Below are 57,671 nucleotides of genomic sequence, written 5' to 3'. Positions count from 1 at the left end.
AGGCGCCGTCGACCGCTCAGATGCCCACGCCCGCGCTCCGGCTCATCTCCGTCGACTCCAGGCGTTCCGCCGTACGTTCGGCGGTCCCGCGGGCCCAGCGGCCCGACGTCAGCGCGCCCACGGCCAGCACCGCGAGGCCGCACCCCGCGAGGATCCACCAGCCCGGCCGCGCCGCCGTCACGAACGCCTCCGCGTACGACGACGATCCCACCCCCGCCGCCAGCACCGCGCCGACCACCGCCACCCCCAGCGCCTGGCCCAGCTGCCGGCTGGTGGACGCGACCGCCGAGGCCACCCCCGCCTGGGCGGTCGGCATGCCGGAGACGGCCGTGTTCGTGATCGGGGCGTTGACGAAGCCGAAGCCGACGCCGAACAGGACGTAGCCGAGGAAGAGGGTCGTGTCCGACGTCCCGGCCTCGAAGAGGGCGAAGAGGAGCCCGCTCACCGTCATCGCGGTCCCCGCGATCAGCAGCGGCGGACGCGGACCCCGGCTGCCGACCAGGCGGCCGGAGAGCGGGGCGCACAGGAAGGTCGGGACGGCCATCGGGAGCATCCACAGCCCCGCGTCCAGGGCGCTCAGACCCCGCACGTTCTGCAGGTACAGCGTGGACAGGAACAGGAAGCCGCCGAGTGAGGCGAACGCGCTCACGGCTGTCACCGTGGCTCCGCTGAACGGAGCGGAGCGGAAGAAGCGCAGGTCGATGAGGGGTTCGCGGCGGCGGGACTCGTAGCGCAGGAGGGTGAGCAGGGCGATCAGCGCGGTGCCGGCGAAGGGGGCGGTCACCGGGAGGGAGGCGTGCGGGGCCTCGATGATCGCGTACGTCAGGGAGCCGAACAGGACGATCACCAGGAGCTGGCCGACCGGGTCGGGGCGGCGGGCCTTCGGGGCGCGGGACTCAGGGACGAAGCGCCAGGTGAGCAGCAGCGCGGCCAGACCCACCGGCAGGTTGATCCAGAAGATGGAGCGCCAGCCGACCGACTCCACCAGCAGCCCGCCGACCAGCGGACCGGCGGCCATCGAGATACCGACGACCGCGCCCCACACGCCGATCGCGCGGGCCCGCTCGCGGGGGTCGGTGAAGGTGTTGGTGATGATCGACATGGCGACCGGGTTGAGCATCGAGCCGCCGACCGCCTGCACCATCCGGAACACGACCAGCCAGGACAGGTCCGGGGCCAGGGAGCACAGCACCGAGCCGAGGGTGAAGACCACCAGGCCCGCCATGAACACCCGTCTGCGGCCGATCCGGTCGGCCGTGGAGCCCGCGACCATCAACAGGCAGGCCAGGACCAGCGTGTACGCGTCGATGGTCCACTGAAGCCCCGAGGTGCTCGCGTGGAAATCCCTCTGCAGGGCGGGCAGGGCGACGTTGAGGACCGTGTTGTCCAGGCTCACGATCAGCAGGCTCATGCAGCAGATCGAGAGCACCAGCATGCGTCGGCCGTGGCTGAGCTCGGGCATGGGGGCCATCGTACGCGCATTTAAATAGTGCGGTTAACTAATGACCAGTACACGGTCTTCCCGCGCCGACGTACCGGGCGTCCCTCGGAGTGCGGGACAATGGGGGAATGTCCACGCCCACTCCCACCCCGAACGCGGCCCCGAACACGACCCTGCGCATCGGCCCGCACGCGGTTCTGCCGCCCGTCGTGCTCGCTCCCATGGCCGGGATCACCAACGCGCCCTTCCGCACCCTGTGCCGGGAGTTCAGCGGCGGCAAGGGCCTGTTCGTCAGCGAGATGATCACCACCCGGGCGCTGGTCGAACGCAACGACAAGACCATGCAGCTGATCAGGTTCGACGCGAGCGAGAAGCCGCGCTCCATCCAGCTGTACGGCGTCGACCCGGCGACCGTCGGCAAGGCCGTCCGCATGATCGCGGAGGAGGGCCTCGCCGACCACATCGACCTCAACTTCGGCTGCCCGGTCCCCAAGGTGACCCGCAAGGGCGGCGGCTCGGCCCTCCCGTACAAGCGGAACCTGCTGCGCTCCATCCTGCGCGAGGCGGTCGACGGGGCCGGGGACCTGCCGGTGACGATGAAGATGCGCAAGGGCATCGACGACGACCACCTGACCTACCTGGACGCCGGCCGGATCGCGGTGGAGGAGGGCGTGACCGCCGTCGCGCTGCACGGCCGCACCGCCGCCCAGCACTACGGCGGCACCGCCGACTGGGACGCCATCGCCCGGCTGAAGGAGCACGTCCCGGAGATCCCGGTGCTCGGCAACGGCGACATCTGGTCGGCCCAGGACGCGCTGCGGATGGTGCGCGAGACCGGTTGCGACGGGGTGGTCGTGGGCCGTGGCTGCCTGGGTCGGCCGTGGCTGTTCGCGGACCTGGTCGCGGCCTTCGAGGGGCGGACGGACGCCTATGTGCGGCCCACCCTGCGCGAGGTCGCCGACGTCATGGTCCGGCACGCCACGCTGCTGGGGGAGTGGATCGGCGACGAGTCGCGCGGGGTGATCGACTTCCGCAAGCACGTCGCCTGGTACCTGAAGGGCTTCGCGGTCGGCTCCGAGATGCGCAAGCGGCTCGCGGTCACCTCCTCGCTGGAGGAGCTGCGGGCCGGGCTCGACGAGCTGGACCTCGACCAGTCCTGGCCGGCCGGCGCCGACGGGCCCCGCGGCCGTACGTCCGGCAACAACCGGGTGGTGCTGCCGGACGGCTGGCTGAAGGACCCGTACGACTGCGCGGGCGTCGCCGAGGAGGCGGAACTGGACACCTCCGGGGGCTGATCGGCCCCCGGTGGGGTGCGGGTCCGGTGAGGACGATCTCCGACATCAGCGGCCGGCCGCGCTCCAGGCGCCGGAGGGCCTCCGGGTGCACAGGTCCGGCATGGTCGGCCGGCCGAGCTTCGGCCCCCGGCGGCCGAGGGCGCCGTGGGCCTTGTCCGGGCCGTACCACTCCAGGGCCGGGGAGCGGGGCGCCGGGGTGGTCCGCATGGTGAAATCCGACGCGCTGTGGCAGCGTGATTCTCGCCACCCTTGATAAGGGTATCGCTCAGATGAGCGGATCATGGGTGGCTGCACTTCTCAAAGGGTGGCACTCGGTGCCACTTCTTGATCGTTCATCGAGCGAAATCAGACGTGGCGATTGTTGCTCATGTGAGCGATCGCGGAGTGGTGGAGAGGGGGTGTGCGTTCAAGAAGTGAAAACATTCGGCCATCGCGGATTGCCGCGCCATGACTTTCGATCCGCTGGCGGATGGGTGGTTACAGGCGCATGATGCATAAGTGGACGTACCCAGAAGCCTTTGATCTGGGTACATTCCTCGACGTCAGGGCAGCCACCGCGTCCTCGAGGAGTCGAGACCCGTGTCGGAAAACAGAGATCCCCATGTGACGAAGTTCGTCTACGACTTCACCGAGGGCAACAAGGACCTGAAGGACCTGCTCGGCGGCAAGGGCGCCAACCTCGCCGAGATGACCAACCTGGGCCTTCCCGTCCCGCCCGGCTTCACCATCACCACCGAGGCCTGCAGGACCTACCTCGACAGCGGCGAGGAACCGGCGGCACTGCGTGACGAGGTGAGTGCGCACCTCGACGCCCTCGAAACGACCATGGGCAAGAAGCTCGGTCAGGCCGACGACCCCCTCCTCGTGTCGGTCCGTTCCGGAGCCAAGTTCTCCATGCCGGGCATGATGGACACCGTCCTCAACATCGGCCTCTCCGACAAGTCCGTGCAGGGCCTCGCCCGGCAGGCCGGCGACGAGCGGTTCGCGTGGGACTCCTACCGGCGCCTCATCCAGATGTTCGGCAAGACCGTCCTCGGCGTCGACGGCGAGCTGTTCGAGGACGCGCTGGAGGCGGCGAAGGCGGCCAAGAAGGTCACCGTCGACACCGAGCTGGAGGCCGCCGACCTCGAGAAGCTCGTCACCAAGTTCAAGAAGATCGTCAGGACCGAGGCGGGCCGGGACTTCCCGCAGGACCCGCGCGAGCAGATGGACCTCGCCGTCAAGGCCGTCTTCGACTCCTGGAACGGCGACCGCGCCAAGCTCTACCGCCGCCAGGAACGCATCCCGCACGACCTCGGTACGGCCGTCAACGTCTGCTCCATGGTCTTCGGCAACCTCGGCCCCGACTCCGGCACGGGTGTCGCGTTCACGCGGGACCCCGCCAGCGGCCAGCAGGGCGTCTACGGCGACTACCTGCAGAACGCGCAGGGCGAGGACGTGGTCGCGGGCATCCGCAACACCGTGCCCCTCGCGGAGCTGGAGTCGATCGACAAGAAGTCGTACGACCAGCTCATGCAGATCATGGAGACCCTGGAGAACCACTACAAGGACCTCTGCGACATCGAGTTCACCATCGAGCGCGGCCAGCTGTGGATGCTCCAGACCCGCGTCGGCAAGCGCACCGCGGGCGCCGCCTTCCGCATCGCCACGCAGCTGGTGGACCAGGGGCTGATCGACGAGGCCGAGGCGCTGACCCGCGTCAACGGCGCCCAGCTCGCCCAGCTGATGTTCCCGCGCTTCGACGACGAGTACGCCCGCGGCGGGGAAGGGGTCGAGCAGGTCGGACGCGGCATCGCCGCCTCCCCGGGCGCGGCGGTCGGCAAGGCGGTCTTCGACTCGTACACCGCCGTGAAGTGGTCCCGCTCCGGCGAGAAGGTCATCCTGATCCGCCGCGAGACCAACCCCGACGACCTGGACGGCATGATCGCCGCCGAGGGCATCCTCACCTCGCGCGGGGGCAAGACCTCCCACGCGGCCGTGGTGGCGCGCGGCATGGGCAAGACCTGTGTCTGCGGCGCCGAGGAGCTGGAGGTCGACACCAAGCGCCGCCGGATGACCGTGCCCGGCGGGCACGTGGTCGAGGAGGGCGACGTCGTCTCCATCGACGGCTCGTCCGGCAAGGTCTACCTGGGCGAGGTCCCGGTCGTCCCCTCCCCGGTCGTCGAGTACTTCGAGGGCCGGATGCACCCGGGCGCCGACGACGCCGACGAACTGGTCGAGGCCGTGCACCGGATGATGGCCTTCGCCGACCGCAAGCGCCGGCTGCGGGTGCGCGCCAACGCCGACAACGCCGAGGACGCGCTGCGCGCCCGCCGCTTCGGCGCCCAGGGCATCGGCCTGTGCCGCACCGAGCACATGTTCCTCGGCGACCGCCGCGAGCTGGTCGAACGCCTGATCCTGGCCGACACCGAGGTCGAGCGCGAGGAGTCCCTCAAGGCCCTGCTGCCGCTCCAGAAGCGGGACTTCGTGGAGCTCTTCGAGGCGATGGACGGCCTGCCGGTCACCATCCGCCTGCTCGACCCGCCGCTGCACGAGTTCCTGCCCGACATCACCGAGCTGTCGGTCCGCGTCGCGCTCGCCGAGTCCCGGCAGGAGCCGCACGAGAACGAACTGCGCCTGCTCCAGGCCGTGCACCGGCTGCACGAGCAGAACCCGATGCTGGGTCTGCGCGGCGTCCGTCTCGGCCTCGTCATCCCTGGCCTGTTCACCATGCAGGTGCGGGCCATCGCGGAGGCGGCGGCCGAGCGCCGGGCGGCCAAGTGCGACCCCCGCGCGGAGATCATGATCCCGCTGGTCGGCACGGTCCAGGAGCTGGAGATCGTCCGCGAGGAGGCCGACCGGGTCATCGCCGAGGTCGAGCGGACCACCGGCACCAGGCTGAAGCTCGCCATCGGCACGATGATCGAACTGCCGCGCGCCGCGCTGACCGCCGGCCAGATCGCCGAGGCGGCGGAGTTCTTCTCCTTCGGCACCAACGACCTCACCCAGACGGTGTGGGGCTTCTCCCGGGACGACGTGGAGGCCTCGTTCTTCACGGCCTACCTGGAGAAGGGCATCTTCGGGGTGTCGCCGTTCGAGACGATCGACAAGGACGGCGTGGGCTCGCTGGTCGCCGCCGCCGCGAAGGCCGGCCGCGCCACCCGCCCCGACCTGAAGCTCGGCGTCTGCGGCGAGCACGGCGGCGACCCGGAGTCGGTCCACTTCTTCCACGAGGCCGGCCTGGACTACGTCTCCTGCTCCCCGTTCCGCATCCCGGTCGCCCGCCTGGAAGCCGGCCGCGCGGCCGTCACCTCCCTGGGCAGCGACCACCGCTGAACCCCGGAGCCGTTGCCTGTCACCCGACCACCCTCACCGATCGGCGACGGCTCCGGACCGTGAAAGGGGAGGGCGGCACCCCGTGCGGGGGGTGCCGCCCTCCCGCGTGTGCAGGGTCCGGTCCCGGAACGCACGGACCGCCACGGCGGGGGACGACAGTGCCACTCGGCATACGCGGGAGCACCGTCAGGCCGCTGAGCGGCATGGGCGGATACGCCGTGCCCCCCGGCGGTCGGTGCGGCGGACGGCCGGGGTGGCGCTGTCCGGCGGGCGGCTCGGCGGTCTGATCGGCGGCCTCGTGGCGTGGACCCTCATGGCGGCCCTCGCCGGGGGGCACGGGCATGCGCGCCGCCGGTGGGGGAGGACCGGCTCCCTGCTGCTGTCCCTGTAGGGGGAACCGGTCCTCGCGCGGGACGACGTCAGCCGGCGTCGCCGCGGCGCCTGCGGGCCGCGATCATCACGCCGCCGCCCAGAAGGACGACGGCGGCACCGCCGGCCGCGATGTACGGGGTGGCGTCGCTGCCACCGGTCTCGGCGAGGTCGGTGCCGCCGCCCTGCTCCCCGCTGCCGGAGCCGGTGCTCTCCGTGCTCCCGGCCTCGGTGCCGTCACCCGCCTCGCCCTCGCCCTCCTCGTGGGGCGTGAAGCCCGCCGGCGGGTTGTCGCAGCCGATGCCGTCGCCGTCGCGGTCCAAGTGCTTGCCGTAGTGGTCGCTGGTCGCGGGGATGTCGGCGTGTCCGTTCGCGTACGCCTCGGAACAGTTGTCGAACGGGGTGTTGCCGCCGTGCGCCTCGGCGGTGGCCGGTACGGCGGCCAGGGCGAGCGCGGCGAGGACCGCGGCGGCGGAGGTACGGAACGGGTTCATGGTGAAGATTCCCTCGGATCGGGCGATTGCGTGCGCTTGGTACGAGGGTGACGAAGTTACCGGCAGGGCCCGCGGGGCGCAGGGCATGCGGGAAGCCGTGACGCGAACGTGACGTGACCGGAGAGCAGCTCTCCGCTACCGGCACCCCTCGGGGGCAGCAGGAGGGGCGGCACCCGTACGGGGCGCCGCCCCTCCTCCTCGGCTCCGCGGGCTTCCGGCCGCGGCCGGTGCCGTCACCGCCTCCGTTACGACCGGAAGGGCCCCCGCACCTCGTAGGTGATCCCGCCCGACGACCTCCCGCTCGTGCCGCGCTGGCTGGAGAAGTACAGGCGGGTGCCGTCCGGGGAGAAGGCCGGGCCGGTGATCTCGGAGCCCGACTGGCCGCCGATGCGGAGGAACGGGGCCACCACGTCGTCGGGGGTGATGACGCAGATCTCCATGGTGCCGCCGTCCTCGGCCACGAACAGGTCGCCGGAGGCGGAGCCGGTGACGTTGTCGACGCCCGTCAGGGGAGCGCCGCCGCCCGACACCAGCGAGTCGTCGTAGGCGAGTTCGATGGTCTGGGCGGCCGCGTCGTACTGCCAGACGCGGTTGTCGCCCTTCGTGGTGAACCAGCAGGTGTCGTTCGCGTAGTAGCAGCCCTCGCCGCCGTTGAAGCGCTTGGCGCCGGAGACCTGGTTGCGGGTGGCGGTGGCGCCGGACGGGTCCGGGACCCGCGCCCAGCGCACCGGGCCGCTGGTGCCGTTGCCCGCGACCAGCACCTCCAGGGTGCCCGACGACAGGTCGCCCCAGGTGGTGGGCCGGAACCGGTAGAAACAGCCGTCCGAGACGTCCTCCGTCAGGTACACGACCTTGCGCACCGGGTCGGCCGCCGCCGCCTCGTGCTTGAAGCGGCCCATCGCGTCACGGCGGACGGCCGCCTTCACGCCCCACGGGTCGGTCTCGTAGACGTACCCGCGGTCCACCTCCTCGCAGGACAGCCAGGTGTTCCACGGGGTCTTCCCGCCCGCGCAGTTCTGCCGGGTGCCGGACAGGACGCGGTACGCGCCCGTGATGGCGCCGGTGGCCGAGAACTTCAGCGCGCTCGCCCCGCCGGAGGGGTTGATCTCCGAGTTGGAGACGTAGATCCAGCCCGCCCCGTCCGCGTAGCAGGCGCCGCCGTCGGGGGCGTTGTGCCAGGTGTAGGAGGTTCCGGTGACCGTCCGGCCGGAACGGGCGACGATCCGGCTGGTGAACCCGGCGGGCAGGCTGATGCCGTTGGCGTCCGCCCTCCCGAGCGGACCGTACGGGCCGCTGCCGGGCTGGGCGGGCGCGGCGTACGCCGCGCCGCGCCACAGGGTCCCGCCGAGGACGGAGGAGGTGCCTCCGACGGCGGCCGCACGAAGGAAGGTACGACGTTCCACTGTCGCTCCAAGAGGTGCCGTGACCGTCCCGCCACCGGTCGGCGGCGGGGGCGTGCGGTCAGCGAACCTAGGGGAGTGGCATGGACGCTTCATGACCGGAGGCGTACCGGCGGGTGACCATCCCCCACGGGGGAGACGGATCACGGAGCGGCAAGGGCCTACAGGGGCACCGCCACCGCCGTGAACGTCGTCTCCGGGGTCTGTGGGCTGGTGAAGCGGGCGTTGACCAGGTAGAGGCGGTCGCGGAAGCGGGCGGCGGTGGCGGGGACGTCGAAGCGGGGATCGGTGATGGCGCGACGCAGGGTCGCCTTCGTGGCGCGGGCGTCCAGGCCGAGGACGGTGACCGTGTTCGAGCGGTTCTGCACGACGTACAGGGTGCGGCCGACGCGGACCAGACCGTCGCCGTTGACCACGTCGTCCGCTCCGGAGAGGGCGATGCGGGTGGCGTGACCGGTGCGGAGGCTCACGCGGTACAGCTCGCCCGGCGTGCTCTTGACCACGATCACGTCACGCCCGTCGGGGGTGCTCACGATGCCGTTGGCGTTGTTGACGTCCGGCAGCTGCTCCCAGTCGCCGGTGAGCGGGAGCGCGCGGACGCTGCCGCCCCGGCCGCGCGGGACGCCGTACAGGACCGCGTCGCGCGAGTCGGTGAACCAGGCGCGGTCCCGGAGGAGGACGACATCGTTGACGAAGTGGCCGGTGGGCGCGGTGAGTTCGTATGTCGTCCGCAGCTCGCCGGTGCGGGCGTCGACGGTGCGCGCGGTGCCGCCACCGCCGCCGGAGACGTACAGCAGGCCGTCGTCGCCCAGCTTGAGACCGATGGCCGCGAGGCCGGGGGCGCCCTCGTGGAGGACCTCGCCCTCTCCGGTGCGCAGGTCGGTGCGGTAGATCGCGCCGTCGGCGCGGGAGCCCAGGTAGGCGTACGGCGCGCCGCCGATGGCGATGCCCTCGGGCAGCCAGCCGTCCGGCAGCGGGAACTCGGTCGGCCAGGGGGGCCGGTGGCCGGCGGCCCGCGCCGGGCCGGCGCCGGCGCCGGCCGCCACCGCCAGTGCGGAGGCGGCGGCGCCGCCGAGCAGGGCGCGCCGGGAAGGTCGGGGGTGCGTGCGGGTCATGGTCCGGGCCTCCGTGACGGATGGGGTGGGGCCTGAAACGGGTGGGGCGCAACCGATACAACCCCATGCCCCGGCCCGCCGGGCGGAACGACCCGAACTCGACAGGAGTCCGACAGGTGCCCCACCGGATCAGGCCGCTTTCACCTCGTACGCCCTCACCCGTACCGTCTCGTCGTCCAGGCACTGGCCCGTCTCCAGGTCGAAGCGCTGCTTCAGGAGCGGGGAGGCGACGAAGGGGCGGCCCTGGTGGGTGCCGGTCAGGCCGCGGGAGAGGACCGCCGCGCCGGTGAAGGGGTCGCGGTTGTCGATGGCGTACAGGCGGCCGGCACGGTCGGCGAAGAGGGCGGCCTGACGGCCGTCGGGGAGGAGGACGGCCACCCCGCGGCCCGGGAGCAGCGCGCTCGGGTCGCAGGCCGTGAACCAGTCGCCGGCGAGGCGGATCCGGACCTTCAGATCGGTGGTCTCGAGTGCCAGGGTCATCGCGTGACGCTTCCTTCCAGGATCTCGTCGGCGGGTCGCAGGCCGATGCTCAGCAGCGGCAGGTCGGGCTTCATCTGGTCGCGCTCGGGGACGAAGGCGACCACCGGGTCGGGGGTGTCGGGGGCGTTCACGAAGGACACGAAGCGGGCCAGCTTCTCCGGGTCGTTGATGGTCTCGGCCCACTCGTCGCGGTAGTGCGCGACGTGGACGGCCATCAGCGCCTCCAGCTCGTCGCAGATGCCGAGCGAGTCGTGGACGACGACGTCCCGTACGTGGTCCAGGCCGCCGGGGATGCGGTCCAGCCACACGCTGGTGCGCTCCAGGCGGTCGGCGGTGCGGATGTAGAACATCAGGAAACGGTCGATCAGGAGGATCAGTTCGGCGTCCGAGAGGTCCTGCGCGAGCAGGTCGGCGTGGCGCGGGGTGGCGCCGCCGTTGCCGCCGACGTACAGGTTCCAGCCGTTCGCCGTGGCGATGACGCCGAAGTCCTTCGACCGGGCCTCGGCGCACTCGCGCTGGCAGCCGGAGACCGCGGACTTGAGCTTGTGGGGGGAGCGCAGGCCCCGGTAGCGCAGCTCCAGGTCGATCGCCATGCGGACGGAGTCCTGGACGCCGTAGCGGCACCAGGTCTGTCCGACGCAGGACTTCACCGTGCGCAGCGACTTGCCGTAGGCGTGGCCGGACTCGAAGCCGGCGTCGACCAGACGGGCCCAGATGACGGGCAGCTGCTCCACCCGCGCGCCGAACATGTCGATGCGCTGGCCGCCGGTGATCTTCGTGTAGAGACCGAAGTCGCGGGCGATCTCGCCGATCACGATCAGTTTCTCCGGGGCGATCTCACCACCGGGGATGCGGGGCACGACCGAGTACGAGCCGTTCTTCTGCAGGTTGGCCAGGAAGTGGTCGTTGGTGTCCTGCAGGGCCGCCTGCTCGCCGTCCAGGACGTGGTTGCCGGCGCCGATCGTCGGGGCGAGGGAGGCGATGATCGAGCCGACCGTCGGCTTGCAGACCTCGCAGCCGTCGCCGCCCCGGGCGGCCCGGCGCCCGTGCCGGTCGAGCAGGTCCCGGTAGGAGGTGACGCGCAGGGCGAGGACGATCTCGTACAGCTCCTCGCGGGTCTGGGAGAAGCAGGCGCACAGGCCCTTGTCGACCTCGACGCCGCTCGCCTCCAGCCCGGCGTTGATCAGCTGGCCGAGGACCTTGACGCAACTGCCGCACGTCGTGCCGGCCTTGGTGCACTTCTTCACATCGGGCACGGTGGTGCACCTGTGCTCGGTGACCGCCTCGCGGATCGTGCCCTTGCGGACGTTGTTGCAGGAGCAGATGATCGCGTCGTCCGGGAGCGCGGACGGGCCGAGCTGGACGGGCGACCCGGCGCCGGCCGGCAGCACCAGCGACTCGGGCGGGACCGGGGGGACGGAGCCGGTGAAGGCCTTCAGCGTGCCGTACGCCTCCGCGTCGCCGACCAGGATGCCGCCGAGCAGCGTGCCGTCCCGGCCGATGACCAGCTTCTTGTACAGGCCGGCGCGGGAGTCGGAGTAGACGACGTCCAGGCAGTCCCCGGTGGCGCCGTGCGCGTCGCCGAAGGACGCCACGTCCACGCCGAGCAGCTTCAGCTTGGTGGACAGGTCCGCGCCGGTGAAGGACGCCTCGTCGGCGGCGATCGTCGCGGCGGCCGTCTCGGCCTGCTCGTAACCGGGCGCGACCAGGCCGTACACCCGGCCGTCGGCGGCCAGCGCGCACTCACCGATCGCGAACACGTGCGGGTCGGTGACCGTACGGCACTGCTCGTCGACCGCGATGCCGCCGCGCTCGCCGACGGTCAGTCCGCAGTCGCGGGCCAGCTGGTCGCGGGGGCGGACACCGGCTGAGAACACCACCAGGTCGGTGGCGAGTTCGGAACCGTCCGACAGCCTCATGCCGGTGACCGCGCCGTCCTCGCCGACCACGACCTCCTGCGTCCCGACGCCGGTGTGGACGGACAGGCCCATCTCCTCGATGGTGCGCAGCAGCGCCGCGCCGCCGCCCTCGTCGACCTGGACGGGCATCAGCCGGGGTGCGAACTCCACGATGTGCGAGGTGAGTCCGAGGCCCTTGAGCGCGCCCGCCGCCTCCAGGCCGAGCAGACCGCCGCCGACCACGGCGCCGGTCGTCGACTTCCTCGCGTACTCCTCGATCGCGAGCAGGTCCTCGATCGTGCGGTAGACGAAACAGCCCTCGGCGTCCTTGTTCGGCACCGGCGGCACGAACGGGTAGGAGCCGGTGGCCAGCACCAGGACCTCGTAGCCGACGACCAGCCCGGAGCGGGCCGTCACCGTGCGCGCCGCACGGTCGACCGTCTCCGCCGGGTCGCCGACGTGCAGCTCGATGCCGTGCTCCTCGATGAACGCCATGTCCGTCAGGGACAGGTCCTCGGGCGTCCTGCCCGAGAAGTACGAGGTGAGCTGGACCCGGTCGTACGCCGGGCGCGGCTCCTCGCACAGCACGACCACGCGGTGCGTGGCGGTCAGGCCGCGCCCGGCGAGCGCCTCGAGGAAGCGCTGGCCGACCATGCCGTGGCCGACGAGCACGATCGTGGGGGATGCCTCCGGGGTGGCGGTCATCAGGAGCCTCCGTCGTTGGTGAGCAGGTGGAGCAGGGGCCCGCCGGCGGACGGGAGCGGCTCTGCTCCCTCCCAGGCGCGCGCGAGGGCGCCGACGGTGCCGAGTTCGCCGACGAGGACCCCGCCGACCAGGCGGTCGTCGCGGACGACGACCTTGCGGTAGGTGCCCCGGGTGGCGTCGGCGAGCTGGATGACGTCGTCGCCCGGCAGCGCCTCGGTCTCGCCGAAGGCGGCCAGGTCGAAGGGGCTGTCCCGCCCGGTCAGGGTGAGCCGGGTCAGGGAGCGGGTGCCGGTGTAGCGGGCGCCGGCGTTCCCGGCGAGCAGCGCGGCGAGCGCGTCGGCCTGTTCGAGGGCCGGGGCGGCCAGCCCGTACACCGTGCCGGCGTGCTGGACGCAGTCGCCGACGGCGTGGATGTACGGGTCGGAGGTGCGCAGTTGGTCGTCGACGACGACGCCCTTGCGGACCTCGAGCCCCGCCGCCTGCGCGAGGCCGGTGCGCGGGTGCACCCCGCAGGCCAGGACCACGAGGTCGGCGTCGAGGGCGTAGCCGTCGGCCATCTCCACCGAGCGGACCGCGCCGCCGACGCAGCGTACGTCCCGCACCCGGCACTCGGTGTGCACCTCCACGCCGAGGTCGGTGAGGTGCCGTTCGACGAGCCGGGAGGCGGCCGGGTCCAGCTGGCGTTCCATGAGCCGCTCGGACTGCTGGGCGAGGACGACCTGCGTGCCGCGCACGGCGAGCGCGCGGGCCGCGGAGACCCCGAGCAGACCGCCGCCGATCACCACCGCCCGCGCCCCGGGCCGTACCGCCTCGGCCAGGCCCAGACAGTCGTCCAGGGTGCGGAACGCGTGCACGCCCCCGGGCAGCTCCCGGCCCCCGGTGAACAGGCCGCGCAGCGGCGGCAGCACGGGGTTGGAGCCGGTGGCCAGGACCAGCCTGTCGTATGCGATCACCGCCCCGTCCGCGCAGGCGACGGTCCGCCCGGCGCGGTCGACGCCGGTGACCCGGGCGCGGGTCAGCTCCGCGGGCGCCGGCAGGGCGATCACCTCAGGGCTGTAGCGTCCGGCCAGCACCTCGGCGAGCAGCACCCTGTTGTACGGGCGGTGCTCCTCCTCGCCGATCAGCGTCACGGGCGTGCCGAGATCGCCGAGCCGCCGGGCGAGTCGTACGCCCGCGAGGCCGGAGCCGATCACCACCACACGATCGTTCGAGGTCATGTCCCCGAGCGTGCGGTGCGGGTGTTACCCGGCGGCATCCCCTCTGTTTCCCGCGCGGAACGCTGCCCTCAGCGGGAGGCGGGGAGGAATGTGAGGGTCCCGGGCGCCGGACGGGCGCCGGGTGCGAGGAGGCCGTTCCCGCACCAACCTCAACAAACGCTCATCTTGATGGACGCGGCATCCACCCCGTCCCTAGGCTCACGGCCATGCCCGACATATCCCTGACCGCGGTCGTCCTGCTCTGTCTGGCCGCCCTCGCCGCCGGCTGGATCGACGCCGTGGTCGGCGGCGGCGGGCTGCTGCTCCTGCCCGCCCTGCTGCTCGGCCTGCCCGCCGGCACCCCCGCCGCGCACGCGCTCGGCACCAACAAGGCGGTCGCGATCGTCGGCACCACGGGCGCGGCGGTGACGTACGCCCGCAAGGCGCCGGTCGACGTGAGGACCGCCGTGCGCATCGGCCTGGCGGCCCTCGCCGGATCGTCGGCCGGAGCGTTCTTCGCGGCCGGGATGAGCACCGATGTCCTCAAGCCGGTGATCATGGTGGTGCTGCTCGCGGTGGCCGCCTTCGTGATCCTGCGCCCCGCCTTCGGCACGGCCCCCGCCGCCGGCCCGGCGACCCGCCGCCAGGTCCTCGCCGCGATCGGCCTGGCCGGCCTCGGCATCGGTTTCTACGACGGTCTCATCGGCCCCGGCACCGGCACGTTCCTCGTCCTGGCGCTCACCGCCCTGCTCCACCTCGACCTGGTCACGGCCTCCGCCACCGCCAAGATCGTCAACTGCTGCACCAACGCCGGGGCCCTCGCCACCTTCGCCTGGCAGGGCGCGGTGCTGTGGCAGCTGGCGGCGCTGATGGCGGTGTTCAACCTGGCGGGCGGCACCCTCGGCGCGCACACGGCCCTGAAGAAGGGCAGCGGCTTCGTCCGCGTCGTCCTGCTGACGGTGGTCTTCGCGCTGGTGGCGAACCTGGCGTACGAGCAGTGGCTGGCCTGAGCGCCCGGGACGGGTGACGGCCGGGTGGCCGTCGACACCGACGGCGCCGACCGCCCCGGCGCTCGCGGTCCGTCCCCAGCCTGCCTCCCCGGCTCAGCGGCTGCCGGTCAGATGGGCGTACACGACGACGTTCCCCCGGTACCCGGTGGCCGGGGAGTAGCCCCCGCCGCAGGTGATGACCCGCAGCTCGGGGCGGGACGCCGTGCCGTACACCTTCCCGTCGGGGAAGTCCCGCGCGTCGTACACCTCGACGGCGTCCACCGTGAACACGGCGACGGTGCCGTCGCGGCGGTCCACCTCGATGGTGCTGCCCTTGCCCAGGGCGCCGAGGGAGTAGAAGACGGCGGGGCCGTCGGCGTTGTCGACGTGGCCCGCGACGATCGCGGTGCCCCGCTCGCCGGGGGTGGCGCCGGCCTCGTACCAGCCGGCCAGGTTCTCGCGGTCGGCCGGGGGGACGTCGAGGCTGCCGGTGTCCGTCAGGCCGAGGCCGGTCAGGGGCGCGTCCACGTCGATCGCGGGGATGCGGACGCGGTAGGGAGGGGAGGGCGGCAGGGCCGGACTCCGGCCCGCGCTGCGGTCGTCGTCCCCCGCGCGCGCCTGGGCGGCGGACGGCTGCGGCGGCGTCTGCGTCCCGGCCCCGTCGAGCAGCAGCCACACCCCCGCACACAGCGCGCCCACCGTGACGGCGGCTATCGCTGCGTTGCCCGGACCCCCGGTCCGGCGGAACCTGCGGCGGATCACGGACTGACCTCATCTCGAGTGGGCCCCGTACCCCCTCCGGGCCGCGAGGGGCGTCGGACCCGGAGGGGGAGGGAACGTGCGGTACCGGCGGACGGGCAGCGGAGGGTGCCCGTCAGATCCCGTCGCCTCTCGCCCGGCGATGCAGGAGCCAGGTACCGCCCGCGGCGGCGACGGCGAGAGCCGTCACACCGGCCGCGGTCTGCACGGGGTCGGGGCCCAGAGCGCCCCCGACCCCCGTCTTCACACTCCCCCGGGGGACCGTCCGCCGCGCGTCGGGCGTCAGCGTGACCACCAGGTCACCGGCCACCCGCCGGCTGCTCCCGTCACACGTCGCGACGATCTCGTACGTCCCCGGCTGCGCGCTCGGCGGCACCCTGAACTGCCCGATCACGTCCCGTTCGTGCGTGCTCGGCGCCAGCGTGAACCGGCCGGAACCCACGGCGGTGGCGTCGCCCGCCGCGGTCCCGTCGTCACCGCAGGCCGCGGTGTTCACCGTGACGTGCGATCCGGGCACGACCGAGGACGGGTACACCTCCAGGCTTCCGGCCGGCGGGCCGGTGGGCTCCCCGGCGTACGCGGGCGCGGCGAGCAGCCCCACGGCGGCCACGGCGAGCGCGGCGCCGGTCGTGCCGGTCAGCGGCCGGGCGGTACGTCGCATCGATGCTCCCTCGAGCGGGCCACGGCCCGCGGCAATCCCGTGTGCCGCCGTCGGACGCGTCCCTGCCCCTTCGAGGTAAGTGCCATCGGGCCGCCGCCGCTCCCCGGGGAAGTGTCGGGAGGTGGGCCGAACGGGTGTCGGACATACCCGTACGGCCACCCTCTTCGCCGCGTTTCAGCAGGTCACCGATGCCGCACGGATCCGATCGCGACAAAGCACCCGAAGGGGGCGGCGCACGGGGGTGATCGGGTGACCGGCGCGTCCGTGAGGACCGCGTGCGGGCAGGCGGGGCGGAGCGAGGGCGCGCACCGGTGTGCTGTCGGCGGCGGGTCCCTCGTGCTCCGGGCCGGTCCGGGCCGGCGGGAGAGCGCCGGACGCCGGGCGCGGCAGCAGCGATCCTCGCCCCCCACCCACCCCCTCCTTCACGCCGTGGACACGGCAGGCCGGGCGGCGGCCGGTGCGGACCCGGCGGCCCGCACCGGCCGCACGGCCTCCACGCGGACCGCGCACACCTTGAACTCCGGCATGCGGGAGGTCGGGTCGAGGGCCGGGTTGGTGAGGGTGTTGGCGCGGCCCTCACCGGCCCAGTGGAACGGCATGAAGACCGTGTCCGGCCGGATCGCGGTCGTGATCCTGGCCGGCGCCACCGCCCGCCCCCGCCGGGACACCACGGCCACCGGGTCGCCCTCGGCCGTGCCGAGCCGCTCTGCGAGCCGGGGGTGCAGCTCCACGAACGGGCCGGGCGCGGCGGCGTTCAGCTCGTCCACGCGCCGGGTCTGGGCGCCGGACTGGTACTGCGCCACGACCCGCCCGGTGGTCAGCAGCACGGGGTACTCGGCGTCGGGCTCCTCGGCGGCCGCCCGGTGCGAGACCGGCGCGAACCGCGCCCGCCCGTCCTCGGTGGCGAACCGGTCGAGGAAGAGCCGGGGGGTGCCGGGGTGGACGCCGCCCGCCGGGTCCTCCGGCGCCGGGCACGGCCAGAACACGCCGTTCTCCTCCGCCAGTCTGCGGTAGGTGATCCCCGAGTAGTCCGCGGGCCCGCCCGCGCTGGCCCGGCGCAGCTCCTCGAAGACCTCCTCGGGATCGGTCGGGAACCTCTTCTCCGGGCTCCCCTCCCCGCCCAGCCGCGCGGCCAGCTCGTGCATGACCTCCAGGTCGCTGCGGACGCCCTCCGGCGGCGTGATCGCGCGCCGCCGCAGCAGCACCCTCCCCTCCAGGCTGGTCGTCGTCCCCGTCTCCTCCGCCCACTGCGTCACCGGCAGGACGACATCGGCGAGCGCGGCCGTCTCCGACAGCACGACGTCGCACACCGCCAGGAAGTCCAGCGAGCGGATCCGCTGCTCGACGTGCGCGGCGCGTGGCGCCGACACCACCGGGTTGGAGCCCATCAGCAGCAGTGAGCGGATGTCCGTGCCGAGCGCGTCCAGCAGCTCGTACGCGCTGCGCCCCGGCCCCGGCAGCGAGTCGGGGTCCACGCCCCACACCCCGGCGACGTGCGCCCGCGCCGCCGGGTCGGTGAGCTTGCGGTAGCCGGGCAACTGGTCGGCCTTCTGGCCGTGTTCGCGTCCGCCCTGCCCGTTGCCCTGCCCGGTCAGGCACCCGTACCCGGACAGCGGCCGGCCGGCCCGCCCCGTCGCCAGGCACAGGTTGATCCACGCGCCCACCGTGTCCGTTCCCTTGGACTGCTGCTCGGGCCCGCGCGCGGTGAGCACCATCGCGGCCTCGGGCTCGCAGAACAGCCGTACCGCCTCCCGCAGTCGGGGGACGGGCACGCCGGTGATGCGCTCCACGTACTCCGGCCAGTGCGCCATCGCGGCGGCCCGGGTCTCCTCCCAGCCAGCGGTGCGCTCCCGGACGTACGCCTCGTCGGTGTGTCCCTCGGCGACGATCAGGTGCAGCAGGCCCAGCGCCAGGGCGAGATCGGTGCCGGGGCGCGGCGCCAGGTGCAGATCGGCCTGCTCGGCGGTCCTCGTGCGGCGCGGGTCGACGACGATCAGCGTGCCGCCGTTCTCCCTCAGCTCGGTGAAGTACCGCAGCGACGGCGGCATGGTCTCCGCCGGATTCGACCCGACGAGGATCACGCATCCGGTCCGCGGAATGTCCTCCAGCGGGAACGGCAGCCCCCGGTCGAGGCCGAACGCCCTGCCGCCCGCCGCAGCGGCCGACGACATGCAGAACCGCCCGTTGTAGTCGATCTGGGAGGTCCCCAGCACCACCCGCGCGAACTTGCCCAGGCTGTACGCCTTCTCGTTGGTCAGTCCGCCCCCGCCGAACACCCCGACCGCGTCCGCCCCGTACTCCGCACGCGTCCGCCCCAGCCCCTCGGCGACCCGTTCCAGCGCCTCCTCCCAGGAGGCCGGCACCAGCGCGCCCCCCGCGGACCGCACCAGCGGCGAGGTCAGCCGCACGCTCGACGACAGCACGGCGGGCGCCGTGCGCCCCTTCCCGCACAGCGCCCCCCGGTTCACCGGGAAGTCCGCGCGCTCGCTCACCTCGACGGCTCTCCCGTCGGGGGCCGGCGTCAGATTCATCCCGCACTGCAGGGCGCAGTAGGGGCAGTGCGTGGGCGTCACGGTGTCTCGCATACAACCCAGGCTGCGCCGCCGGTGTTACGTACCGCGCCGGCCGCTGTTACACCCCGGGTACGGCGACCTCCCCGCCGGCCGGGGCCCGCGGTGAGGGGCCGGCGCTCCCCGCTCGGACGACGACGAGCCGGATACGGTCACCGCACAGCCGGGGCACTCCGTCGATGCCGGACGGCGGTACGACACCGGGCCCGGCCGGCGCAGCGCCGGCTCGGCCAGCGTCGCGTCGATCGTGTACGTGTGCCCGTGCGGGCCGGCGCCCCCGAGCAGCTCGACCTGCTCCGCCGGGAGCGTCACCGTGACGCGTGTGGTGTCCGCCAGGGACGCGAGCATGCTGGAGTACGCGTGATCCGTCAGTCCGGCGTCCCCGGACCGTGGACGTCGGCCAGCGCCCGCTCCACCCCCGGTTCCTGCGGTCCGAGGAAGCGCGGGTCCGGGCGGAAGGCGGCGTCCAGTGCCGCCTTGCCCGCCGCGAAGATCTCCCTGACGCCCCCGTAGTACCAGGTCACGTCGTGGCGGCCGTCGACGCCGACGCCGTACGCGGTGACGCCGGCCGCCCGGCACAGGGCCACCGCGCGGCGGATGTGGAAGCCCTGGCTGATCAGCACCGCGCGGTCCACGCCGAAGATCCTCTTCGCGCGGACACAGGAGTCCCAGGTGTCGAAGCCCGCGTAGTCGCTGACGATCCGCGTGCCGGGGACGCCGTGCCGGGTGAGGTAGGCGCGCATCGCGTCCGGCTCGTCGTACTCCTCGCGGCTGTTGTCGCCGGTGACCAGCACCACCTCGATCCGCCCCGCGCGGTACAGCTTTGCCGCCGCGTCCAGCCGGTGCGCGAGGTACGGGGACGGCTCCCCGTCCCACAGTCCCGCGCCGAAGACCACGGCGACGTCGGTGCGCGGCACGTCGGCGGTGGTGCGCAGCCGGTCGTCCGTCGTCACGCGCAGCCAGGTCGCCGGCAGCAGCGCCAGCACGCACACCGCCGCCGCCCGCACGAGCCGCCGCCACCCCGTACGGGTGCGCGGCAGACGCGGGCGGCGGTCTCCGAGACGACGCATCGGACGGCCCTCCCCGGTCGGTCCTGGACCGGGGAGGACGCCCCGCGGGGCCTTCCGGTTCGCCTCACGCCCTGTGACCAGCTTCACGGAGCGGGGCGGAACGGCGGGTCGAACCGCCTCACACCCACCGCCGTCCGCACGGTGAACCGCTGGAAAACGCCCGTCACGCCCGCGCAACGGGAAGGCAACGTGCCGCCTCCACGATCGGTGCATGACGGCGTACCCCATGAACGACCGCGTCCCCCGGCCCGCCCTCGTCGTGGTGGCCCACGGCAGCCGCGACCCGCGCGCGCTGAGCACCGTACGGCGGCTCCTGGACCGCGTCCGCGTCCTGCGGCCGGACCTGTCCGTGCACCTGGGCCACCTCGAGCTGAACGCGCCCCTGCTCCCCGACACCCTCGCCGGACTGGACGCGCACGGCACCGGGGCCGCCGTCCTGGTACCGCTGCTGCTCAGCCGGGGCTACCACGTCAAGCGGGACATCCCCGAGACGGCCGCCGGGGCACGGCTGCACGTGCGTGTGGCCGCCCCGCTCGGCCCGCACCCCCTCCTCGTGGACGCCCTGCACGCCCGTCTCACCGAGGCCGGCTGGCGCAGCCCGGTGGAGGCGGCGGCCCGCCGCGCGAGCGGGGTCGTGCTCGCCGCGGCGGGCTCCAGCGACCCCGAGTCGCGGGTCGACACAGGCCGCACCGCGCGGCTGCTCGCCGAACGCCTCGGCGTCCCCGTCGTCCCCGCGTACGCCTCCGCCGCCGCCCCCACGGTCCCCGAAGCCGTACGCTCCCTGGCCGCCCGGGGCCGCCACCGGGTGGCCGTCGCCTCCTACTTCACCGCCCCCGGCCGCTTCGCCACGGAATGCGCGGCGGCCGCGCCGTGGATCGCCTCCGCCCCCCTCGGCACCCACCCCGCGATGGCCGGCCTCCTCCTCCACCGCTACGACCGGGCTCTGCGGACCTCGGCCACCGCACCCCTGGAGCCGGCGTCGGCCGTCTGAGGGGCGCGGGGCTGTGACGGCATACGGCTTCGCCGCGTGGGCGCGAAGGGGCCCGGGGGCCCCAGGGACGGGGCGGCGGGGCGGCGGGGCGGCGGAAAACTAGTCCAGGTACCCGCGCAGCTGATCCGCGAGGGCGTGGTCGCGAAGCTTGTTCAGCGTCTTGGACTCGATCTGCCGTATGCGCTCGCGCGTGACGCCGAAGATCCGCCCGATCTCCTCCAACGTACGGGGGCGCCCGTCGGCCAGCCCGTACCGCAGCTGCACCACCTTCCGCTCCCGTTCCCCCAGCGTCGACAGCACCGCCTCCAGATGCTCCCGCAACAGCAGGAACACCGCCGACTCCACGGGACTCGCGGCGTCGCCGTCCTCGATGAGGTCACCGAGAGCCACGTCCTCCTCCTCGCCCACCGGCGCATGGAGGGAGATCGGCTCCTGCGCGAGCCGGAGCACCTCCCCCACCCGCTCGGCCGGCAGGTCGAGGTGCGCGGCGACCTCCGCCGGCGTCGGCTCGTACCCCCGCTCCTGCAGCATCCGCCGCTGCACCCGCACCACCCGGTTGATGAGCTCCACCACGTGCACGGGCACGCGAATGGTCCGGGCCTGGTCGGCCAGCGCACGCGACATGGCCTGCCGGATCCACCACGTGGCGTAGGTGGAGAACTTGTACCCGCGTGCGTAGTCGAACTTCTCCACCGCCCGGATCAGCCCCAGGTTGCCCTCCTGGACCAGGTCCAGCATGGTCAGCCCCCGGCCCACGTACCGCTTGGCGACGGACACGACGAGCCGCAGGTTCGCCTCGATCAGCCGTCGTTTGGCCATCCGGCCCAGGACGACGATCCGGTCCAGGTCGACGGCGAGCCGGCTGTCCAGATCAGGGGTCAGCCGCAGTTTCTCCTCGGCGAACAGCCCCGCCTCGACACGGCGGGCGAGTTCGACCTCCTCGGCGGCGGTCAGCAACGGGATGCGCCCGATCTCCCGCAGGTACTGCCGGAACAGGTCCGAGGAGGGGCCGCCGGCCTCGGGGCGGACGGACGCGACCGGCTCGACGGGACCGGCCGGCTCGGGCGGTGTCTCGGGGTGGTGCGCGACGTGGTTCTGCGCGGGCACGGCGACGAGGACGTCGGCGTCGGGCTGGGTGAGGGTCCGGGTCTGCACGGGTGCGACCTCCAGGATGATCGCCGCCAGGGGGGTGGGGCAGCGGTACTTCGGGAACGGAGTCGCCGGCCTCGCCGCTGTCCGTCCCGTACGCGGTGAGCGGGACCGCGGATGTCCGGGGCCCGCCGGCGACGGATCGGCCGCGCTCCGAGGACTCAGGCACCGGGTCCAGTGTGGCGTACGACACATCGTCCCCACGAGGGGCGTGCGATGACTTTTTGCGTCCGGCCGGTGACCGGCCGGTGACCCGGGCCCGTCCCGGACACCCTCACAACGCGGCCGCGCCGTGCTCCCGCAGGGCCTGGTCGTACTGCTGGAGCACCCACAACTCGTTCTGTACGGCGGCCAGTTCGCTCGGGTCACCGTGAGTGCTGAGGCGGGTGAGGCGGCTGGCGACGTCACGGATGCGGCGCTCGACCGCGCGGCGCCGGACGGTGACCAGTTGGGCGCCCGCGTAGGTCTCGTCGACCTCCTTGCCCCCCCGGTGCAGCATGATCGCCTCGACGGCGAGTTCGGTGACCATGGCGCGGACGGTGTCGTCGGGGGCGGCCTCGCGGACCCGGATCAGGTACTCCTGCGGGTCCTGGGTGCCGTACTCCGCGCCGCCCGCGTCCATGATCGCCTGGCGCACGGCCGCGTAGGGCGGGGCGGTGAACTCGTCGACGCCGTACGCGTCGAAGGCCGGGGAGACCAGCTCCGGGCGCTGGAGGGCGAGCTTGAGCAGTTCGCGTTCGGTGGCGAAGACCGGGTTGCGGAGGTTGAGGGCGGGACCGCGCGGGGCCGGCCGGTCCGGGACGGAGGCGTACTGCCGGGGGCCGCCGCCGTGCTGCTGCCGGTCGGGGGCGGGGCCCTTGCCGCCGCGTTCGCGGGCCCAACGGGCCAGCTGCGCCACCCGCTTGACCACGAACTGGGTGTCGAGGATGCCGAGCATCCCGGCGAGCTGGACGGCGACCTCGTGCTGGGCGCCGCTGTTCTTGATCCGGGCGACGATCGGGGCGGCCTCGTCGAGGGCGGCGGCGCGGCCGGCCGGGGTGTCCAGGTCGTAGCGGACCACGATCTGGCGGAGGGCGAACTCGAAGAGCGGAGTACGGGGTTCGACCAGGTCGGCGATGGCCTCGTCGCCCTTGGCGAGGCGCAGGTCGCAGGGGTCCATGCCGTCGGGGGCGATGGCGATGTAGGTCTCGGCGGCGAACTTCTGGTCGTCCTCGAAGGCGCGCAGGGCCGCCTTCTGGCCGGCCGCGTCACCGTCGAAGGTGAAGATCACACGCGCGCTGCCGTTGTCCATGAGCAGCCGGCGCAGGATCTTGATGTGGTCGCCTCCGAAGGCGGTGCCGCAGGTGGCGATGGCGGTCGTCACTCCGGCCAGGTGGCAGGCCATGACGTCGGTGTAGCCCTCGACGACGACCGCGCGGGAGGACTTCGCGATGTCCTTCTTCGCCAGGTCGATGCCGTAGAGGACCTGGGACTTCTTGTAGATCGCGGTCTCGGGGGTGTTGAGGTACTTCGGGCCGGTGTCCGCCTCGTACAGCTTGCGGGCGCCGAAGCCGACGACCTCCCCGCCGATGTCGCGGATGGGCCACATCAGCCGGCCGCGGAAGCGGTCGATGGGGCCGCGGCGGCCCTCCTGGGAGAGGCCGGAGAGGATCAGCTCCTTGTCGCTGAAGCCCTTGCCCCGCAGGAAGCGGGTGAGGTGGTCCCAGCCCTGCGGGCTGTAGCCGACGCCGAAGTGGACGGCGGCGGCCTGGTCGAAGCCGCGGTCGGCGAGGAAGGCCCGGCCGGTGTCGGCCTCGGGGGAGGTGGCGAGCTGTTCCGCGTACCACTCGGCGGCGATCTTGTGGGCCTCGACCAGACGGATGCGCTCGCCGCGCTGGTGGGAGGGGTTGTACCCGCCCTCCTCGTAGCGCAGGGTGATGCCGGCCTGTCCGGCGAGGCGCTCGACCGCCTCCGAGAAGGAGAGGTGGTCGATCTTCATCACGAACGTGATGGTGTCGCCGCCCTCCTGGCAGCCGAAGCAGTGGAAGAGTCCCTTGCTCGGGCTGACCTGGAAGGACGGCGACTTCTCGTCGTGGAAGGGGCAGAGCCCCTTGAGGTTCCCGCCGCCCGCGTTCCGCAGCTGAAGGTACTCGGACACGACGGCGTCGATCGGGACCGCGTCCCGAACCGCCTTCACGTCCTCATCGTTGATCCGCCCAGCCACGCGTGAATTCTACGGGGGCCGACCGGCATCGCAGGTCCACCGGAGCACCCCGCAGGGGCGCGGGGCCGTGACGTGTGCGGCTCCGCCGCGCGGGCGCGACCAGCCACGACGGCGCGGCACGCGCGATACGGCAGGATCCGGCGGCCTCAGGCAACCAGACTCTCCAGCGGCACATGCGGATTCGCCAGCGCCTCCGTGTCCACCTGCGCGCCGGAGCGGATCAGCCTCTGGATCGGCTCCGTGACATCCCACACATTCACGTTCATCCCCGCGAGCACCCGGCCCTCCTTCACCCAGAAGGCGATGAACTCGCGCTTGCCCGCGTCGCCCCGGACGACCACCTGGTCGTAGGAGCCCGGCGGCGCCCACCCGGAGTACTCCATCCCCAGGTCGTACTGGTCGGTGAAGAAGTAGGGCACGCGGTCGTAGGTCTCCTCCCGGCCCAGCATGGAGCGGGCGGCCGCCGGCCCGCCGTTCAGCGCATTGGCCCAGTGCTCCACCCGCAGCCGCGTGCCGAAGAGGGCGTGCGGGAAGGACGCGACGTCGCCGGCCGCGTAGATGTCCGGATCGCAGGTGCGCAGCCGTTCGTCGACGAGGACGCCGCCGCCGTCCGCGGGGTCGGCGAGCTCCAGCCCCGCCGACTCCGCGAGCGAGGTGCGCGGGGCCGCGCCGATCGCCGCGAGGACGGCGTGCGCGGGGTGCTCATCGCCGTCGTCGGTGCGGGCGGCGAGGACCACGCCGTCCTGGCCGACGATCTCGGTGAGCGTGGCGCCGAAGTGGAAGCGCACCCCGTGATCGCTGTGCAGCTCGGCGAAGAGCTGGCCGAGCTCGGGGCCGAGGACCGAGTGCAGCGGGGTCGGGTCACGGTGGACGACGGTGACCTCCGCGCCGTACTCGCGGGCCGCCGCCGCGATCTCCAGGCCGATCCAGCCGGCGCCGGCGATCACCAGGTGGCCGTTGTCCCGGCCCAGGGAGGCCAGGACGCCCTTGAGGCGCTCGGCGTGGGTGAGGCGGCGCAGGTGGTGGACGCCCCCGAGACCGGTGCCAGGGATGTCGAGACGACGGGGCTCGGCGCCGGTGGCGAGCAGCAGCTTGTCGTAGCGGACGACGGTGCCGTCCTCGCCGTAGCGGACGGTCCTCGCGGCGCGGTCGACGGCGTCGACGGTCCCGCCGAGATGCAGTTCGACGTCGTGGCGCGCGTACCAGGCCCGCTCGTGGACGAAGACACTGTCGCGTTCGGCCTTGCCGAGGAGGTAGCCCTTGGAGAGGGCCGGACGCTCGTAGGGGTGGTCGCGTTCGTCGCAGATCAGTATCACGCGGCCGGTGAAGCCCTCCGCTCTCAGCGTCTCGGCCGCCTTGGCGCCGGCCAGGCCGCCTCCGACGATGACGAATGTCTGATCCGCGTCGACCACGTCGATGCCTCCTCTTAAGGGTGTCGCCACCTGCGAGCGTCCCGTACCCGGGGTGTCGCCGGAAGGGGGAGTGACCCGATCAGGCCATACGGCTCACGCCCGCCCCTTGAAACGGGCGTGGAGCGAGCGGGCCGAGGCGTCGGTGAGCGACGCGATCTGGTCGACGATCACGCGCTTGCGGGCGCGGTCGTCCGGGGCCCGGTCGAACAGGGCGCGGAACTGGGGGTCCAGGCCGTCGGGGGCGCGGGAGGTGAGCGCCTCCGCCAGCTCCAGGACGACGATCCGCTGGTCGACGCGGAGCAGTTCCTGCTCGGCGCGCTGCATGACGTACCGGTCGGCGACCGCCTTGAGGACCGCGCACTCCATGCGGATGCCGCGCGGTACGACCAGCTCGGCGCCGTACCTGGTGAGGCGCCCGCCGCCTCCCCCGCTGCCTGAACGGCCCGGGAGGTACCCCCATGCCTGGCGGGTGGCGCCTTCGGCGGCGAGGCAGAAGCGGCCGATGAGCTGGCTGGTGGCGTCCTTGAGCCGGGCCTGGGCGACGGCGGTGCCGTCGTAGCCGTGCGGCCACCACTCCTGGTCGAGGAGGCGGTCGAGGGCCTCCGCGAGTTCGGCGGGATCGGTGTCGGCGGGGACGTACCGGCCGACGGCGACGGCGAAGACGGCCTCCCGCTCCGGGTCGGCGTGCAGGCAGTTGGGGTCGATGTGGCCGGCGTGCAGACCGTCCTCCACGTCGTGCACCGAGTAGGCCACGTCGTCGGCCCAGTCCATGACCTGGGCCTCGAAGCAGGTGCGGGTGCCGGGGGCGCCCTCGCGGATCCAGTCGAAGACGGGGCGGTCGTCCTCGTAGACGCCGAACTTCGGGGAGGCCGGGTCGGTGGGGTGGCCGCCGCGGGGCCAGGGGTACTTGGTGGCGGCGTCGAGGACGGCGCGGGTGAGGTTGAGGCCGACGGAGCCCTCGGGGGTGAAGCGTTTGGGTTCGATGCGGGTGAGGAGGCGGAGCGACTGGGCGTTGCCCTCGAAGCCGCCGCAGTCCTCGGCGAACTCGTTCAGCGCGCGTTCGCCGTTGTGGCCGAAGGGCGGGTGGCCGAGGTCGTGGGAGAGGCAGGCGGCCTCCACCAGGTCGGGGTCGCAGCCGAGGGCGGCGCCGAGCTCGCGGCCGACCTGGGCGCATTCGAGGGAGTGGGTGAGGCGGGTGCGAGGGCTGGCGTCCCAGACCTGACTGTGCTCCCCCGGGGTGACGACCTGCGTCTTTCCCGCGAGACGGCGCAGGGCGGCGGAGTGCAGGACGCGAGCGCGGTCGCGTTGGAAGGCGGTGCGGCCGGGGCGTTTGTCGGGTTCGGGGGCCCAGCGGGCGACCGACGTCGGGTCGTATGCGGCGGGGAGCGCGGTGCCTTCCATGTGATGACAGTAAGGGGGAGGGGGGACAGCCGGGGGCCGTCGGCCGTGCGGCCTCGGGTTTCCCCGCCCCTCGTCCCTTCCTGCCCCGCCCCCCGTCCCTTCCTGCCCCGCTCCGCCGTCCCTTCCCTTCCCGTCCCGACCCGGGGCTCCGCCCCGCTCCTCCGTCCCCCGGACGCCGGAGGGGCCGGACATCGGCCCCTCCGGCGTCCGGGGAACGTCAGTCGACCTCCACCACCGCCTCCGCGAACTGGGCCTTGTACAGGCGGGCGTACGCCCCGTCCGCGGCCAGCAGCTTCTCGTGCGCGCCCTGCTCGACGATCGCGCCGTTCTCCATCACCAGGATCGTGTCCGCGTCCCGGATCGTCGACAGTCGGTGCGCGATCACGAACGACGTACGCCCGTGCGCCAGTTGCGCCATCGCCTTCTGGATCAGCACCTCCGTACGCGTGTCCACGGAACTCGTCGCCTCGTCCAGCACCAGGATCACCGGGTCCGACAGGAACGCCCGGGCGATCGTGATCAGCTGCTTCTCTCCCGCGCTGACCCCCGACCCCTCGTCGTCGATCACCGTGTCGTACCCGTCGGGCAGCGTCCGGACGAACCGGTCCGCGTGCGCCGCCCGGGCCGCCTGCTCGATCTCCTCCCGGGTGACCTCGCGGGACGCCCCGTACGCGATGTTCTCCGCGATGGTGCCGCCGAACAGCCAGGTGTCCTGCAGCACCATGCCGATGCCGGCGCGCAGCTCGTCCCGGGACATCCTCGCTATGTCCACCCCGTCGATCGTGATCCGCCCGCCGGACACCTCGTAGAACCGCATCAGCAGGTTCACCAGCGTCGTCTTGCCGGCCCCGGTCGGACCGACGATCGCCACCGTGTGGCCCGGCTCGACCGTCAGCGACAGGTCCTCGATCAGCGGCTTCCCGGGGTCGTACCGGAACGACACGTGCTCCAGCGCCACCCGCCCGCGCAACCGTTCGGGCCTCTCGGCGGGCGAGGCGTCGGCCTCCTGCTCCTCGGCGTCGAGCAGTTCGAAGACCCGCTCCGCGGAGGCGACACCCGACTGCACCAGGTTCGCCATCGAGGCGACCTGCGTCAGCGGCATCGAGAACTGCCGCGAGTACTGGATGAACGCCTGCACGTCGCCGATGGACAGCGCGCCCGACGCGACCCGCAGGCCCCCGACGACCGCCACCAGCACGTAGTTGATGTTCGAGACGAAGAACATCAGCGGCTGCATGACGCCGCTGTTGAACTGCGCCTTGAACCCGGCCTCGTACAGCGCCTCGTTCTCCTCGGCGAACGTGCGCGCCGACTCCTCCTGCCGCCCGAACACCTTCACCAGGGTGTGCCCGGTGTACATCTCCTCGATGTGCGCGTTGAGCGTGCCGGTGCTGCGCCACTGCTGCACGAAGTGCGGCTGCGACCGCTTGCCGACGCGGGTGGCGACGACGAACGACAGCGGCACCGTCACCAGCGCGACCAGCGCGAGGATCCAGGAGACGTAGAACATCATCGCGAGCACACCGATGATGGTGAGCAGCGAGTTGATCAGCTGGCCCATCGACTGCTGGAGCGTCTGCCCGACGTTGTCGATGTCGTTGGTGGCGCGGCTGAGCACCTCGCCGCGCTGCCGCTGGTCGAAGTACGACAGCGGCAGCCGCGACAGCTTCGTCTGCACGTCCTCGCGCATCCGGAACACGGTGCGGTTGACCGCCCGGTTCACCAGCCGGGTCGCCACCGCCATCAGCAGGCCGGCGACCAGGAACACCGCCAGCGCGACCAGCAGGACGTTGCCCACCGCCGTGAAGTCGATGCCCTCGCCGGGGGTGAAGTCGGTGCTGCGGAGCATGTCGGCGACATCGCCCTCGCCCCGCTCCCGCATCGAGTCCAGCACCTGTTCCCTGGTGGCGCCCTCCGGCATCTCCCGTCCGACGATGCCGGAGAAGACCAGGTCGGTCGCCTCGCCGAGGATCTTCGGCCCGATCACGCTGAGCCCCACACTGAGCACGACACAGGCCAGCAGCCCGTAAATCGTCGGGCGTTCCGGCCTGAACCGGGCGATCAGCCGTCTGCTCGACCCCTTGAAGTCGATCGTCCGCTGGTCGGGGCCGCCCCCGGCCATCATCCGTCCTCCGGGCCCCGCCATCAGGCAGCCTCCGCTTCCGTCAGCTGGGAGAGCACGATCTCCCGGTAGGTGTCGTTGTCCGCCATCAGTTCGCCGTGCCGGCCGGTGCCGACGACCCGGCCCTCGTCCAGGACCACGATCCGGTCGGCGTCCCGGATGGTCGCCACCCGCTGGGCGACGATCACCACGGTCGCCCCGGCCGTCTCCCGTCCGAGGGCCGCCCGCAGGGCCGCGTCGGTGGCGTAGTCGAGCGCGGAGAAGGAGTCGTCGAAGAGGTAGATCTCCGGGCGCTGCACCAGCGTCCGGGCGATCGCGAGGCGCTGGCGCTGACCGCCGGAGACGTTCGTCCCGCCCTGGGAGATCGGCGCGTCGAGGCCGCCCTCGAGCCGCTCCACGAAGTCCTTGCCCTGCGCCACCTCCAGCGCGTGCCACAGCTCCTCGTCGGTGGCGTCCGGATTGCCGTAGCGCAGGTTCGTCGCCACCGTGCCCGCGAAGAGGTACGGCTTCTGCGGCACGAGTCCGACCGTCCTCGCCAGCAGCGCCGGATCGACGTCCGCCACGGGCACGCCGTCCACCAGCACCTCCCCGTCGGTCGCGTCGAACAGCCGGGGGACGAGACCGAGCAGCGTGGACTTGCCGCTTCCGGTGGAACCGATCACGGCCGTGACCTCGCCGGGCCGCGCCACCAGGTCGACCGACTTCAGCACCGGCTCCTCGGCGCCCGGGTAGCGGAAGCCCGCCCCCCGGATCTCCAGGTGCCCGTGCCTGCGCAGCTCGGTGACGGGCGCGGCGGGCGGCACCACACTGGAGGAGGTGTCCAGCACCTCGTGGATGCGCTCGGCGCACACCTCGGCGCGCGGCACCATCATGAACATGAAGGTGGCCATCATCACGGACATGACGATCTGCATCAGATAGGCGAGGAACGCGGTCAGGTCACCGATCTGCATCCCGCCGCCGTCGATGCGGTGCGCGCCGAACCACACCACCGCGATCGACGACAGGTTGACCACCGTCATGACCACCGGGAACATCAGGGCGAGCAGATTGCCCGTGCGCAGCGAGACGTCGGTCAGCTCGGTGTTGGACTTCCCGAACCGCTCCCGCTCGTACGCGTCCCGCACGAAGGCGCGGATCACCCGGTTGCCGGTGATCTGCTCGCGCAGCACCCGGTTCACCGTGTCGAGCCGCTCCTGCATGGTCCGGAACATCGGACGCAGCCGCCGTACGATCAGCGTCACGCAGACGCCCAGCAGCGGCACCACGGCGACCAGCACCCCGGACAGCGGAACGTCCAGGCCGAGCGCCATCACGATGCCGCCCACGCACATGATGGGCGCCGACACCATCAGGGTGAACGTCATCAGGACCAGCATCTGCACCTGCTGGACGTCGTTCGTCGTACGGGTGATCAGCGAGGGCGCGCCGAAGTGGCCCACCTCACGCGCGGAGAAGGACTGCACCCGGTCGAACACGGCGGCGCGTACGTCCCGTCCCAGTGCCGACGCGGTCCGGGCGCCGTAGTACACGGCGCCGATGTTGCAGACGACCTGGGCCAGCGAGATGCCGACCATCAGGACGCCGTGGCTCAGGATGTAGCCGGTGTCGCCTTCGACGACGCCGCTGTCGATGATGTCCGCGTTGAGCGTGGGCAGGTAGAGCGAGGCGCAGGTCTGCAGGAACTGCAGCAGGACCAGGAGGGCGACGGGTCCCTTGTAGGGCCTCAGACGGGTCCGCAGGAGTCGTATGAGCACGCTGAATCTCTCGGAGTGGTCGGCGGGGGCGTTGGTTGCCCGTGGCCCCTATCGTCGAACACCGCACCCGCGTTACCTCAACCGAATTAACCGGCCCGGCCCCCGGTCCCGATCCGCTACGGGCGGAACGCCCCCGGATGCGTCTGCTCGCGCACCGACACGTACTGCTGGCGCACCGCCTGCCCCACCGCCAGGTCCTCCCCGGGGTCCAGCACCTGCGCCACCGGGCCCTGCCAGACCGGCGGAGTGCGCGGATCGAGGACGCCCTGCGACACCCCGAGCGCCCATGCCGCCTGCCGGGCCGCGCCGATCGCCGCGTAGTCCGCGGGCTGCACCACCACCACCTGCGCCCCGAACAGGGCGGGCGCCGCCGACTGCACGGCCGGCAGCTCCGCGGCCGGACCCAGCAGGAAGACCCGCCGCACCTCCACGCCCCGGCCGCGCAGCACGTCCAGCGCGTCCCCGAGCCCGCACAGCATCCCCTCGAACGCGGCCCGCGCCAGGTGCTCCGGCTTCATCGACTCCCGCCGCAGCCCGGCCAGCGTGCCGGCGGTGTGCGGCAGGTTCGGGGTGCGCTCACCCTCCAGGTACGGCAGCAGCACCAGTCCGTGCGCCCCGGGCGTCGACTTCATCGCCAGGTCGGACAGGCTCTCCAGATCGGGCAGCCCGAGCAGTTCGGCGGTCCCGCGCAGGGCGCGCACGGCGTTCAGGGTGGTGACGACGGGCAGGTGCATGCCGGTCGCGTCCGCCAGAGAGGTGATCATCCCGTACTGGTCGACCAGCGCCTCGGGGTGCACGGCCATCACGGATCCGGACGCGCCCAGCGACACCACCGCGTCGCCCAGCCCGATCCCGAGCCCGAACGCCGCCGCCATCGTCTCGCCCGTACCGGCGGAGATCAGCAGCCCTTCCGGGGTCGTACCGGCCGCGTCCGCCGGGCCGATCACCTCCGGCAGCACCGCCTGGTGGCCGAGCGCCAGTTCCACCAGGTCGGGCCGGTAGCCGCCGGTGGCCGCCGCCCAGTACCCGGTGCCGGAGGCCCCGCCCCGGTCGGTGGTGCGCCGCGCCGGCCGGCCGAGCAGCTGCCACACCAGCCAGTCGTGCGCCTGCAGCAGCGCGGCGGTGCGCGCCGCGTTCTCCGGTTCGCTGCGGGCCATCCAGCGCAGCTTGGTCACCGGCTGCCCGGCCCCCGGCACACAGCCCACGGCCTGCGCCCACGCCTCGCGCCCGCCGAACGCGTCGACCAGGTCGGCCGCCGCGGCCTGTGCCCGCTTGTCACCCCCGGTCATCGCCGGCCGCACGGTGTTGCCCTGAGCGTCCAGCGGCACCAGCGCGTTCGCCTGCGCGGAGACGCCGATGGCCTGCACGCCCTCCAGCAGGCCGCCGCCCGCCGCCTCACCGAGGGAGAGCAGCCAGGCCTGCGGGTCGACGTCGGAGGGGCGGCCGCCGTCGGCACCCTGGATCGGATGCTGGGCGTACCCCTGTCTGAGCACGGCTCCGGTGTCCGTGTCACAGACGACGATGCGAGTGAAATCTGGCGCGCTGTCCAGTCCGGCGACTATCCCCATACGGCGAATTTTGCCGCATGGGGAGGGACGGGTGGGGCGTGGGCGGCGTGGTGGGGCGTCCTTACGTGTTACTGGTGCCCCAGTCGTCCTCCGCCGGGCCGTGGGCCGTGCGTTCGCGGAGGGTACGGACCCGCTGGGCGACCGAGTCGGGCATGCGGTCGCCGACCTTGTGGCTCACCGCCTGGTAGGCCTTGTCCGCGAACTCGCGGCTCTGCTGTGCCGCGCTCTCCGCGGTGTTGCGCACCGCGGGGTTCCGGGTGAGCTGCTGCGCGGACTTCCGCAACTGCTCGTATCGCTCCCGGCCGGCTTTCGTGCCCAGGACATAACCCAGGGCTGCTCCGGCGACGAACGTGAGCCGGTACTTCATGGCGGCCACCCTTCCGTTGTTCCAGTCTGCGAAGGTCCTGCGGCGCGCTGACAGCGCCGGGGAGTACCGATTGGCGGAGCACCCCCCAGCTTGCGCTAATGTATGTGTCGCAGCGAGCGCGCGCCCTCTGGCGGATACCCAGGCGGGTGCGTTCGATGCAACGAGGCATTCCTCCGTAGCTCAATTGGCAGAGCAGCCGGCTGTTAACCGGCAGGTTACTGGTTCGAGTCCAGTCGGGGGAGCTCGGTCCTCCGTAGCTCAATTGGCAGAGCAGCCGGCTGTTAACCGGCAGGTTACTGGTTCGAGTCCAGTCGGGGGAGCATGCTGAACGAGGACCCCGTAGGGGTCCTTTTTCATGTCCGGGGGAACCGTGCGGGGCTCGGTGAAGTCTCCATGGTCACGAAGGCCGCACGCAGCCGACCATCCGAAGCAGGAGATCGTATGAGCGGCTATGCTGCGGCAGACGGCGCGCACACATGTACGCGACACGCCGTTATGGGGCGGTAGCTCAGCCGGTTAGAGCAGCGGACTCATAATCCGTCGGCCGTGGGTTCGAGTCCCACCCGCCCCACCACCTGCGCGGCAGCGGCGACCTGTTCCGGCGGATCGGCCGGCAGCCGCGTCGACTCGCCGGCCGGAAGCCGGGGGTGGCCACGATCGCGTGGCGCAGCCGACGGCACGCTCTCGGACGCGGCAGGCGGCCCCTGCCGCGTGCACCGGGCTCAGGTGCCCTCGTCGGTCCCGTCGGTCGTCGCCGGGGCGTCCGACGCATCGCGTTCGCCCTCCGCCTGGGACGGGGTGGAGTGCGGTACCTCGGGGGTGGTCCACTCGTCGTCGTCCCGGTCGCCCTCGGCCTGGGACGGAGTGTGTTCGCTCAGCTCGCTCATGGTGCTGTCTCCCTGTCTCGGGGCCGGTGGCCGTCCGTCGCCGGGTACCCCGCGCGGGCCGGTGTCACCGTGCCGAACGGCGGGCCAGGGCCCGGGACAGGGCGGAGCGGACCTCCTCGGGCGGGGGAACGCCCTCCGCCTCCGCGCCGGCGGTGAGCGCCTGCGCGAGCGTGCGGAGCTTGGTGTTGGACAGCTGGGACGCCTCCCGCAGGATGTGCCAGGCCTCGTCCGAGGTGCAGTCGTACGTGGCCATCAGGATGCCGCGGGCCTGGTCGATCACCGGGCGGGAGACGATCGCCTGCCGCAGCTGCTCGACCTCCTCCCGAAGCACGCGCAGCCGCTCCTCCCGTTCCAGCGCCACCGCCGAGACGGTCCGCGGTGGCGCGTCCCCGGGCACCGGGGAACGCAGGGGGTCCGCGGTGTCGAGGCCGGCGAGCTCCAGGATGCGGCGCGGCTGGCCTTTCCAGTGGGTGGCCGTGACCGTGACCGACCGCCGCCGGCCGTGGTCGCGCAGCACCTCCAGGAACTCCAGTCCCGCCGTGTCCATGAAGTACACGCCGCTCATGTCCACGTCGACCCGCGCCGTGCCGTCGGGCAGTCGCGCCAGCTTCTCCGCCAGGGCCTGCGCGCACCCGCGGACCAGTTCGCCGCACGGGGTGAGCAGCGCCCGGCCCGCGTCCGTGCGACCGCCTATGACCAAGGTGGCCGGCCTTCCGGGGAGGGGGAGGGACGCCTCGGAGGTCATGTCACCGCCTTGTCGGTGCTCGTGGGGGTCGGTGCGTTCGGCCGCCGTCGGCACCGGAGCGGTAAGCTGCGCACGGTCCCGGCTGCGCCGGGGGTACGCCTGCCCGCCCCGCGGCGTACTACACACCCTGCCGGGGGACGGCCGGTGACCGACGGGGCACATACGGGCCCGGGAGTGTGGGGAGACGGGTGTTGGGCAATCGTCACCGGACGCCGTACGTGCCCGGGACTCCGGCGCCGTGTCTGACGGTGCGCCCGCTGGAGGGCTGCCGCGGTGTCCGCGTGGCCGGGGACATCTGCCTGGCCACGCGTACGATCTGGGAGCGCGTGCTGGAGCAGGCGGTGCGCGAGGGTGAGGCCGTGTACCACCTGGAACTGTCCGAGGTGACGTTCGTCGACGTCGCGGGCGCCGGAGCGCTCGCGGCGGCCGCCGGGCGGCTCGAGGACGGCCGCCGGTTCGTGGTACGCCGCCCGCCCCCCGCCCTGTGCCGGGTACTGGACACGTTCTGGCCCGACCTGTCGACGATCGAGGTGTCGATGACATGAGTGCCGCGGCCGAACCCCGGGAGACCGTCTCCGGTCCCTTCGCCCACCCCGCCCTCTTCTACCGGGACGACCAGGAGTACCTGGAGGGCACCGTCCCCTTCGTGCGCGAGGGACTCGCGGCCGGCGATCCCGTGGCGGTCGCCGTACCCGGTGACCGGCTGCGGATGGTCCGGGACGCGCTCGGTGACGCCGCGGACACCGTCCGCCTCCTCGACATGCGCGAGGCCGGACGCAATCCCGGCCGGATCATCCCCGGCGTGCTGCGCGCCTTCGCCGACGCCCATCCGGCCGAGCAGCGGGTGCGGATCGTCGGCGAGCCCGTCTGGGCCGGCCGGTCCGCGACCGAGTACCCGGCCTGCGTGCAGCACGAGGCACTGATCAACGCCGCCTTCCGGGGCCGTACGGTCACGATCCTGTGCCCCTACGACGCCGTACGGCTGTCCGCACAGGTCCTCGCCGACGCCCACGCCACCCACCCCACCGTCATCCCGGCCGGCGCCCGCCCGGCGCGGGACAGCGAGGCGTACGCCCCCGACGCGGTCGTCGCCCGCTACAACGAGCCGCTGCCGCTGGTGGTGGACGCGATGACCTTCCCGTTCGTCGCCCAGTCGCTGGCCTCGGCCCGGTACGCCGCGTCCGACGAGGGACGGCGGCTCGGCCTCACCGGCGTCACCCTGGAGGACCTGGTGCTCGCCACGGCCGAGCTGACCACGAACAGCGTGGTGCACGGCGGAGGTTCGGGGGTGCTGCGGATCTGGGCCGAGGACGGCCACGTGCTGTGCGAGGTGCGCGACGGGGGCCGGATGACCGACCCCCTCGCGGGACGCCGCCCCCCGTCCCGCGACCAGCGTGGCGGGCGCGGCCTGTTGATGGTCAACCTGATCGCCGACCTGGTGCGCGTGCACACCGGGGACGAGGGCACGACGATCAGGTGCTGGTTCACCCGCTGACGTCCGCCCGGCTCAGGCGTGCAGCGGGTCCAGCGCGATCGGCGCGATCCTGCCCTCCAGCATCTCGCCCAGCCCCTGTACGGCGCAGAGTTCCGGCTGCTCGGCGATGTTCACCGGCATGCCCGTCGCCTGACGCAGCATCTGGTCGAGACCCGGCAGCAGGGCGCTCCCGCCGACCATCATGATCCCCCGGTCGGCCAGGTCGGCGACCAGATCCGGCGGGCACTCCCGCAGCACCTTGCCGATGCCGTCGAGGACGGCGGTGAGCGGCGTCTGGACGGCCCGCCGCACGGCGGCCGTGTCGACCTGCACGGAACGGGCCAGACCGGTGGCCACGTCCCGCCCGTGGATCTCCGTCGACTCCGGGCCCCGCGGGGTGAGCCCGTTGCCGTGCAGGGCGAGCTGCAGGGGCCGTACGGACTGGCTCGGCAGCATCAGCTCGTGCTGGTGGCGCAGGTACTGCACGATCGCGTTGTCCACGGCCTCACCGCCGACGGGGACGCGCTCCGCCGTCACGATCGCCCCGAGGGAGAGCACGGCCATCTGGGTGGCCGCCGCACCGCACACCATGATCATGGTGGCCTCGGGCCGCTCCACCGGCAGACCGCAGCCGGCGGCGGCGGCGATGAGCGTGTCGACCAGCTCCACCCGGCGGGCGCCGAGACCGACCAGGGTCTCGATCGCGGCGCGCTGGGCGAGCGGGTCGGCGTCGTGCGGGACGCAGGCCGCGGCCCGCAGCCGGGGTCTGCGGCGCAGCGTGCGGCGCATCCTGTCACCGATCAATTGCCGCAGCATGCGCTGGGCCATCTCGATGTCGACGACCGTGCCGCCGGAGACGGGACGCACGACGCGGATGTAGTCCGGCGTACGGCCCGTCATCCTCTCCGCGAACTCCCCGACCGCCATCAGCGCTCCGGTACGGGTGTTCACGGCGGCGGTGGACGGCTGGTCGACGACGAGTCCGACGCCCTTGACGTACACCCGGGTGCGGGCCGCCCCCAGGTCGACGGCGAAGTGGCAGCGGCGCAGCTGCTCCAGACTGGCGGTCACGGCAGTTCCTCCCGAGTGCGCGCCCAGCGGCCCGCCGGGTGGCGGACCTCTCAGGCATCGTGCGCGACGGGCGGGTGCGGGCGCCTTTCCTGGGGGACCGGGCGGGTGGCCGCCGAACGGGGCCCCTCGGCCACGGGGGTGCGGTCCGCCGGTCCCGCGCCCCCGTGGCAGCCTCCGGCTCCACCGGCTCCTGCGGGTGGACGTGGAGCCGGTCCGCCGTGCCCCCCGCCTCCTTCGGGGGCCGTTCGAGGAGGGCCGCCGCGAGTCCTGGGCCTCTCCGGCGCCTGCGGAGCGGGGCGGTGAACGGTGTCCTGCCCCGGAGGCGGAACACCGTTGCCCCGATCGGGCGGGCCGAGCGCTGTGCGTTGCGCGGGCCGAGCGCGTGCACCGTGCTGATCGAGGGCCGCGGCAGCGCGTGCGCCTCCGCGCTCCGCCGCGTCGGGCCGGGCCGGTTCCCGCCGGTGCGCCCGGCGGCACGGGCGCGGGCGGCGCCGCGACCGGGCCGGCCGAGCGGACCGTAGGGCCGTGGGTCCCGTGCCGGGCGGGGGAGTCCGGTGAAGTCGTCGGTGACGAGGGCGAGGACCGCGCGTGGACGGGCGGTCAGCCTTGGGACAGCGCCCGCTTCATGATCTTCCCCATGTCGTTGCGGGGGAGCGAGTCGAGGTGCCGCAGGACGCGGGGTCGCTTGTGCGGGGCGAGTCGGCCCGCGACATGGCCGGCCAGCGCGTCGAGGGTGGGTGGCGACCCGGGGTCCGCCGGCACGATCCACGCCACGATCCGCTCGCCCAGGTCGGGGTCGGGCTCCCCGGTGACGGCCGCCTCGCGCACCCCCGGGTGTTCGAGGAGCGCGTTCTCGATCTCACCGGCCCCGATCTTGTACCCGCCGCTCTTGATCAGGTCGGTGGCCCTGCGGCCGACGATGCGGACACAGCCGTCGGGGTCGCGCACCGCCATGTCGCCGGTGCGGAAGAAACCGTCCCCGGTGAAGGCGGCGGCGGTGGCGTCCGGCCGGTTGAGGTACCCGGTGAACAGGTTCGGGCCGCGCACCTGGATCTCGCCGACGCTCTCCCCGTCCAGCGCCGCGACCGGTGTGCCGTCCTCCTCCACGAGCCGCAGCTCCACCCCGGGCAGCGGCACGCCCACGGTCCCGGCGCGCGGCTCGCCGTCCGCCCGCGCGCCGGGCCGGGGGCCCGGGGGTGCCCACCGGGACGAGCACAGCATCAGGGTCTCCGTCATGCCGTACCGCTCGATCACCCGCCGGCCGGTCGCGGCGGCGATCCGCTCGTGGTCGTGCACCGGCAGTGCGGCCGACCCGGACACCAGCAGCCGGGCCCCGGCGAGCGCCCCGGCGAGCTCCGGGTCGTCGGGCAGGGTCTCGGCGATCCGGTGGTACATCGTCGGCACCCCGAACAGCATCGTCGCGCCGTCGTTCAGCTCCCGCGCCACGCCCCCGGTGGTGAACCTGCCCAGGTGGCGCACGGAGCCGCCGCGCCGCAGCGGGCCGAGGACGCCGAGGACGAGACCGTGCACGTGGAACAGCGGCAGTCCGTGCACCAGCACGTCGTCGCCGGTCCACCGCCAGGCCTCGGCGAGGGCGTCCAGGGTCGTGGCGATCGCACGGCGGGGGAGGACGGCGCCCTTGGGCGGACCGGTGGTGCCGGAGGTGTAGACGATCAGGGCGGGGTCCTCCGGGTCCCGCGCACGGTCGCCGGGGAGCGTGCCCCCGGCCGCCGGGTCCACGTCGACGCGGGGCAGCGCGTCCAGCGGGGCGGGGAGCTCCCCGCCGGGCGTGGTGAGCACCAGGTCCGGGGCGCTGTCGGTCAGGATGTGACCGAGTTCCTTCCCTCCCGACCTCGGGTTGAGCGGCACCACGGGCACCCCGGCGAGCAGCGCCGCGGTGACCGCGACCGCGGTCTCCGGCGTCGGCGTGGCCCATACGGCGACCCGGCGCGCCTGCGCCAGGCGCCCGGCCACCGCTCCGGCCGCCGAGGCGAGTTCCCCGTACGTCAGTGAGCGCTCGCCGAAGCGCAGGGCGGGCCGGCCGGCCGGGCCGTCGGTCAGGGACGGGAAGAGAGAGGACACGTGGCGTACTCCTTGACTGGTCGTCGTCCGAGGGCCGCGGGGTGGGACCCGGGCCGATCGTCGCGCGGATCGGGCCGCTCTTTCCACCGCGTCCACCACCGCGCGGCCGATGGCTGGAGCTGGTCGAACCGAACCTGTTCCTGTGGCTGCGTCCGGAGTCGGAGCCGCGCGTGGTGGGGGGTCCTCAGGGCCGCGGCCGGCTGACCGCCGTACGCTGCAGCGGGCCACAGGTGAACTCCGCGACCGCCTCGTGCGGTGTGCCGCTCGCGTCCGGGGTGGTGAAGGCCGGGCCCCGGCGGGCCGGGGCCGGTCCCTCCGGGGCGGGCGGGCGCGAAGGCGCGGGCGGCCTCGTCCACCGTGCAGGACCAGGGGGTGAGGTCCTCCAGCGTGTGGAGGGCGGGCGGTTCGGCGTCCGGCGCGCGGACCAGCCACTCGTTCCACACCGCGCCCCCGGCCGCCGGGGCCGGCACCTCGAAGCGCAGGGCGGGCCGGAGCGGGACCGGCCACCGCCACGCCTCGCAGTCCAGGTCGCCGATCCTGCGCGGGGTCCGGGACTCCGGCTCGCCGAGCACGGACCGGTGGCGGGACAGGGCCGGGCGGGAGCGCGGCGAGCGGACCATCGCCTGCCGGCGCCTGTGGGCCCCGCGCAGGTCCGCGAGACGGATGCCCGGTTCGTGCCGCGCCGCCTCTCGACCGGGCCGGGGTTGTGATCGGCCATGCGACGCAGCAGCACGGGCTGGAAGGCGAGCGGGGTGGACGGCTCGGTGGTTCGTCGTCCGGCGGGCGCGGGAGCCGTCGTCGCGCACTCGGTGGGGGCCCGACGGCGGTGTCCGGCCGGCGTCGGGCCCCCCGCGCCCGCCGGTGGGGGCGACCGTCCCATTGCCCGGGGCAGGCCCGTATGGCTAGCCTGTGTGTTCGCCATTCCGATCGCCTGTTGAAATATCGAACGACCGCAGGCGCCTGAGACACATAGGGAGGGGGCCGGTCGTGGGACGCCTCGTACCAGCCGTGACCCGGGCTCTCGACATTCTCGAGCTCTTCCTCGACGGGGACGGGACGCTCTCCGCCCCCGACATCGTGCGCAGGCTGCAACTGCCGCGCACCACCGTGCACGAACTGGTGACCACGCTCGCCGCCCGGAAGTACATCGTCCCGGTGGCGGGCCAGCCCGGACGCTACCGGCTCGGCGTCCGCCCGTACCAGCTCGGCGCCCGTTACGCCGAGCACCTCGACCTCGCCGCCGAGGGCCAGCAGGTCGCCCGCTCCGTCGCCGAGACCTGCGACGAGACGGTGCATGTGGCGATCCTGGAGGACACCGACGTCATCTACATCGCCAAGGTGGACTCCACCCACGCGGTGCGGATGGTGTCGGCGGCCGGCCGCCGACTGCCCGCCCACTGCACCTCCGTCGGCAAGATGCTGCTGGCCTCCCTTCCCGAGCACGAACTCGCCGCGCGCGTCCCCGACGACGCCGAGCTGTCCGCGATGACCCCCAACAGCATCACCGACGTGGCCGCCCTGCGCGAGAGCCTCGTGGAGATCCGCGCCCGGGGCGTCGCCGTGGAGAGCCGCGAGTCCAACCCGGACGTCTCCTGCGTCGCCGCCCCGGTGCGCGACCGTACGGGGCAGGTGGTCGCCGCGCTGTCCATCTCCGTACCGATGATCCGCTGGAGCGACGAACGGCTCGGCGAGCTGGAGCAGCTCGCCGTGAAGGGCGCCGCCGAACTGTCCGAGCGCCTGGGCCACCGGAGCATGGCATGACACACACCCACGACGTCGCCGTCCGCGCGGAGGCGGCCCTGGGCGAGGGCCCCACCTGGGACCCGGCCACCGGCCGCCTGCTGTGGATCGACATCCTCGGCTCCCGCGTCCACACCTACGACCCGGCCACCGGCCGGCGCACCCTGCGCCGCACCGAGCAGCACGTGGGTGCCGTCAAGCCCCGCGCGGGCGGCGGACTCGTCCTCAACCTGCGGGACGGGATCGGCCTGCTCGACCCCGACGACACCTTCCGCTGGCTGCACCGCGAGGCCGTCCCCGGCCGCCGCGCCAACGACGCCGCCGTCGCCCCCGACGGCAGTCTGTGGGCGGGCACCATGCGCTACGACGAGGCGCCCGGCGGCGGCACGCTCTCCCGCGTCACCGGTGACGGCGTGGTGGACGTCCTCCTCGGCGACGTGGCGGTGAGCAACGGCACCGGCTGGAGCCCCGACGGGCGGCTGATGTACTACATCGACTCGCCGACCCGCCGCATCGACGTCTTCGACGTCGGCGAGGCGGACGGCAGGATCACGAACCGCCGCTCCCTGGCCCGGATCGAGGACGGCGCCGGCTTCCCCGACGGCCTGTGCGTCGATGCCGACGGCTGTGTGTGGGTCGCCCTGTGGGACGGCGGCGCGGTACGCCGCTACACCCCCTCCGGCGACCTGGACCGGGTGATCCCGCTCCCCGTGCCCCGCGTCACGGCCTGTGCCTTCGGCGGTCCCGGCCTGACCGACCTCTACATCACCACGGCCCGGGTGGGCCTCGCCTCCCCGCACCCCCTGGCGGGCTCCCTGCTGGTGGTGCCGGGCGCGGGCAAGGGGGTGCCCCAGCCTCCGTTCGCAGGCTGATCCCGCCCCCGCCGCCCCTTCCCGCCCCACCCCGGGGGTTCCGGGGGGCGGTACGCCCGGGGGACGGGAAGGGGCGGCGGGGGGCGAGGAACCTCCCGGCTCACACCCCCGTACGGTCGAGCCCTCGCAGGACCTCGCGTTCACCCGGGGTCAGCGGAGGCTCGACCGACGGAGGCAGCGGGGGCCCGGCCACAGCCGCCAGCACCGCGGAGGGCCGGAACATACGGACCGGAGAGGCACGCAGGCTCGTGACGTCCCACACCGCCGAGGCCGCCGCGTAGGACCCCGTCGCCGCCTTCATCATGCGGCGCGTGTAGGCCGCCAAGGCGCGGTCGGCCGCGGTCGGCCGACCGCCCCGCACCCCCGGATACAGCACGTCCTGTCCGACCGCCGTCGACCACGCCGTGTCCGCCGCACGCGCCGCCCCCCGCACCACCCGCCGGCCCAGACCGGGCGCGCCGGGCCCTCCGCCCCGCCCCAGCTCACGGCTGAGGACCCGGGCGCCGAACGCGGCCACCGACATCCCGTGCCCGTACGCCGGATTGAACGTGGCCAGCGCGTCCCCGAGCACCACGAGCCCCTCCGGCCACCGCGGCATCCGCTCCAGGTACCGCCGCACATTGCTCGTCGACCGGCTCAGGTGCACGTCCGTGAGCGGCTCCGCGCCGGAGATCAGCCGCCCCACGATCGGATCGGGCAGGTCGAGCGCGTACCGCAGGAACCCCGCCGGGTCCGCCGGCGGTTCACCGCCCCGCGAGCCGCCGCAGCTCACCAGCCAGCGGCCCCCCTCGATCGGCATCACCATGGCGCTCCGCGCCGGCCGCGACACGTACGGGTTGGCGTGCACGACCGTCAGCGGGAACCGCTCCGCGCCCTCCGGCACCCGGTACACGCGCGACGCGTTGACCAGACCGGAGTCCACCGCCCGCTCCTGCACACCGGTCAGCCCGAGCCCGCCCAGCCAGCCGGCGACCCGCGTGCCGCGTCCGCTCGCGTCGACGACCAGGTCCGCCTCCAGGTCCGTGTCCCCGCCGGGCGCCGCGATCCGCACCCCGCGCACCCGCGCCGCGGAGCCCGTCAGCCCCACCGCCGCCGCCCTGCGGACCTCCACCGGCACCTGCTCCCGCACCGCCGTGCGCACCGCCCAGTCCACCAGCGCCCGGCTGCACGTCACCATCGCCGGCCCCTCGCGCCGCCACCGCCGCAGCCAGCCCTCGGACGTGAGCGCCAGCATGCCCGAGCTGAGCGGGATCTCGTGCGCCCCGGCGGCCAGCAGCCGCTCGCGCAGCCCCGCGCCCGGCAGCAGCTCCTCCATGGCGTCCAGGCCGCCCGCCATCAGCAGATGCGCGTGCCGCCCCTGCGGCAGCCCCTTGCGGTGCTCCGGGCCGTCCGGCAGCGCGTCGCGCTCCAGGACGATCACCTCGTCCGCCCCCGCACGGGACAGCACCGCCGCGGCCAGCATGCCGGCCAGGCCGGCACCGATGACGACAGCTCTACGCGACATGGGGCTCCTCGGGTTCGGTCACGGTTCCGGTCGGGGGAGGCGGCGCCCCGCCCCCGCCCGCGGCGGGAGGGCGGGGCAGCGCCTGCGCCAGCTCCACCAGCCCGCCGGTGCCGGAGACCTCGGTGGCGTGCAGCCGGTAGGTGCCGGCGCTCTCGGGCGGTTCCTCGTGGGCGGCGGCCCGGCGCGCCGCGTCGGCGAGCATGGCAGCCTCCGCCGCCAGCCGCGCCTGGTGGGGGGAGCGGCCCGCGCGCAGGGCGGAGTCCCGGACCCGCTCGCGGACCCGGTGGTCGAAGTACGGCGCCAGTGCGAGCAGCGCGTCGTGGATCGACACCTCACGCCACTGAAGCCGCGCCCGCGGCAGCTGCCACCAGGCGGCCTGCGGCTTGGGAGCCGTCGGCACCGGCCCCACCAGCGACCACAGCGGGCCCAGCCGCCGGTAGTCGCCGAGCCCCCGCCACTGCGCGCGGACGGACGGCAGCAGCCTCGGCAGCGCGAACCCGGCCGACCACAGCAGCGCGGCCAGCGCGGCCATCGGCGGGGCGACCGTGGTGGACAGGAAGTCCAGGTCATGACCCGACCAACGGGCCACCACCGCCGTGTACTTGGTCAGCTGGAACCCCACCACGTCCAGCAGCGCCCCCAGGAGGATCAACCGCAGCCCGGTCCGCAGCAGCCCGCCGACCTCGCGCCCCCACTTGACGCAGACGACGCACATCACCAGCATCGCCGCGCTGTGCCCGACCAGGTACAGCAGGATCATCTCCCGCATGAACGGGGTGGTGGCGTAGTACGTGTCGAGGTCCGTCAGCCGTTCGGTGTCCGCCTCGGCGAGCGCGAACAGGACGACGATGGCGGCCACCAGCAGACCGTAGGCGGCCACGCTGCGCAGCACCATGCGCCGCACCCGTTCCCGCGACCCGCCCCGCCAGTTGATCAGCAGCACCAGCACCGCGCAGCTGTACGCGGAGAGCATCCCGTAGGTCAGCGGGGCACCGAAGTTGGGGACGCCGGTGAGGGAGTTGACGGCGGCCAGGGTGGCCGGGGCGGCGCACACGAAGACCAGGGCGCCCAGGACGATCGCGGCGCAGGTGGACAGGGTGAGCGGGTCGGGCGGGGCCGCCGTGCGCGGACGGCGGAACAGCAGCACGGACGTCATGCCGAAGACGAAGGCAGCCAGGTAGACGACGAGGCTCATACCGGCAGGCTCCTCCCGTCCGGGGCCCGGTTCACGCGGTCCCCGCCGTGGTCGTACCGTTCGGCACCGCGGCGGCCGCCGGGGCCGGGGCCGGGGCCGCGCCGGCCAGCGCGTCGGCGATCCGGACCAGGACGGCCGGGTCCGGCACCCGGTCCGGGAGCCGGCCGCCGCCGTCGCGCGACGGGGCCCGGCGCCCCGGTTCCGCCTCGTCGCGCACCGCCGCGGTGATCACGGCCGCCCACGCGGCGGCCTCCGCGCGCTCCGCCTCCCCCGTCGCCGCCAGCACGCCGGCGCGGGTCCGGTCGTACAGCTCCGGGTCGAAGTAGACGTCCAGGTGGCTCAGCGCGTTGTGGACACTGGTCTGCCGCCACACCAGCCGTGTCGTGGGGGAGGCGAGCCCGGGCCGGGGCAGCCGCAGCGCCCGGCGGGTGAGGAGGCCGTCCAGGACCCGCTCCAGCGGTTCCAGCCGGGCGTACGTCCGCCGAGCCCGCCGCCATTCGGCGACCCGGGGCGCCGCCAGCGGCACCAGCACCCCGACGACCGTCAGCAGGGCGCCGAGCCCGGCGGCGGCCGGGGAGACGGCGGTGCCCAGCTGCGACCAGTCCCGCCCGGACCAGCACGCGCCCACCGCGACCAGCTTGGCCGCGCTGTACCCGGCCCCGCACAGCGAACCGGCCCCGAGCAGCGTCAGCCCCGCCCGCAGCCCGCCCCGCACCCGGCGTGCCCAGCGCAGCGACGACACGGTGGTGACGGTCACCGCGGTGAGGTGCGCGACCAGGTACAGCACGATCATCTGGGCGATGAAGGGCGTCGTCGCGTAGTAGGTGTCCAGGTCGGTACGGCGCTCCACGGGTGCCTCGCCGAGGGCGAACGTCACCGCGATGCCGAGCACGACCACGGCGTAGGCGAGCAGCCAGCGGCGGACGGTGCGCCGCACCCGGGGACCGCCGCGCCAGTGCACGACGAGGACCTGGGACGCGGCGCAGTACCCGGTGATCGCCACGTAGGTGACCGGCGCCGCGAGGTTCGGCACGCCGCCGGTCCGGTTGACGGCGCCGACCGTCGGCGGCGCCCCCAGGAAGAAGCACAGCCCCGCGAGGCCCAGCACCGCGCAGATCGTCCGCAGGTACGGATCGCGCCGGTGCCGCAGCAGATCGGGGGTCTTCACCAGCAGGCCGAGCCACAGCGCCCCGCAGCTGACGTAGTTGAGCAGGCCGTTCACCCCTTCGTCCCGCGGTGGTTGAGCGCGGCCCCGATCCGTCCGGCGAGGTCCCTGGGGTCCCCGGGACCGCCGCTCTCCGCGGCGTACACCGAGTCGGTGGAGGCCTCCAGCCAGGTGCGCAGCCGACGGCCCATCAGCATGCCGAAGCGGTCCGCCTCCTGTTCCTCGGCCAGGCTGAAGTCGGTGCGGGCGGCGACCGGTCCGGGCCGCCCTCCGGCGTCCGCCGGGCGGCGGTTCATGTGCCACACCTCGTGGCAGAGGATCACGATCTGGTGCCATACGGCGGCCCGCTCGTCGACGACCACGTCGTCATGGCCCTCGCGCTCCAGCCACAGTCCGCTCGCCGTGTGCGGGGGGAACGCCGCCCGGTGGACGACCACCTCCCGTCCCCGCCACGCGCTGACGGAGGCGACCAGGGCCTCGAACAGGACCTCGGGATCCGCCGGGACCGCCACCCGGATGGGGTCGATGAGGGCGTCAGCGAGGCGACGCATCTCCTTCCTGGTACGCACCGCTGTCTCCCTGTTTCCCTGGGTGTCGCCCGGTCACCTGTGCAATATGCCAAGGCGGGTGCCGTCCCGGCCAGTTCCGTGTGCGGCGCGGTCACTCGGTGACCGCCGCGGTGCCTCCGGGCGCCACGGCGAGCGCACGGACCTCCCGGATGACGTCGGGGTGGCGCAGGGCGCGCGAGACGGCCCCGATCTCGCGCAGCAGTTCGGTGGTGTCGAGTTCGTGGCCGCGGTGCGCACCGGCCCCGGCCTCGACGGCGTCGAGGATCACCACGGCCGCGGCGAGCGCCCGCGCCCGCTCCGGCGGGAGACCGAGGCCCAGGGCGGCGGCGTACGACCGCTCGCGCAGCCGCTCGTCGGTGCGGCGGGCCAGCGGCAGCAGGACGTCCCGGATGAACGTCTCGCGGCGGGTCAGGCGCAGTTCGGGGCCGGCGCGCAGCACGAACGGCATGCCGCGACCGTGCACGGACCTCATCAGCTCGTACAGGGGCCGCAGCCGGCGGTGGGCCAGGCGCAGCCGCCAGCGTTCGTGCAGGTACTGGCCGGCGTGCGGCAGGATGAAGCCGACCGCGATCGACACCGCGGACGCGCACGCCAGCGCCGGGGCCACGTTCAGACTGAGCCAGTCCAGGTCGTTCCCGGTCCAGCGTGCCCCCACGGCCGTGAGCTTGGCGGCGTCGAAGGCCAGGTTCAGCGCGTATCCGACGCCCAGGAACTTCAGTCCCCAGCGCAGCCAGGCGTCGAGTCCTTCGGCGCGGATCCAGTTCCAGATCAGCTTCGAGGTGATGAGCACGGCGGTGGTGTGCGCGAGGAGGTACAGCAGGATCTCCTCGCGCATGAACGGCGTCGTCGCGTAGTAGGTGTCCAGGTCCCGGGCGCGTTCCACGGGCGCGTCCGCGAGGGCGAAGAGCACCCACAGGGCGACGATCACGCCCCCGTACGCGCGGAGCACCCGGCGGGTGGCGCGGCGGGTGGAGGCGGAGTGTTCGGGCAGCCCGTCGCGCCAGGCGACGATCAGCACCAGGCAGGAGCCGCAGAAGGCGGTCAGCAGCGAGTACACCCAGGGCGCGGAGATGTTCGGCACGCCCGTGACCCGGTTGACCCACACGATGGTCGGCGGGGCGACGAACACGAACACCGCGCAGGCCAGCAGCAGCAGTCCGCCGACCGCGCGCAGCAGCGGATCGTGCCACAGCCGGATGACGGTCGGCAGTTTGATCGCCAGGGCGGCGGCGAGGACGACGGCCGGGACCCACCAGAAGGACGTGTAGAACGCGCTGAGGAACGAGGCCGGACCCACGGCCGCGTCCGCGAACCCCATCCCGCCCCCCTCGCTCCCACCCGCCGCCGAAACCAAGGCCGTTCGAGCCTACGCGGCCGGACGTGCCCGCGTCATGCGTGGGCCTCCCGCGGAAAGTCCCGCTGTGAGTTCTTGTCCGGGCCATTGACGCGCCGGTCCATCACCTTTACGGTCCGTTCGAAGTTACGGGCGTCATTCGATATCTCGAACAAACCATGAACGGATGGGGCAGGGCATGGGACGACCTGACCTGAATCGCAGGCAACTCCTCGCCGGACTGGGCGGGCTGACCGTCGCCGGGAGCTTCGGCTTCGCGGCGCTCGGCACCGGGGCCGACGCACTCGCCTCCGGAGCGGACACCCGGGTGCGCTACTGGAACCTCTTCAGCGGCGGCGACGGATACAACATGATCGCAATGCTGGACTCCTTCCGCGAGGACAACCCCGGCATCGAGGTGAAGGACTCCACCCTCCAGTGGGGCAGCCCCTTCTACACCAAGCTCGCCATGGCGGCCGCGGGCAACCGCGCACCCGACCTCGGCGTCATGCACCTGGGCCGCGTCACCGGCTTCTCGCCCGGCCGCCTCCTGGACCCCTGGGACGTGGAGTTGCTCGCCCGGTACGGCGTGAAGGAATCCGACTTCAACCCCGATCTGTGGAAGCGCGCCGTCATCGACGGCAAGCTCTACGCCCTCCCGCTCGACATCCACGTCCAGCTCTGCTTCTACCGCAAGGACGTGCTGAGGAAGGCGGGCCTGCTCGGCGCCGACGGCCGCATCGTGCCGGTGACCTCGGTCGACGCGTGGTTCGACGTGCTCAAGGAGGCCAAGAAGGCCGCCGGGAGGGGCCTGCAGACCATCGGCATGTGGTCCGCCGACCAGAACTTCCAGTGGTGGTTCTTCGTCGCCTTCTACACCCAGCTCGGCGGCACCTGGTTCGACGACGCCAACACCGAGGTCACCTTCGACACCGACAAGGCCACCCAGGTCCTGGAGTTCCTGCGCCGGCACGTCGCCGACGGGTACGCGAACCCGGACTTCGCGGGCGGCGCGGGGGCCGAACAGTTCGTCAACGGCGGCCCCCTCGTCTGGGAGGGCAACTGGTCGGTGCCGGTCTTCGACAGCGCGAAGATCGACTACGGCGCGACCCCGCTGCCGCCCGTCTTCGGCAGGCAGGCCACCCACGCCGAGTCGCACGCCTTCGTCCTGCCGCACCAGTCCGACCGCGGCGGCGCCGCCAACGAGGGCGCGCACCGGCTCGCCGCCTACATCGTCCAGCACGCCCGGCAGTGGGCCGCCGGCGGACACATCCCTGCCCACACGCCCACCCTGTCCACGGCCGCGTACCGAAAGCTCGACCCGCAGAGCGAGTACGTCTCCGCGATGGACCACCAGGCCACCGAGCCGAAGGTGTGGTTCGCCGGCTCCACCGGCATCCTCGCCCAGCGCGTCGGCCCCGTCGTCGTCTCCTCGACGATGGGCTCCGCCAAGCCGGACGCCGCCGCCCGCAGCATGAAGAGCACGCTCACCCAACTGCTCGCCTCGAAGAACCCCATGGACGGCCGCACCGCCGCGCAGGGAGGTGCGGTCGCATGACGACGACCGGCGCAGAGACCGTCATCGCGCCCACGCGCGTGCGGACCGCCGCGGACAGTGCCACCGTCCGCCGCAAGCAGGGCTTCCAGCACGGCGGCTGGTTCGTCACCCCGTTCCTCGTGCTGTTCGCGCTCTTCGTGATCTGGCCGCTGCTGCGCGGCCTCTACCTCAGCTTCACCGACGCCAACATCTCCGGCGACGGCGCGAACCTCATCGGCCTCGACAACTACCGCGAGGCCCTCGACGATCCGCTGGTGTGGGAATCGCTCGGCCACAGCGCGTACTTCACGCTCCTCGTCGTCCCCTGCATCACCGTCCTCGCCTTCCTCCTCGCGATGCTCGCCCACCACATCGAGCGCGGGAAATGGCTGTGGCGGCTCTGCTTCTTCATGCCGTTCCTGCTGCCCTCCACCGTCGCCGCCAACCTGTGGCAGTGGCTGTTCAACCCCGGCACCGGCATGGTCAACCACGTCTTCGGCATCGAGACGCCGTGGCTGAACGACAAGTCGTACGCGATGCTCGCCGTCGTCATCTGCACCCTGTGGTGGACGGTCGGCTTCAGCTTCCTGCTCTACCTCGCGGCCCTCCAGGGCATCCCCGGACACCTCTACGAGGCCGCCAGGCTGGACGGCGCGAACGCCTGGCACCGCATGGTCCACATCACCCTGCCGATGCTGCGCAACATCACCGGGCTGGTCGTCGCCCTGCAGATCCTCGCCTCGCTCCAGGTCTTCGACCAGGCCGTGGTGATGATGGACTTCCTGCCCGGACCGGAAGGCTCCACCAGGACGTTCGTGCAGTACACCCTCGAAGAGGGCTTCACCAGCTACCGCGTGGGCTACGCCTCCGCCATCTCCATCATCTTCTTCCTGATCATCGCGGCCGTCGCCCTCGCCCGGATGTGGCTGCTGCGCAACCGTGAGGAGGGCGGCCGATGACCACCGCCGCACAGCAGACCCGGGTCGGGCCCCGCCGGAGCTGGACACCCAGCCAGATCGTCCTCACCCTCCTCGGCACCGCCGTCTCCCTGGTGTTCCTCGCCCCGCTCGCCTGGGCCCTGTTCACCTCGTTGAAGTCGGAGACCGAGGCCGTCGAGGTACCGCCGCACTGGCTGCCGGAGGAGTGGACCGGCCAGGCGTGGACGGCCATCTTCGAGACCGGCAACATCACCAACTGGTTCGTGAACTCCCTGGTGGTCTCCGTCTGCGTGACGACGATCGTGCTGGTGGTCAGCGCACTCGCCGGATACGGCTTCGCCCGCACCGAGTTCCGCGGCAAGAACGTCCTGATGGGCGTGGTCATGGCCGGCCTCATGGTCTCCCCGGCCGTGCTCGGCGTCCCCCTGTTCACCACCGTCCAGCAGATGGGCATGGTCGACACCTACTGGGGCATGATCCTGCCGCAGTGCGCGCCCGCCGCGATGGTCTACATCCTCTACAAGTTCTTCCAGGGCGTCCCGCGCGAACTGGAGGAGGCCGCCTTCATCGACGGCGCGGGCCGCTGGCGCGTCTTCCTCACGATCATCGTGCCGCTGTCCCGCCCCTCCCTCGCGGCGGTCGGCATCTTCACCTTCATCAGCTCCTGGAACAACTTCCTGTGGCCCTACATGGTCACCAACAACCCCGACCTGATGACCATGCCGAACGGCATCGCGACCGTCATGAACTCCTACGGCATCCAGTGGGCCCAGCTCATGGCCGGCGGCCTCATGGCGGGCCTGCCGCTGATCCTCGTCTTCGTCTTCTTCCAGCGCCAGATCGTGGCGGGCGTCGCCCACACCGGTCTGGCCGGCCAGTAATCCCTCCGAGGGGAGCCCGATGTGAAGCGCCTGAGACTCGTCACCCTCCTGGCCGCGGCGGCCGTGGCCCTGCTGCCGGCCACGGCCCGGGCGGACACGACGTACCCCGACCCCCAGCCGGTCACCGGCCAGCAGATCATCCACGACCCGACCGTGCTGCGCCTGAAGTCCGGGGGCTACGTGGCCTATTCGACGGGCGGCGTCATCGGCGCCCGCACCTCGAAGGACCGCGTCCACTGGAAGGACGCGGGCAACGCCTTCGCCGAACCCCCGTCCTGGTGGTACGAGTACAACGACACCGGGGACCCCTGGGCCCCCGACCTCTCCTACCGCGCCGGCCGCTACTGGCTGTACTACGCGGTCTCCTCCTGGGGCACCAACCGTTCCGCGATCGGTGTCGCCACCTCCCGCACGGGCCTGCCCGGCACCTGGACCGACCACGGCAAGGTCCTCACCTCGGAGACCACCGACCAGTGGAACGCCATCGACCCGGCGGTCGTCCGGGCCGACGGCCGCCTGTGGATGACGTTCGGCTCGTACTGGACCGGCATCCGCATGGTCGAGCTGGACCCGAGGACGGGCAGGGCGATCGAGGACGCCCCGGTCCACCATCTCGCCACCCGCCCCGACGAGCCGTACGCGGTCGAGGGCCCGGAGATCGTCAAACACGGCCGCCACTACTACCTGTTCGCGTCGTACGACGCGTGCTGCTCGGGCGTGAACAGCACGTACAGGATCAAGGTCGGCAGATCGACGAGGATCACCGGCCCGTACACCGACAGCACGGGCAGGCCGATGCTGGAGGGCGGCGGCGACCTCCTCCTCGCCGGCCACGGCAGGTACGTGGGCACGGGCGGCCAGTCGGTCTTCCGTGACCGGGGCGAGGACTGGCTGGCGTACCACTACTACGACGCGGAGGACGACGGCGCCCCCAAGCTGGGGCTGAACAGGCTGAGCTGGCAGAGAAACGGCTGGCCCGTCGTCCTCTAGGGGCGCGGGGCCGCGCCGATGCGCGGCTCCGCCGCGCGGACGCGACAAGCCCTCGCCCAGCCGCAGACGAAACCGAACCTTCGAAAGGAAGAAATTGCGCACCGCCCGTTTCACCCTGGACCCCGCCTTCACCGTAGGCGAAGTGAACCCCCGTCTCTTCGGCTCGTTCGTGGAACACCTCGGCCGCTGCGTGTACACCGGCATCTTCGAACCCGGCCACCCCACCGCGGACGCGGAAGGCCTCCGCCAGGACGTCCTGGACCTCGTCAGAGAGCTCGGCGTCACCGCCATCCGCTACCCCGGCGGCAACTTCGTCTCGGGTTACAAGTGGGAGGACTCCGTGGGCCCCGTCGAGGACCGCCCCCGCCGCCTCGACCTCGCCTGGCGCTCCACCGAGACCAACCGCTTCGGCCTCTCCGAGTACATCGCCTTCCTGAAGAAGATCGGCCCCCAGGCCGAGCCCATGATGGCCGTCAACCTCGGCACCCGGGGCGTCGCCGAGGCCCTGGAGCTCCAGGAGTACTCCAACCACCCCTCCGGCACGGCCCTGTCGGACCTGCGCGTCGAGCACGGGGACAAGGACCCGTTCGGCATCCGCATGTGGTGCCTGGGCAACGAGATGGACGGACCCTGGCAGACCGGCCACAAGACCGCCGAGGAGTACGGCCGCATCGCCGCCGAGACCGCCCGCGCCATGCGCCAGATCGACCCCGGCGTCGAGCTCGTCGCCTGCGGCTCCTCCGGCCAGTCCATGGAGACCTTCGCCGAGTGGGAGGCGACGGTCCTCAAGGAGACGTACGACCTGGTCGACTACATCTCCCTGCACGCCTACTACGAGCCGCTCGACGGCGACGTCGACTCCTTCCTCGCCTCCGCCGTCGACATGGAGTCCTTCATCGAGAACGTGGTCGCCACCTGCGACCACGTCGGCGCCCGCCTCAAGTCCAAGAAGAAGATCGACCTCTCCTTCGACGAGTGGAACGTCTGGTACCTGTCCCGGACCGAGGCCCAGGTCAGCGCCCTGGACTGGCCCGAGGCCCCGCGTCTGCTCGAGGACAACTACAGCGTCACCGACGCCGTCGTCTTCGGCTCGCTCCTCATCGCCCTGCTCCGGCACGCGGACCGCGTCACCGTGGCCTGTCTCGCCCAGCTCGTCAACGTGATCGCCCCCATCATGACCGAGCCCGGCGGCCCGGCCTGGCGGCAGACGACGTTCTTCCCGTTCGCCCAGGCCTCGAAGTACGGCCGGGGCGAGGTGCTCGACGTCCGCGTGGACTCGCCGACGTACGAGACGGAGAAGTACGGCGAGGCCGACCTGCTGCACGCCACCGCCGTGCGCGCCGAGGACGGCACGGTCGCCGTCTTCGCCGTCAACCGCAGCCGCACCGGGTCCCTGCCGCTGGAGGTCGCGCTCAACGGCCTGGACCTCACCTCGGTCGTCGAGCACAGCGCCCTCGCGGACGCCGACCCCGACGCCCGCAACACCCTCGCCGAGCCCGAGCGGGTCACCCCGCACCCGGTCGACGGCACGACCCTGGAGGACGGCCGGCTCTCCGCCGTACTGGAGCCGCTGTCCTGGAACGTGATCCGGCTGGCGTGATCCGCCCGGTGCGATGTGCCCGGCGGTGGGCTCACCTCCCCGGTGAGTCCACCGCCTCCACCGGGACCCCGCCCAGCGCCGCGCCCAGCAGCGTCAGCCGTACGTCGCGCGGGCCCGAGGGCGTGGTCCCGTCGGACAGCACCGCCAGAGCCAGGGTGTTGGCCCCCCGGGTGCGCAGGATCCCGTTCGGCAGGACGAAGGTGTGCTGCGGGCCCACATCGTTGATGTACTGGCCCATGTTCCAGCCGTTGAGGAAGATCTGAACCCGGTAGGCGCGCTCCGGTGCGTCGTCGATCGTGAGCCCGATCGAGGCGTCCACGTCCGCGTCGACGTCGAGCCGGAAGCCCGTCCGGTACCAGACCACCCCCTGCCGCCGCTCCTCCCGGGGGAGCTCCACGCCAGGCCACTCGCGGTCGTCGAACCCCGGCAGGTGCCAGCCCTCCCGCTCCCCGTACAGCCCGCCGTTGTTCAGCGGTCCGCGCACCCGGTCCGGCGCCACGGCGCCCCGGATCCGCCACTCCACGTCCCGGGACGCGCCCCCGAACCCGGCCGACACGAGCCCGCGCGCGGCCTTGTGCGTGTCCTTCGCCTGCTCGTCCCCGTCGTGCTGCATCGGCCGTACCAGCACCGACAGCACGTGCGGGCCCCGCTCGCGCCACTTCTCCGGCACGTCGAAGGAGGCCGTCGCCGTCCACGTGCCCTGCCGGGCCGTGTCCTCGTCCGGCACCGGCATGCGGTGCGTGCCCAGCGGACGGCCGTCCAGCCAGGCCATCAGCAGCCCCTGCGTACCGGTGCTGTAGGACAGCGACACGGACGTGACGCCGCGGGTGTCCTCGAACCGCCCCCGGTACCAGACGTCGCCGTAGTGGAAGCCGTGGTCGTCCGCGAGGAGGACGGGACCGCCCCCGGGCACGGGCGTGGTGCTGTGCGACGTGGTGAGATCGGCGGCCGGCCACGCCGAGTCGTCGAAACCGGCCTCGGACTCCGGGTTCTCCGCCTGCCGGCGCCAGCCCTCCAGCGCGGGCAGCCGCACCTCGGGCGCGCCCGGCAGCAGCCCCTCCAGCAGCAGGCTCCCGGCCCGGCTGACCTGGGTGCGCACCGGCCGTCCGTTCCAGGTCACGGCGGTGATCCCGCGCGGTGCCCACACCTCCAGGCCGGTCTCGCCGACGAGGTCGCCGACGAGGTGGGCGGTGGGACCGCGCAGGGTGACCGAGCGCAGCAGCGCCGGGCCGTAGACCAGCACCGAGCCGGACGGGGTCTCGTACGGCCACAGGCGCAGCGCGGTCGCGTCGTCGGCGAACAGCAGCACCATGGGCGTCCCGGAGCCCCCGCCCTTGATCAGCACCCGGCTCAGCCCGCCCACGCCCAGCGGCACCACGATGTTCAGCCTGCCCCGGTCGTAGGACCACCCGGGCTCGTCGTCCAGCCGGTAGGTGAGCGGCTCGGTGTCGCAGTCCAGCGCGACCTGCGCCGTCTCACCGCTGCGGCCCGTGAACAGGGCGATGTCCTGCCGTCCGACGGTCGTGTTCAGCATGGGCTGCGCGGTGCTGTACGCCAGTTTCCGCCGGCCCAGTTCCAGCCCGGTGACGAGCAGCTTGGCGTCCCGCGCGCCGACGGTGACGGGGACGTCGATGCCGGTGCCGGGCAGCATCGAGTCGACCGGCTCCCCGGAGTCGTTGTGCAGGACGTACACCTGGGCGCCGGTGTCCGGATTGGCCAGGTGGCGCACCCTCAGCCGGGCGTCCTCGGCCCGCACCTCCCCCGCCGGGTCCAGCCGGGCGAGGTCGGGCACGGTCCGCAGCAGGTGGCCGAGCTGCTGGAGCACGGCCAGCTTCGGCGTCGGCCGGCGGCCCTCGTCGATCGCCGCCCCGTGGTCGTACGAGGTGTAGACGCCCGGCGAGGGCAGCCAGCCCCAGGAGGTCCCGCCGAACGCCATGCGGACGTTGTGCACCGTGATGCCGTCGGCGAGGCCCGCGAGGAGGTCGCGCCGCTCACGGGCCGCGTCGTGCGTGCGCCGCACCTGCGCGTACCCCTCGCCGCCGGAGGTGGCCCCGCCCCACGGGTCGGCCGCCCCGCCGGCCGCCCCGGCCAGGACCCCGGGCGTCCGCCGGCCGGTCCCGCGGTCGCCGAAGCGCCCGTCCGCGTGGAACAGCGGTACGTCGATGCGGTCGGCGCGCGCCTTGTCGTACAGGTGGGTCAGGTAGGCCTGTCCGGCCGGGTCGTCGGCGAGGACCTCGGCCCCGTCCTCGAACTGGTACAGCAGCACGGTGCCGCCGCCCGAGGTGAACAGGTGCCGGACGGCGATGCGGTCGACGGTGCTCAGCCACTCGTCGACGTGCCGCAGGTACTCCGGGTCGGTGGTGCGGGCACGGCCCCCGGTGGCCGTCAGCCACCCGGGGAAGCCGCCGGCGTCGAGATCGGCGGACCCCAGGTACGGGCCGGGACGCAGGATGACGTACAGCCGCTCCTCGGCGGCCGTGGTCAGGAAGAGGTCCAGGTCCCGCACGCCGGTGAAGTCGTACCGCCCGGGCGCGGGGGAGTGGTGGTTCCACGGCACGGGGACGCTGACCGCGTTGCACCCGCCCGCGCGCAGCTTCTGCAGCACGTCCCGCCACAGGGACGGGCTGGGCAGCCGGAAGGGGTGCATCTCACCGGACCACAGCACCAGGCGCCGGCCGTCGACCAGCAGCGAGTACCGGTCGTGGCCGACCCGGTGCCGCTTGCCGTCCGCGCTCGGGGGAGGGGGCGGCGGGCCCGTCGGTATGCTGCGCGGCCCGTGCGTGCCGGTCGCCGCCCTGCCGCTGCCGGCCAGCGCGAGACCGAGCGCCGCCGTCCCGGCCAGGGCAGTGAAGGTACGCCTGCTGAACTCCAAGGGAGCGCCTCCTGCTAGTGCTGCCACACGGGGTGCCGGTGGGCCATTGTCCACGAACCGGCGCTCCCGCGTTCACGCGAGGATTCCGGTACGCCCGCTTCCTCCGGATTCAGGCGGGGCGGAAGCGAACGGCCGGCGTTCACCCTGTCCGCCGGTCACGGGGCTCCCTGCGACGCGAGCGCTCTCCGGCACCCCCTGCCGGACGAGTCCCGTGACGTGGTCCTCGGCCGGCAGTGGCGTGCAGCGGATCTCGCGGCCGGTGGGGCGGGGGCGTCGCGGGCCGCTCGGCTCGGGCGGTCCACCCCTCCTCGACCTGCTCGTCGTCGAGCGGTGGCAGATGACCGACGGCCATGGCCCGCGCGTAGGGCTCGGTGTACGCGATCCACTCCAGCGGCGTCTCCACCGACGCGGTGGATCTGCTGAGGCCGCACCTGCGGGACGACCACTGGGGCGAGGAGGGGCGAGAAGGGCCGCGGCGGGGATCACTCCCCGCCGTCGTGGCCGCGCAGGTGGAGCGAGCGCAGGGCCACCTCGAGGGCGAAGCGGTGGTCGGGGTCGGTGAGCCGGTCGCCCAGGTGGGCGTCCAGGTTCCGCAGGCGGTAGCGGACGGTCTGGGCGTGGACGCCCAGCATCTCGCCGACCTGCTCGGCGGGCGCCCGGGTGGAGACGTGGACCCGGAGCGTCTCGACGAGCCGTCGGCGCCGGTTGGCGGGCAGCCCGTCGAGCGGGGCCAGTTCGCGGGCCGCGAGCTGGTCGACGAGGGCCGGGTCGGACAGCAGCCACAACGTGGTCAGGTGGTCCTCGCAGCGGACCAGCGGGGCGTCGGGCACCACACCGTCGTCGACGAACTGGAGCACACGGCGCGCCCAGCGGACGGAGTCGGCGGCCTGCGCGAGCGGTACGGTCAGGCCCACCGCGGCGCGGGTGCCGGACAGGGCCGTGCCGAGCATCGCGAGGCGCTGCGGGGTGAGGTCCCCGGGGACGAGCAGGTGCGGCTGCGGGATGTCGAGGTCGGCGAGGACGTCGCCGTCGAGAACCGCCTGGATGCGGTCCGGCGCCGGAGGACGGAGGGCGACCAGGGTGCACGTCCGGGGGAGTTCCCAGGCGGCGGCCTCGCACAGTTCGGAGACGGTCGTCTGGGACAGCGGCGACGAGGCCAGGATCAGGTGCAGTAACCGTCTTCGCAGCGCGAGGACTTCGGACGCGGCCCGCTCCCGCACCTCCGCGTACCCCTCGCGGGTGACCGCCTCCAGTTCCTCGACGTACGAGAAGAGGGCGTCCGCGAAGGCCAGGATGAGAGCGGGGGAGAGGTTGTACTGCCTCCCCACCGACTTGGCCCGGCGCAGCGCGATGCGGGCACCGAGCCGGTAGGCGCCCTGCAGGGTCTCCAGGTCGCGGCCCTCGTAGGCCTCCACCCGGCCGAACCTGCGCAGGAGTTCGTCCCGCAGCTCCGAGCCCCTGCCGGGGTCGGCCACCCGGTCCACGAAGG

The 57,671-nt window shown here is 73.1% G+C and carries 44 protein-coding genes, 3 tRNA genes and 2 pseudogenes (1 of these 49 cut by a window edge); 17 read left to right on the top strand and 32 right to left on the bottom strand.

All coding sequences use genetic code 11. The annotated features are described in order from the left end of the window. Positions 1-16: 16 nt before the first annotated feature. Entirely contained in the window at positions 17-1,462 is a 1,446-nt protein-coding gene (locus KYY02_RS14815; protein ID WP_371238395.1) for an MFS transporter, read from the bottom strand. A gap of 107 nt (positions 1,463-1,569) precedes the next feature. Between KYY02_RS14815 and dusB the strand changes: the two genes are divergently transcribed. After that, the gene (gene dusB, locus KYY02_RS14810) at positions 1,570-2,736 is read left to right on the top strand and encodes a tRNA dihydrouridine synthase DusB (protein WP_371238394.1); all 1,167 of its coding nucleotides are present in this window, start codon (positions 1,570-1,572) and stop codon (positions 2,734-2,736) included. A 45-nt stretch (positions 2,737-2,781) separates the two neighbouring features. On the opposite strand, the gene KYY02_RS14805 is transcribed toward dusB, so the two are convergent. Next, positions 2,782-2,943, bottom strand: coding sequence for a hypothetical protein (locus tag KYY02_RS14805; protein ID WP_371238393.1), 162 nt, complete (start codon positions 2,941-2,943; stop codon positions 2,782-2,784). A gap of 372 nt (positions 2,944-3,315) precedes the next feature. Here KYY02_RS14805 and ppdK point away from each other — a divergent pair, with 372 nt between their 5' ends. Both ppdK and KYY02_RS14795 read left to right on the top strand, forming a co-directional pair. Then, complete coding sequence (gene ppdK, locus KYY02_RS14800) at positions 3,316-6,051, top strand: pyruvate, phosphate dikinase (protein WP_371238392.1); 2,736 nt, start codon at positions 3,316-3,318, stop codon at positions 6,049-6,051. Between the two features lie 253 nt (positions 6,052-6,304). Then, positions 6,305-6,442, top strand: coding sequence for a hypothetical protein (locus tag KYY02_RS14795; RefSeq protein WP_371238391.1), 138 nt, complete (start codon positions 6,305-6,307; stop codon positions 6,440-6,442). Between the two features lie 28 nt (positions 6,443-6,470). Here the strand turns inward: KYY02_RS14795 and KYY02_RS14790 are convergent, their stop codons facing one another. The 6 genes from KYY02_RS14790 to KYY02_RS14765 all read right to left on the bottom strand — a co-directional run bounded on the left by KYY02_RS14790 (position 6,471) and on the right by KYY02_RS14765 (position 13,729). Further along, positions 6,471-6,914 carry an LAETG motif-containing sortase-dependent surface protein gene (locus tag KYY02_RS14790; RefSeq protein WP_371238390.1) on the bottom strand — a complete coding sequence of 148 codons (444 nt, stop codon included), beginning with the start codon at positions 6,912-6,914 and terminating at the stop codon, positions 6,471-6,473. A 245-nt stretch (positions 6,915-7,159) separates the two neighbouring features. After that, positions 7,160-8,317 (bottom strand): alkaline phosphatase PhoX, encoded by a 1,158-nt coding sequence (locus KYY02_RS14785; RefSeq protein WP_371238389.1) that lies wholly within the window; start codon positions 8,315-8,317, stop codon positions 7,160-7,162. 158 nt (positions 8,318-8,475) lie between these two features. Then, positions 8,476-9,429, bottom strand: coding sequence for an SMP-30/gluconolactonase/LRE family protein (locus KYY02_RS14780; protein WP_371238388.1), 954 nt, complete (start codon positions 9,427-9,429; stop codon positions 8,476-8,478). A 129-nt stretch (positions 9,430-9,558) separates the two neighbouring features. Further along, complete coding sequence (gene nirD, locus KYY02_RS14775; protein ID WP_371238387.1) at positions 9,559-9,909, bottom strand: nitrite reductase small subunit NirD; 351 nt, start codon at positions 9,907-9,909, stop codon at positions 9,559-9,561. Then, positions 9,906-12,512, bottom strand: a complete 2,607-nt coding sequence (gene nirB / locus KYY02_RS14770) for a nitrite reductase large subunit NirB (protein WP_371238386.1) — start codon at positions 12,510-12,512, stop codon at positions 9,906-9,908. Before nirB ends, nirD begins: the two co-directional genes overlap by 4 nt. Further along, entirely contained in the window at positions 12,512-13,729 is a 1,218-nt protein-coding gene (locus KYY02_RS14765) for an NAD(P)/FAD-dependent oxidoreductase (RefSeq protein WP_371238385.1), read from the bottom strand. The genes nirB and KYY02_RS14765 overlap by 1 nt, the downstream gene beginning before the upstream one ends. A gap of 206 nt (positions 13,730-13,935) precedes the next feature. Here KYY02_RS14765 and KYY02_RS14760 point away from each other — a divergent pair, with 206 nt between their 5' ends. Next, a complete protein-coding gene (locus tag KYY02_RS14760; protein WP_371238384.1) occupies positions 13,936-14,718 on the top strand; it encodes a sulfite exporter TauE/SafE family protein in 783 nt (260 codons plus the stop codon). Between the two features lie 93 nt (positions 14,719-14,811). Here the strand turns inward: KYY02_RS14760 and KYY02_RS14755 are convergent, their stop codons facing one another. The 4 genes from KYY02_RS14755 to KYY02_RS14740 form a co-directional block, all read right to left on the bottom strand. Further along, positions 14,812-15,456: a class F sortase gene (locus KYY02_RS14755; protein WP_371238434.1), complete on the bottom strand. Its 645-nt coding sequence runs from the start codon at positions 15,454-15,456 to the stop codon at positions 14,812-14,814. A gap of 115 nt (positions 15,457-15,571) precedes the next feature. Next, a complete protein-coding gene (locus KYY02_RS14750; protein WP_371238383.1) occupies positions 15,572-16,117 on the bottom strand; it encodes a hypothetical protein in 546 nt (181 codons plus the stop codon). A 422-nt stretch (positions 16,118-16,539) separates the two neighbouring features. Next, on the bottom strand, positions 16,540-18,702 hold the full coding sequence (locus KYY02_RS14745) for a molybdopterin oxidoreductase family protein (protein ID WP_371238382.1): 2,163 nt from the start codon (positions 18,700-18,702) through the stop codon (positions 16,540-16,542). A 353-nt stretch (positions 18,703-19,055) separates the two neighbouring features. Further along, complete coding sequence (locus KYY02_RS14740) at positions 19,056-19,757, bottom strand: SanA/YdcF family protein (RefSeq protein WP_371238381.1); 702 nt, start codon at positions 19,755-19,757, stop codon at positions 19,056-19,058. Positions 19,758-19,968: 211 nt separating this feature from the next. Between KYY02_RS14740 and KYY02_RS14735 the strand changes: the two genes are divergently transcribed. Next, positions 19,969-20,748 (top strand): sirohydrochlorin chelatase, encoded by a 780-nt coding sequence (locus tag KYY02_RS14735; RefSeq protein ID WP_371238380.1) that lies wholly within the window; start codon positions 19,969-19,971, stop codon positions 20,746-20,748. Between the two features lie 99 nt (positions 20,749-20,847). Here the strand turns inward: KYY02_RS14735 and KYY02_RS14730 are convergent. From KYY02_RS14730 to KYY02_RS14695, 8 genes and pseudogenes are all read right to left on the bottom strand, one after another. Further along, positions 20,848-22,066 (bottom strand): annotated as a pseudogene (locus tag KYY02_RS14730) (RNA polymerase sigma factor). Between the two features lie 105 nt (positions 22,067-22,171). Continuing rightward, a complete protein-coding gene (dnaG, locus tag KYY02_RS14725; protein ID WP_371238379.1) occupies positions 22,172-24,100 on the bottom strand; it encodes a DNA primase in 1,929 nt (642 codons plus the stop codon). A gap of 146 nt (positions 24,101-24,246) precedes the next feature. Then, positions 24,247-25,512, bottom strand: a complete 1,266-nt coding sequence (locus tag KYY02_RS14720; protein ID WP_371238378.1) for an NAD(P)/FAD-dependent oxidoreductase — start codon at positions 25,510-25,512, stop codon at positions 24,247-24,249. Positions 25,513-25,605: 93 nt separating this feature from the next. Further along, on the bottom strand, positions 25,606-26,913 hold the full coding sequence (locus KYY02_RS14715) for a deoxyguanosinetriphosphate triphosphohydrolase (RefSeq protein ID WP_371238377.1): 1,308 nt from the start codon (positions 26,911-26,913) through the stop codon (positions 25,606-25,608). Between the two features lie 217 nt (positions 26,914-27,130). Next, the gene (locus tag KYY02_RS14710) at positions 27,131-29,059 is read right to left on the bottom strand and encodes an ABC transporter ATP-binding protein (protein ID WP_371238376.1); all 1,929 of its coding nucleotides are present in this window, start codon (positions 29,057-29,059) and stop codon (positions 27,131-27,133) included. Then, positions 29,059-30,792, bottom strand: a complete 1,734-nt coding sequence (locus KYY02_RS14705; RefSeq protein WP_371238375.1) for an ABC transporter ATP-binding protein — start codon at positions 30,790-30,792, stop codon at positions 29,059-29,061. The genes KYY02_RS14710 and KYY02_RS14705 overlap by 1 nt, the downstream gene beginning before the upstream one ends. Positions 30,793-30,908: 116 nt before the next feature. Beyond that, positions 30,909-32,360: an FGGY family carbohydrate kinase gene (locus KYY02_RS14700; RefSeq protein WP_371238374.1), complete on the bottom strand. Its 1,452-nt coding sequence runs from the start codon at positions 32,358-32,360 to the stop codon at positions 30,909-30,911. A 61-nt stretch (positions 32,361-32,421) separates the two neighbouring features. Beyond that, positions 32,422-32,727 carry a YtxH domain-containing protein gene (locus tag KYY02_RS14695; RefSeq protein ID WP_371238373.1) on the bottom strand — a complete coding sequence of 102 codons (306 nt, stop codon included), beginning with the start codon at positions 32,725-32,727 and terminating at the stop codon, positions 32,422-32,424. 169 nt (positions 32,728-32,896) lie between these two features. Between KYY02_RS14695 and KYY02_RS14690 the strand changes: the two genes are divergently transcribed. The 3 genes from KYY02_RS14690 (at position 32,897) to KYY02_RS14680 (ending at position 33,301) form a co-directional block, all read left to right on the top strand. Continuing rightward, a tRNA-Asn gene (locus KYY02_RS14690) sits at positions 32,897-32,969 on the top strand. A 5-nt stretch (positions 32,970-32,974) separates the two neighbouring features. After that, a tRNA-Asn gene (locus tag KYY02_RS14685) sits at positions 32,975-33,047 on the top strand. A gap of 177 nt (positions 33,048-33,224) precedes the next feature. Next, positions 33,225-33,301, top strand: a tRNA-Ile gene (locus tag KYY02_RS14680). Between the two features lie 148 nt (positions 33,302-33,449). Here KYY02_RS14680 and KYY02_RS14675 read toward each other — a convergent pair. Then, complete coding sequence (locus KYY02_RS14675; protein WP_371238372.1) at positions 33,450-33,614, bottom strand: hypothetical protein; 165 nt, start codon at positions 33,612-33,614, stop codon at positions 33,450-33,452. A 64-nt stretch (positions 33,615-33,678) separates the two neighbouring features. Then, positions 33,679-34,359: an ANTAR domain-containing response regulator gene (locus tag KYY02_RS14670; protein WP_371238371.1), complete on the bottom strand. Its 681-nt coding sequence runs from the start codon at positions 34,357-34,359 to the stop codon at positions 33,679-33,681. Between the two features lie 191 nt (positions 34,360-34,550). Here KYY02_RS14670 and KYY02_RS14665 point away from each other — a divergent pair, with 191 nt between their 5' ends. Both KYY02_RS14665 and KYY02_RS14660 read left to right on the top strand, forming a co-directional pair. Beyond that, on the top strand, positions 34,551-34,904 hold the full coding sequence (locus KYY02_RS14665) for an STAS domain-containing protein (protein WP_371238370.1): 354 nt from the start codon (positions 34,551-34,553) through the stop codon (positions 34,902-34,904). Then, complete coding sequence (locus tag KYY02_RS14660) at positions 34,901-35,854, top strand: anti-sigma factor RsbA family regulatory protein (RefSeq protein ID WP_371238369.1); 954 nt, start codon at positions 34,901-34,903, stop codon at positions 35,852-35,854. The genes KYY02_RS14665 and KYY02_RS14660 overlap by 4 nt, the downstream gene beginning before the upstream one ends. Before the next feature lie 12 nt (positions 35,855-35,866). Here the strand turns inward: KYY02_RS14660 and KYY02_RS14655 are convergent, their stop codons facing one another. The 3 genes and pseudogenes from KYY02_RS14655 to KYY02_RS14645 all read right to left on the bottom strand — a co-directional run bounded on the left by KYY02_RS14655 (position 35,867) and on the right by KYY02_RS14645 (position 39,704). Further along, the gene (locus KYY02_RS14655) at positions 35,867-36,904 is read right to left on the bottom strand and encodes a rod shape-determining protein (protein ID WP_371238368.1); all 1,038 of its coding nucleotides are present in this window, start codon (positions 36,902-36,904) and stop codon (positions 35,867-35,869) included. A gap of 600 nt (positions 36,905-37,504) precedes the next feature. Then, the gene (locus tag KYY02_RS14650) at positions 37,505-38,986 is read right to left on the bottom strand and encodes an acyl-CoA synthetase (RefSeq protein ID WP_371238367.1); all 1,482 of its coding nucleotides are present in this window, start codon (positions 38,984-38,986) and stop codon (positions 37,505-37,507) included. Between the two features lie 184 nt (positions 38,987-39,170). Continuing rightward, positions 39,171-39,704: pseudogene (locus KYY02_RS14645) on the bottom strand (hypothetical protein). Positions 39,705-39,973: 269 nt separating this feature from the next. Between KYY02_RS14645 and KYY02_RS14640 the strand changes: the two are divergent. Together KYY02_RS14640 and KYY02_RS14635 are read left to right on the top strand one after the other, a co-directional pair. Next, positions 39,974-40,747 (top strand): IclR family transcriptional regulator, encoded by a 774-nt coding sequence (locus KYY02_RS14640; RefSeq protein WP_371238366.1) that lies wholly within the window; start codon positions 39,974-39,976, stop codon positions 40,745-40,747. Further along, positions 40,744-41,598, top strand: a complete 855-nt coding sequence (locus tag KYY02_RS14635) for an SMP-30/gluconolactonase/LRE family protein (protein WP_371238365.1) — start codon at positions 40,744-40,746, stop codon at positions 41,596-41,598. The genes KYY02_RS14640 and KYY02_RS14635 overlap by 4 nt, the downstream gene beginning before the upstream one ends. A 100-nt stretch (positions 41,599-41,698) precedes the next feature. Here the strand turns inward: KYY02_RS14635 and KYY02_RS14630 are convergent, their stop codons facing one another. From KYY02_RS14630 to KYY02_RS14610, 5 genes are all read right to left on the bottom strand, one after another. Beyond that, positions 41,699-43,102 carry an FAD-dependent monooxygenase gene (locus tag KYY02_RS14630; RefSeq protein ID WP_371238364.1) on the bottom strand — a complete coding sequence of 468 codons (1,404 nt, stop codon included), beginning with the start codon at positions 43,100-43,102 and terminating at the stop codon, positions 41,699-41,701. After that, complete coding sequence (locus KYY02_RS14625; RefSeq protein WP_371238363.1) at positions 43,092-44,297, bottom strand: MAB_1171c family putative transporter; 1,206 nt, start codon at positions 44,295-44,297, stop codon at positions 43,092-43,094. Before KYY02_RS14625 ends, KYY02_RS14630 begins: the two co-directional genes overlap by 11 nt. A gap of 31 nt (positions 44,298-44,328) precedes the next feature. Next, on the bottom strand, positions 44,329-45,519 hold the full coding sequence (locus KYY02_RS14620) for an MAB_1171c family putative transporter (protein ID WP_371238362.1): 1,191 nt from the start codon (positions 45,517-45,519) through the stop codon (positions 44,329-44,331). Beyond that, a complete protein-coding gene (locus tag KYY02_RS14615) occupies positions 45,516-46,013 on the bottom strand; it encodes a toxin (protein ID WP_371238433.1) in 498 nt (165 codons plus the stop codon). The genes KYY02_RS14620 and KYY02_RS14615 overlap by 4 nt, the downstream gene beginning before the upstream one ends. A gap of 109 nt (positions 46,014-46,122) precedes the next feature. Continuing rightward, entirely contained in the window at positions 46,123-47,349 is a 1,227-nt protein-coding gene (locus KYY02_RS14610) for a DUF6545 domain-containing protein (protein ID WP_371238361.1), read from the bottom strand. A 214-nt stretch (positions 47,350-47,563) separates the two neighbouring features. Here KYY02_RS14610 and KYY02_RS14605 point away from each other — a divergent pair, with 214 nt between their 5' ends. The 5 genes from KYY02_RS14605 to arfA all read left to right on the top strand — a co-directional run bounded on the left by KYY02_RS14605 (position 47,564) and on the right by arfA (position 53,310). After that, entirely contained in the window at positions 47,564-48,922 is a 1,359-nt protein-coding gene (locus KYY02_RS14605) for an extracellular solute-binding protein (protein ID WP_371238360.1), read from the top strand. Beyond that, complete coding sequence (locus tag KYY02_RS14600; protein ID WP_371238359.1) at positions 48,919-49,860, top strand: carbohydrate ABC transporter permease; 942 nt, start codon at positions 48,919-48,921, stop codon at positions 49,858-49,860. Before KYY02_RS14605 ends, KYY02_RS14600 begins: the two co-directional genes overlap by 4 nt. Continuing rightward, the gene (locus KYY02_RS14595) at positions 49,857-50,720 is read left to right on the top strand and encodes a carbohydrate ABC transporter permease (RefSeq protein ID WP_371238358.1); all 864 of its coding nucleotides are present in this window, start codon (positions 49,857-49,859) and stop codon (positions 50,718-50,720) included. Before KYY02_RS14600 ends, KYY02_RS14595 begins: the two co-directional genes overlap by 4 nt. Positions 50,721-50,741: 21 nt before the next feature. Next, positions 50,742-51,710, top strand: a complete 969-nt coding sequence (locus KYY02_RS14590) for an arabinan endo-1,5-alpha-L-arabinosidase (protein ID WP_371238357.1) — start codon at positions 50,742-50,744, stop codon at positions 51,708-51,710. 94 nt (positions 51,711-51,804) lie between these two features. Further along, complete coding sequence (gene arfA, locus KYY02_RS14585; RefSeq protein WP_371238356.1) at positions 51,805-53,310, top strand: arabinosylfuranosidase ArfA; 1,506 nt, start codon at positions 51,805-51,807, stop codon at positions 53,308-53,310. 31 nt (positions 53,311-53,341) lie between these two features. Here arfA and KYY02_RS14580 read toward each other — a convergent pair whose 3' ends face one another. Together KYY02_RS14580 and KYY02_RS14575 are read right to left on the bottom strand one after the other, a co-directional pair. Beyond that, the gene (locus KYY02_RS14580; protein WP_371238355.1) at positions 53,342-56,182 is read right to left on the bottom strand and encodes a glycoside hydrolase family 35 protein; all 2,841 of its coding nucleotides are present in this window, start codon (positions 56,180-56,182) and stop codon (positions 53,342-53,344) included. A gap of 482 nt (positions 56,183-56,664) precedes the next feature. Next, positions 56,665-57,671 carry the 3' portion of a PucR family transcriptional regulator gene (locus KYY02_RS14575; RefSeq protein WP_371238354.1) on the bottom strand. Its footprint extends 205 nt past the window's final position, so the window shows 1,007 of its 1,212 coding nt (coding positions 206-1,212); the start codon falls outside the window, past its right edge; its stop codon occupies positions 56,665-56,667.

The sequence above is a fragment of the Streptomyces pimonensis genome, assembly GCF_041380215.1.
Taxonomy (GTDB): domain Bacteria; phylum Actinomycetota; class Actinomycetes; order Streptomycetales; family Streptomycetaceae; genus Streptomyces; species Streptomyces pimonensis.
Note: the sequence above shows the minus strand (reverse complement) of the source record. Positions and strands in the feature narration are given on the sequence as shown.

Excerpts from the sequence above, each read along its gene's own strand:
- KYY02_RS14760 (WP_371238384.1), top strand. The coding sequence starts at position 13,936 with ATGCCCGACATATCCCTGACCGCGGTCGTCCTGCTCTGTCTGGCCGCC.
- nirD (WP_371238387.1), bottom strand. The coding sequence starts at position 9,909 with ATGACCCTGGCACTCGAGACCACCGATCTGAAGGTCCGGATCCGCCTC.
- KYY02_RS14715 (WP_371238377.1), bottom strand. The coding sequence starts at position 26,913 with ATGGAAGGCACCGCGCTCCCCGCCGCATACGACCCGACGTCGGTCGCC.
- nirB (WP_371238386.1), bottom strand. The coding sequence starts at position 12,512 with ATGACCGCCACCCCGGAGGCATCCCCCACGATCGTGCTCGTCGGCCAC.
- KYY02_RS14670 (WP_371238371.1), bottom strand. The coding sequence starts at position 34,359 with ATGACCTCCGAGGCGTCCCTCCCCCTCCCCGGAAGGCCGGCCACCTTG.
- KYY02_RS14605 (WP_371238360.1), top strand. The coding sequence starts at position 47,564 with ATGGGACGACCTGACCTGAATCGCAGGCAACTCCTCGCCGGACTGGGC.
- KYY02_RS14765 (WP_371238385.1), bottom strand. The coding sequence starts at position 13,729 with ATGACCTCGAACGATCGTGTGGTGGTGATCGGCTCCGGCCTCGCGGGC.
- KYY02_RS14625 (WP_371238363.1), bottom strand. The coding sequence starts at position 44,297 with ATGAGCCTCGTCGTCTACCTGGCTGCCTTCGTCTTCGGCATGACGTCC.
- KYY02_RS14710 (WP_371238376.1), bottom strand. The coding sequence starts at position 29,059 with ATGGCGGGGCCCGGAGGACGGATGATGGCCGGGGGCGGCCCCGACCAG.
- KYY02_RS14635 (WP_371238365.1), top strand. The coding sequence starts at position 40,744 with ATGACACACACCCACGACGTCGCCGTCCGCGCGGAGGCGGCCCTGGGC.
- KYY02_RS14600 (WP_371238359.1), top strand. The coding sequence starts at position 48,919 with ATGACGACGACCGGCGCAGAGACCGTCATCGCGCCCACGCGCGTGCGG.
- KYY02_RS14595 (WP_371238358.1), top strand. The coding sequence starts at position 49,857 with ATGACCACCGCCGCACAGCAGACCCGGGTCGGGCCCCGCCGGAGCTGG.
- KYY02_RS14660 (WP_371238369.1), top strand. The coding sequence starts at position 34,901 with ATGAGTGCCGCGGCCGAACCCCGGGAGACCGTCTCCGGTCCCTTCGCC.
- KYY02_RS14735 (WP_371238380.1), top strand. The coding sequence starts at position 19,969 with ATGACGGCGTACCCCATGAACGACCGCGTCCCCCGGCCCGCCCTCGTC.
- dusB (WP_371238394.1), top strand. The coding sequence starts at position 1,570 with ATGTCCACGCCCACTCCCACCCCGAACGCGGCCCCGAACACGACCCTG.
- KYY02_RS14790 (WP_371238390.1), bottom strand. The coding sequence starts at position 6,914 with ATGAACCCGTTCCGTACCTCCGCCGCCGCGGTCCTCGCCGCGCTCGCC.
- KYY02_RS14615 (WP_371238433.1), bottom strand. The coding sequence starts at position 46,013 with ATGCGTCGCCTCGCTGACGCCCTCATCGACCCCATCCGGGTGGCGGTC.
- KYY02_RS14630 (WP_371238364.1), bottom strand. The coding sequence starts at position 43,102 with ATGTCGCGTAGAGCTGTCGTCATCGGTGCCGGCCTGGCCGGCATGCTG.
- KYY02_RS14740 (WP_371238381.1), bottom strand. The coding sequence starts at position 19,757 with ATGCGTCGTCTCGGAGACCGCCGCCCGCGTCTGCCGCGCACCCGTACG.
- KYY02_RS14750 (WP_371238383.1), bottom strand. The coding sequence starts at position 16,117 with ATGCGACGTACCGCCCGGCCGCTGACCGGCACGACCGGCGCCGCGCTC.
- KYY02_RS14610 (WP_371238361.1), bottom strand. The coding sequence starts at position 47,349 with ATGGGGTTCGCGGACGCGGCCGTGGGTCCGGCCTCGTTCCTCAGCGCG.
- KYY02_RS14780 (WP_371238388.1), bottom strand. The coding sequence starts at position 9,429 with ATGACCCGCACGCACCCCCGACCTTCCCGGCGCGCCCTGCTCGGCGGC.
- KYY02_RS14815 (WP_371238395.1), bottom strand. The coding sequence starts at position 1,462 with ATGCCCGAGCTCAGCCACGGCCGACGCATGCTGGTGCTCTCGATCTGC.
- KYY02_RS14695 (WP_371238373.1), bottom strand. The coding sequence starts at position 32,727 with ATGAAGTACCGGCTCACGTTCGTCGCCGGAGCAGCCCTGGGTTATGTC.
- KYY02_RS14675 (WP_371238372.1), bottom strand. The coding sequence starts at position 33,614 with ATGAGCGAGCTGAGCGAACACACTCCGTCCCAGGCCGAGGGCGACCGG.
- KYY02_RS14745 (WP_371238382.1), bottom strand. The coding sequence starts at position 18,702 with ATGCGAGACACCGTGACGCCCACGCACTGCCCCTACTGCGCCCTGCAG.
- KYY02_RS14700 (WP_371238374.1), bottom strand. The coding sequence starts at position 32,360 with ATGGGGATAGTCGCCGGACTGGACAGCGCGCCAGATTTCACTCGCATC.
- KYY02_RS14805 (WP_371238393.1), bottom strand. The coding sequence starts at position 2,943 with ATGCGGACCACCCCGGCGCCCCGCTCCCCGGCCCTGGAGTGGTACGGC.